Genomic DNA, 57,671 nt, shown 5'->3' with positions numbered 1-57,671 from the left:
TGAGTCCTACGAGTTCACCAATAAAAACATTTTGATACAGCTGCACGGAGAATTGGCACCGACGTTAACGTCGTTTTTTGAAAACCGAGGCGGGTCGGTCCAAAAAATCCTCCCTTATCAGCATATCGCGCCTGAGCAGGAGATGGTTGAAAAATTGTCTCAAGAATTAATGATTACTGAATGTGATGCTGTATGTTTTACTACGGCAACACAGGTTCACTCGCTTTTTAATTATGCACGGGAGCATAATATTTTTGATCTTATAGTATATTCCTTGAATAAAAACGTAGTAGCTGCAGCAGTGGGAAAAGTTACCGCTGAAGCCTTAAGAGAAGAAGGTGTAAACCGTTTCGTCGTTCCCGAAAATGAAAGAATGGGCGCAATGATTATCGAACTTGCTAAGTATTTCAACGCTTAACAGTATAAAAGTGTTCCTTTTGGAGCACTTTTTTCGTTTTGAAAAAATTGTCGATAAAAAAGTTTGTAAGGATAATTGCCAATACGCCATTTTTTTACATTTTTTTCAAGTGAATTGTGCTAAATTGAAAAGGTATTCAGAAAAGAGTACAGCTAATAATATTTGTGTATTTGATAGGATTCTTTTTACATAGTGATTAATGAATAGGGAGAACTGTTTAACAGGATGTAAGGTGTAATGACGATTTACAAACTGTAAAATAAATGGAGTATGCAGAGTTTTTGTAAAATATATATTGAAAAAGGGGGTTAAAAAAATTATATATTAAAGCGCTTTCATTAATGTTGTTTAATGAACAAAAAGGGAGGGCTTTTATTTGGCAATCGAAAAAACACAACGAATTTCCTTAACGAATCTTGAAAAAAACTTTCAAGAGGTTGAGCCGGGACTTACGAATCAAGAAGCGATAGATGAAGCTAATCGCTGCCTCTACTGTTATGATGCCCCATGTATCAAAGCCTGTCCAACGGGCATCAATATTCCTGCCTTTATTAAAAAAATTGCCTCTGGAAACTTACTGGGATCTGCAAAGACGATTATGTCGGCTAACCCGGTAGGAGCAAGCTGCGCAAGGGTATGCCCGACAGAGGAACTCTGCGAAGGAGCTTGTGTACTGAATCACTCCACTAAACCAATCATGATTGGCAATCTGCAGCGTTATGCGACAGATTGGGCCATCCACAATAATCAAACTCTATTTGAAAAAGGTGAATCAAACGGAAAGAAAATAGCGATCATCGGGGCTGGACCGGCCGGATTATCGGCAGCACGTGAGCTTGCACGGCTGGGCTACAAAGTGACTGTTTTTGAAGCTGCCAACAAGGCTGGCGGTTTAAATACCTATGGTATTGTCTCGTTTCGGTTGCCGCAGCGTATTTCTTTTTGGGAAGTCGAGCAGGTGGAAAAATTAAACGTTACGATCCGAACCAATACGATGGTAGGAAGAGACATTACGGTTGAAGAATTAATGGAAGGGTTTGACCGGATAATCCTTGCAGCTGGAATGGGACATGTGCCAGGACTTGGCATTTCAGGCGAGGAGCTGGATGGGGTTTATGATGCCATTGAGTTTGTCAAAGCAACCAAGGGTGGGGAACTGTCAAATGAATTTGTGGGTAAGCGTGTGGTTGTAATTGGTGCTGGGAATACAGCCATAGATGGTGCGACTTGTTCCATTCGGCTAGGGGCTGAAAACGTGAAGATCCTCTATCGAAGAACCGTAGATGAAATGACAGCCTACGATTTTGAATATGAATTTGCCAAGCAGGATGGTGTCGAGTTCCGCTGGCTGACTGCACCGCAAAGGATTATTGGCAACGAGAACGGCAAGGTGACAGGAATTGAGTGTTTAAAGATGAAGCTAGGTGAACCTGAGGCGGATGGACGGCGCCGTCCTGTATCGGTTGTCGGGTCAGAACATGTAATTCCGGTTGATGCTGTGGTGAAAGCTATCGGACAAACAAGACATCTCTCCTTAATTGAGCAGTTTGGACTGGAGCACGACGGAGGGGTGGTTAAGGTTGACCCAGTTACATTGCAGACATCAAATCCAGACATATTTGCCTGCGGCGATGTGATTTTTGGCAAAGGACAAGGGGAAGCGATGGTTGTGACGGCTGCCCAGCAAGGAAAAGAAGTTGCATATGCCATTCACAAACAATTTACAACGGTGGGAACTATTTGACTCGAGTCTATTAATCTCATGAAAACTTTAAAGGGGGAAATTTGATGGCTGATTTACGGATTAACCTCGCAGGGATCAATTCGCCAAATCCATTTTGGCTGGCGTCTGCACCACCGACAAATTCAGGCTATCAGGTTCAAAGGGCCTTTGAGGCGGGGTGGGGAGGAGCCGTCTGGAAAACGCTTGGGGATCCCATTTTGAATACAAGCTCCCGCTTTGCTGCCATCAGCTTTAACGGCCAGCGGGTCGCAGGCTTTAACAATATTGAATTGATTACTGACCGGCCGCTCGATGTAAATTTAAAGGAAATCTATGAAACGAAAAAGAAGTTCCCAAACCATGCCATCATCGCCTCTCTGATGGTCGAGCCGAAGCAGGAAAAATGGCATGAAATTGTTAAACGTGTGGAGGCTGTAGGGGTCGATGGACTTGAGCTAAACTTCGGATGTCCGCACGGCATGGCAGAGCGGGGCATGGGTTCAGCCTCAGGTCAGGTGCCGGCCCTTGTAGAAAAACAAACCTTTTGGGTAAAAGAAGTGGCAAAAACACCTGTTATCGTCAAGCTAACTCCGAATATTACCGATATTACAGCAACTGCGGAAGCGGCTTGTAACGGCGGTGCCGATGCCATTAGTATGATTAACACGATAAACAGCCTTATGGGCGTGGACCTTGATACTTGGAATACGATCCCGCATGTCGCCGGGAAGGGTGCCCATGGCGGTTATTGCGGTCCTGCCGTAAAGCCAATTGCCTTAAATATGGTGGCAGAGTGCGCCAGACATCCACAAATCAATGTCCCGATTTCCGGTATCGGCGGCATCTCCAACTGGCGGGATGCGGTTGAATTTATGCTGATGGGGGCAACCGGAGTCCAAATCTGTACCGCCGCTATGCATCACGGCTTCCGGATTGTCGAGGATATAATTGAGGGGCTGAATCATTACCTAGACGGCAAGGGAATCGCTGCTGTTTCCGACATTATCGGCAAATCAGTGCCGAAATACTCGGATTGGGGAAATCTTGATCTGAACTACAATATCGTGGCGAAAATCAATACGGATGTTTGCATTAATTGTAACAAATGTTATATAGCCTGTGAGGATACATCGCACCAATGTATTGAAATGCTTTCTGATGCATCAGGAAAAAGCTATCTGAAGGTGCGGGAAGAGGATTGTGTCGGCTGCAACTTATGCGCAATTGTCTGTCCTGTAGATGGGGCAATTGATATGATTGAAGTCCCCAATGAAATGCCGCCTATGTCTTGGAATGAACGTCAGGCTGCTATTAACACAGCCATAACTTGCAAAGTGGATACAACTAAATGATAGATTAGGAGGGGCTAAACCTATGAAAAAGATCGTTAAAAACGGAACGATTGTTACAGCAGCAGATACGTTTAAAGGAGAAATATTAATTGAAGACGGCAAAATCACACAAATTGGCGCCAATCTTTCGGCTGTTGGAGCAGAAGTGATTGACGCAAAAGGCTGCCTCGTCTTCCCCGGAGGAATTGATCCACACACCCATCTAGACATGCCATTTGGCGGTACTGTAACGAGGGATGATTTTGAATCGGGCACGATTGCCGCTGCCTTCGGTGGCACAACCTCGATCATCGATTTTTGTCTGACCAATAAAGGTGAACCGTTAAAAAATGCGATTCAAACCTGGCATAACAAATCCAAGGATAAAGCGGTCATTGATTATAGCTTCCATCTCATGATTAGCGAAATCAATGATCAAGTACTTAATGAATTGCCTCAAGTTATAAATGAGGAAGGAATCACCTCCTTTAAAGTGTTTATGGCGTATAAAAACGTCTTCCAAGCGGATGATGAGACCTTATTTAAGACGCTAGTGACGGCAAAGGACCTAGGCGCGCTGGTCATGGTCCATGCCGAGAACGGGGATGTTATTGATTACTTAACGAAAAAAGCCCTCGCGGAAGGGAACACGGATCCGATTTATCATGCCTTAACAAGACCGCCGGAGTTAGAGGGTGAAGCGACTGGCCGCGCTGCCCGCTTTACAGGTCTGGCTAATTCGCAATTATATGTCGTTCATGTTTCCTGTGCGGATGCAGTTGAAAAAATAGCCGAAGCAAGAGCAAAAGGGTATGAGGTTTGGGGGGAAACCTGCCCGCAATATCTAGTTCTTGATCAAAGCTATTTGGAAAAACCGAATTTTGAAGGTGCGAAATACGTATGGTCGCCGCCGCTCCGTGAAAAATGGAATCAGGATGTCCTTTGGAATGCGTTAAAAAGCGGCCAGCTGCAAACATTGGGCTCCGACCAATGTTCATTTGATTTCAAAGGCCAAAAGGACCTGGGACGTGACGATTTTACGAAGATTCCTAATGGCGGACCGATGATAGAGGATCGTCTTACCATTTTATTCTCGGAGGGGGTGAAAAAGGGAAGAATCAGTCTGAATCAGTTTGTGGACATTACCTCGACACGGATTGCCAAGCTTTTTGGCCTTTTCCCGAAAAAGGGAACGATTTCCATTGGTGCTGATGCTGACCTTGTCATTTTTGACCCGAAAATCGAACGGGTACTTTCGGCGGAAACCCATCATATGGCCGTGGACTACAATGCCTTCGAAGGAATGAAAGTCACCGGAGAGCCAGTTTCTGTTCTAGTTCGCGGCGAATACGTGGTCCGCGACAAGCAGTTCGTCGGCAAGCCAGGCTCTGGTCAATACTTAAAAAGGGAGAAATATAGTTCAACTTCACCGGTAAATCAGAATGAAACACTATCAATCTAGCAAATCTATTCTATTCTTGAACCACTCCTGCAATTGCTCGGGCGTGCTCGAGTGATTGCCCCATTAATGAATTATTCATGTCGGTTGTTTTCATTAAATTTTTTATAAAAATTTAACCGAATTGGAGTGTTCATATGAAAAAAAGCCATTTAAAATCACCCGATTTATTGCCCATCCAGCAAAAGGACCGGAAAATTACCAATTTAGGCTACTCCTTTATGTGGGTGGGGATGGTCGTCGTTCTTGCCACCTTCGCCATTGGCGGAGCGGGGGTCATGACCCTATCGCTGCCTTGGGTTATCCTTGCAACAATTATCGGAAGCCTTGCCATTGGTTTCTTTATATCTTTGATTGCGGACATTGGGATTGAACATGGGTTATCGTTTCCGGTCTATATGAGGGCGCCGTTCGGAACGATCGGAACGCATATTCCTTCGATTACCCGGGGTGTAACGGCGTCAATGTGGTTTGGGATTAACACCTATTTTGGGGCAACGGCAATGAACGGTATTTTAAATATTTTATTTGGCTTTGATAACTGGTTTATTTGCTTCCTGATTTTTGCGGTTGTTCAGTTGGTCAACACAGCTTTGGGGATTAAATCGATTGAGAGATTTGCGGATTTGGCCGCTCCGATTATTCTTATAATCTCGCTCTGGATGTACGTGTCGTTATCAGACCAGGCTGCTGCAGCCGGAAGGGACGTTTGGAGCTGGGTGGAATCACCTGTTACTGGCGGTGCTGCTTTTACGGCATTTTTGGTCGTTATTTTTTCCAACATGGGCTTTTGGGCGACATTAAGTGCAGATATTCCAACGATATCTCGGTTTATTAAGGCACCTGCCAACGAAAAGAACTGGTTTAAGCGGAATAAAGGCTCGTTGATTGGTAACCTTGTGGCGATGCCATTAACACAGACTTTTATGATTATTATTGGTGCAGTTTCATATATTGCGGTACTAAATTATGATCCCGTGGTGGCTCTGCAGAAGGCTGCCGGCGGCTTCATTCTTGCCATTTTACTATTAATGATTGTGTTGGCTCAATGGTCAACCAATACAGCAGCCAATGTTGTTCCTGCTGCGACCATTTTTTCAAACGTAGGCGGTCCTAAGTTTCCATTTTGGGCCGGTGTCATTACGGCTGGCATCGTCGGAACGGTCGTTCAGCCGTGGGAGCTGTTTGGTGTTATTATCCCGATTCTTTTATTTGTAGGGGGAATCCTTTCGGCCATCGTTGGTATTTTGTTTGCCGATTACTATCTGATTCGAAAAAGAAGGGTCAATGTTCCTGAACTATATGAAGATCATGGGCAATTTAAATACCTTGGCGGAGTAAACGCTGCCGGATTTATTGCTTGGATTATTGGGGCAGCAGCTTCTTACTTTGTCCCGGAATATGGCTTTCTCGTTGGCTTTCTTGTAGGTGCAGCCGTTTATTATGTACTGGCTAAATATTGGTGGTTTAAACTATTCCGTCAAGCCGAAATTGAAGAGCCGAGTGATGAAAAATATTTAGGAATTTCAGTAGGGCGGGACTGGGTTATTGAAGAGGAACGCATCTATGAACCGGCTGCTGAAGAACTTCCGGAAAATCTCGATTTATATTAGAGGAGGCGGGACATGTCTGAGCATCAACAATTTCTTGCGGAAAGGGACAAAATAGACTTTTTCATCCAAAAGGGATATCGAATACATTCTGTAAATGAGCATTTGGATGGGGCTACTGTTGAATTTGTACATCCAAACGGAAACGTTACAGAAGCTTTGTTGATAAGCAATGCAAATGCGCGAAAATATTTTTCCAGCCTTTTAATCAAACAGAACTCAATGGGCAAATAATGGTTTCGGAAAAGGATTGACTTCAAGCCAGTCCTTTTCCGAAATTCAGCTGACATTTTTAGGGGAGAACTGCGGGATGAAAGAACAATTCCAGCTTAAAGTGTTAGATATTTTAACTAGAAAGCACTTTGACAATACACGTGTCATTGCCGGACAGGAGGGGCTATCCCGGTTTGTCAAATGGGTGCATGTAGTCGAAGTAACAAGTATTCGGAATCTCTTAAAAGGTCAAGAACTGATTTTATCAACGGGTGTTGCTTGGAAGGATCAGCCCAGTCTGTTTATTTCCATGGTGAAAGAGTTTATTCAAAACCAGGCAGCAGGATTGTGTATTGAAATGGAAACTTATATTTCAGAAATTCCCGAAGAAGTCATTGCAATTGCCAATCAACACCAATTCCCGATAATTATTTTTCAAGAGGAGGTCCCGTTTGTTGAAATCACCCAGGACATTCATTCTGTGATTATCAGCCAGCAGTACCAAAAAATTTCCGATTTAGAAAATTATTCGCAAAGACTAAATAAACGGCTTCTAACCATCGAAATATATGAGGACATTTTGCAATTTATTTTTTCAGCATTGGATGTTCAAATTATTTTTCGCTTAAAAAATCAAGAATATGAATTTGTTCCGAATATCTCCTCTGCAGAACAAGCCAATATTCTCGAGCAGTTGCTAAGTACCAATGAACAAGGAAGCGACCGCATCGCTTCTGTACCTGTATTCTTATTCGGGCAAGAATATGCGGAATTAGCGATCTATTCTGCAGATATTTCAATCAGTGAATACGATTTATTGATTCTGGACCGAACCGCAACAGCATTAGCCCAGCATTTATTAAGGGATTTATATGTGGAGGAAAAGAAGAGGGCAGAAGAATTCGAATGGCTGCACGGCTGGCTTGAAGGTGAGCATTCACTCGAAGATATTCAGGAATACCTCGTTGAAAATGGGTTGACAGTAAAAACAAATGAAGCAGTAGTGGTCATTTCGAAGCTGTTCCCGGTAAAAGAAAAATCTAGTCATGACGTAACCTATCTAAAGCTATTATTTCGCTCGGTTTTTGAACAAAACGGCTTTACTGTTTTTATCGTTGAGAAAAGGAATGAGCTTATCTTTATTCTCATCAATAACCGTGCCAAGAAGAATTGGAAGGATCGGGTTAAGAATTCGATTGACTCTATCCGAAATTCCGAATTTTTTCGTAAACAAACATCAGCGCGGTTTACTGCCGCTGCTGGAAAGTTTTCGGATTCATTATGCGAGGTACATAAAAGCTATCAAACTGCCAAGGAAACACTGCGAATTCAAAAAAATATGTCACAGCAGCAAATCTATCATTTTTATGAAGATTTGCATTTATACAGACTAATTTCGCAGCTGAGCAAGCAGACAGATTTACAGGAAATGGCCTCGGAGTATCTTGAGCCAGTTATTCAATACGATCAAAAATATAATGCGAAGCTGTTGGAAACCTTGAAGGCTTATTTAGAATGTAACGGTTCGAAACAGGAAACTGCCAATAAGCTTTATATTGTCAGGCAGACCCTTTATCACCGTCTGCAAAAGTTGGAAAACCTTCTTGGTGAGGATTTTATGGAGCGTGAGAAGAGGGTGGCAATTGAATTTATGCTGCTCGTTCATGATTATCTAGCAGCATCACAGCCGAATAAAATTAATCAGGTACGCTAGGGATATCATGATCCGCGTCTTTTTAGACCTTTAAAGATGTCACACTGTCGATGAATTGCTCTTTGTCGTTTTACGAATTGTCTAATGAATGCTTTTTAAGGATAAGAGATAATAGTTTATAAGCTATATATTAAAGAAGGAGGATAAAGGATGAGCGTGACAAAAAATGATACTGCGGTTTTAAAGAATTTTATTAATGGGGAATGGGTGATTTCGGCAAGCGGACAGACGCTGGATGTACCGAATCCTGCCACAAATGAACTTTTAATCAAGGTGCCTGTTTCATCCAAGGAAGATGTTAATCTGGCAGTGGCTGCCGCAAAGGAATCGTTTAGGACATGGAAGAATGTCCCGGTCCCGAAAAGAGCCCGTGTTTTCTATAAGTACCACCATCTATTAACAGAAAACCATGAAGAATTAGCCCGCTTAATTGTTCAGGAAAATGGCAAGGCTTACAAGGAAGCTTACGGGGAGGTGCAGCGCGGAATCGAGTGTGTCGAGTTTGCATGCGGAGCACCGACATTAATGATGGGTGAGACGTTGTCTGGTATCGCTGAAGACATTGATTCAGAAATGTTCCGCTATCCGTTGGGTGTTGTCGGGGGAATCACGCCTTTTAACTTTCCAATGATGGTGCCGTTATGGATGTTTCCGCTCGCCATCGCCTGCGGTAATACCTTTGTGTTAAAGCCTTCTGAACGGACGCCAATTCTAGCAAATAGATTAGCAGAGTTGTTTGCGGAGGCGGGGGCACCGAAGGGTGTTTTGAATGTCGTGCATGGAGCGCATGATGTCGTAAACGGTTTGATTGAGCATAAGGACGTAGCCGCCATTTCGTTTGTCGGTTCACAGCCAGTGGCAAAGTACGTTTATGAGCGGGCTGCTAGGGAAGGCAAACGGGTTCAAGCCTTATCCGGTGCGAAAAACCATCATATTGTCATGCCGGATGCGGATATAGAAAAGGCTGTTCAACATGTAATGAGTGCAACCTTTGGCAGCGCCGGACAGCGCTGTATGGCCTGCAGTGCAGTCGTTGTCGTGGGAGATAACGAAGCGTTTGTCGCAGCATTAAAGAGGGAAGCTGACAAGTTAAATATCGGAAGCGGCATGGATGAGGAAGTGTTATTAACCCCAGTCATTCGCAAGGAACACCGTGATAAGGCCCTTGGCTATATTGAAAAAGGCTTAGAGGAAGGAGCGGAGTTAATTAGGGATGGCCGAAAGGAAATGAGTGACCTTCCAAAGGGCAACTTCCTAGGACCAACCATCTTTGACCATGTTACTCCAGAGATGACCATTGCGAAGGATGAAATTTTTGCACCGGTATTGAGCTTGCTGCGTGCCCAGAATTTGGATGAAGGCTTGGATTTTATTCGCAGGTCCCGTTATGGAAATGGAGCCACCATTTATACAAATAACGCTAAAGCGATCCGGAAGTTCCGCGAAGAGGCAGAGGCGGGAATGCTCGGAATCAATGTAGGGGTCCCAGCCACAATGGCCTTTTTCCCGTTTTCAGGCTGGAAGGATTCCTTCTATGGCGATCTTCACGTTAACGGCAAAGACGGACTCAATTTCTACACCCGGAAGAAAATGATCACATCACGATTTGACGCATAAGTATAAATAACTGTTAGAATTGGAGGGAAGTGTGATGGTTCAAACGGACCGTTCGCAGGAATCGTTGGTGAAGAATGATGATAAATATGTTTGGCATGCGATGCGTCCATACAGTCCGGATGCGACGATTGTTGTTGAGAAGGCGGAAGGTTCTTGGATTACAGATGTAGATGGGAAGCGTTATTTGGATGCGATGTCCGGCCTCTGGTGTGTAAATATTGGCTACGGACGAACGGAACTGGCTGATGCCGCTTATGAACAATTAAAGGAAATGGCCTATTTTCCCCTTACACAAAGCCATGTTCCGGCCATAAAGCTGGCAGAGAAGTTAAACGAAATGCTTGGTGATGATTATGTAATATTCTTCTCAAACAGCGGTTCTGAAGCAAATGAAACTGCTTTTAAAATCGTGCGCCAATACCACCAGCAAAAGGGCGATCACAATCGCTATAAGATTGTCGCCAGGTACCGTGGTTACCATGGAAATTCCTTTGGGGCGCTCGCTGCCACGGGGCAGGCGCAAAGGAAATATAAGTATGAACCGCTTGCATCAGGCTTTATCCATGTATCTCCGCCAGATTCTTACCGCGATGATACGAATGTGTCCGATCCAATGAAATTATCCTCCGTTCAAGAGATTGATAAAACGATGACCTGGGAGTTAAGTGAAACGATTGCTGCGATGATCATGGAGCCAATCATTACGGGAGGCGGCATTCTTGTCCCGCCGGATGGATACATGAAAGCAGCCCAGGAGGTATGCAAAAAACACGGGGCGCTTCTCATTGTCGATGAGGTCATTTGCGGATTTGGACGTACCGGCAAGCCGTTCGGTTTTATGAACTATGGGGTCAAACCTGACATAATAACGATGGCAAAAGGGATAACAAGTGCGTATCTACCGCTATCAGCAACCGCTGTACGCAAGGATATATATGAAGCGTTTAAAGGAACCGAGGAATACGACTATTTCCGTCATGTCAACACATTTGGAGGAAATCCAGCAGCCTGCGCGTTAGCTTTGAAAAACCTCGAAATTATGGAAAAAGAAAAGCTTTTTGACAGGTCCAGGGATTTAGGAGAACAAGTGTTATATGATTTAAATGACCTTCTCAAAGACCACCCGTACGTCGGCAACGTCCGTGGTAAGGGCCTATTAATTGGTATCGAGTTAGTAAAGGATAAGGGCACAAAAGAGCCCCTTGACGTCAGCCTTGTTAACCAGGTAATCGCCGCCTGCAAGGAAAAAGGCATTATCATTGGTAAAAACGGGGCAACAGTAGCCGGATATAACAATGTTCTTACCCTTGCCCCGCCATTAAGTATTGAACAAAAGGATTTGAACTTTTTAGTAAAAACGCTGGGAGAGGCACTTGATAAGATTAAATAGGTGAAAAAAGAGCACTCGTGAATGTTCACAAAGTGCTCTTTTTTATTGAGATTGCTTTTCCTTCTCCAAAATTCCTTTTACAACATCCTCAATCGTCACATTAGCCAGAACTTTTTCCATGGCCAATTGCGCTGTGGAGAAAAGGGGCCCGATTGTATCTTGAATATTTCTCCCGACCATGCAGGCCGGATTTGGCTCCTCATGGATGCTAAATAACTCATTATCTGATACAACATTAACTGCCTTATAAACATCCAATAATGTTATTTCCGATAAGCCCTTTGCCAATCCTGCGCCGGCAATACCGGGCCTAACATGGACCAAACCAGCGTTCTTCAGCATCCCCATGATTTTTCTAATCACAACAGGATTTGTGTTAACGCTTTTAGCAATAAATTCAGAAGTATTGACTTCATTTTTATTAACTTCCAACAAGGATAATATATGAATTCCTACAGAAAAACGACTACTGATGGACATACCCTTCGCCTTCCTTTTTCTTCATTCCAATCATCTATCATTCAGTATAACACAATGAAAATGATAGCATTGGGAAACAATCTAGCGGACATTTAAAAAAATGACTCCTTTAAATGACAGGCAAGCTGAATTTTCAATCTGTTTTCCGGTTCCTCAAGAGAAACATTTAACAGATCCTCAATTTTTTTCAGCCGTTGATACAAAGTATTGATGTGAACATGAAGGAGCTCGGCCGTTTTCACCGCCGATTGATTCGTTTGAACATAAGTGATTAATGTTTTTTCCAATTCATTATTTCTCAGTTTATTGGAATTTAGAGGCCCAAAGATTTCTTCTAAAAACCTTTCAATTTCCTCTTTGGATTGATTTAAAAAGAGGCGGTTAATGCCGATATCCGAAAATTCCATTAATCCGGAACGGTGTCTGGAGCTTAAATAGGCAATGGCCCTTGCTGCTTCATTATGGGTTTTATAGACAGATTCTACACCCGTATACACTCCGCCAACTCCTGCCCTTAGTGCCACACCTTCATTTTGTTCCCACTCTCTTAATATTTCTTTAATATTATTCAGGACTCTCGGAAAAGCATCAATAGTTTTAAAGGTTAATAGAAGCATTACTTTGTTGCTATTTCCGAAAACGATTTTATCTATCCCGGAGAGCTTGGATTTGATCCTTGAAACTAATCGGTGAATACTTGTTTGTAAAACATGATGGTCAATAAAATTGGTTAGTTCGATGATCGTTGTGCAAAGGTAATTATTTAAATCAATTCCAATATCAAGTCCTTGTTTATAAAGAAGACGCGGCGCCTCTTTTCTTAATAGATTTTGATAAAAATCACTTGTTTTTTTAAAGTAGAATTCTGTAAGGGATTGCCGCTTTGCCAATTCTAGTGCCAATACGGATCCGCCACGTTCTATAATCATGTGTTCGAGTTGAGTTATTGAGCGCTGGGGAGAAACAATTAGGCAGCCGGTACAGGTGTTGTCAGTAAAAATTGGATAGATAAAAAAAGATTTCTCATCATGGTCATAAAGATCCACATATATAGGATAGTTTTTTGCGCCGATAATCTGTGCTAATTCCTCCATACTGAAGGTTAAAATAGCTCTGCCGGGGAAATATTCGTTCTTTAATAGATCGACAAAAATTAAAGACATTCCCAGCATTCCGGTCAACTCTTTAACAATCACATCAATACCTTTGTTTTGGATGGATAACTGTGTCAGTGTGGCATGCACTTCATTCTGTTTAATGAGGACCTGATTTTTCCTGTTTATTTCCGTAAATAGGCGGGCATTCTCGATGGCAATGGCAATTTGAGCTGTCAGCCCTTTTAAAAGTTTAAGATCCCAGTCAGTAATTTCATGTTCAAGGTTAACCCGGTGTATTCCTAAAACGCCAATAATTTCATTGTGAAAACTAACGGGAACCGTTATGGTTGCGTTAACTTTCCCACCATGAAAAGCTTTTTTCAAGAGCTCATCATTTTCATTGGATGTCCCTTTCATGGCCTCATTTGCCTCGCGAAAGGAGTTATAGATGCGCGGTTTGCCATCTAAAAATGTTTTCCCTGTCACTGATTCTCCGACCCTGTATTTTACTTGTTCAATTTCCTTTTTCCAGCCTCTATAAGCCCTGCATACCAGCCGGTCAATGACCGGATTATAAAGCCAAAAGGCCGCTGTGTCGGCTCCTGGGATGATGCTGGCTACATTATCAAGGATTTTTGTCAGAAGCACATCTAAGTCGAGGGAGGAGGTGATGTTTTGAACCCCTTCAATCAATTTTTCCATTTCTATATTTTTCGATTTCAATGCGTACTGTGTATATATGGGGTATAAAAGATGATAAAAAATATCAATATTTTCTTTTTCTTTGGAGATATTTTCGTCGGAGGATAAAAGATACACCTTGTAGCTCTGTGGGTAATCTAGCGTGATGATGGTTTGATGAACCAGTTTTAAGGGCGATAATTCCTGTACAGAGAAATCAATGTTTTCAATATCAGAATCATAGCTGTCGATCAGCGCCCATTTATGTTCCACGGGAGAATAAATCCAAATTTGATAGGAAGATATAGATAATTTTCTTTTAAGAAATGACCTTAGAAGAGAATGGTCAACCACTTTACAACACCTCAATGTAAAAAACTCTATTTATATTACCCAAAATGTAAATGGACCTACATTGTGTCAATTCTACCAATTATATATACTTTAAGTAAATACTGAATATTCAGACATAAATCGACAATTTTTGAAATCGCTTTCTTTAAGCGGTTATTTAAAAGGAGGTGGCGAAAAAGATGAGTTCTATCACTTCGTATATGGCAGGCAACATTTTTAAAGTCCTAGTAAAAGAAGGGGATACGATTTCACCTGGTGAAGATGTTGTCATATTGGAATCAATGAAAATGGAAATACCGATTACAGCTGAAGCGCAGGGGACAGTTATTGAAGTTACGGTGAATGAAGGCGATTTTGTAAACGAAGGGGATGTCCTAATTAAGTTCGAATAGCACCATTCATACCTTACGCGAATATTTGCGCTTACTTGCCAGTCAAACCCCACTTATTAAGGAGGTTTCATATGAAGAAATCTAGTAAACTATTTGGTGCCATATTCTTAGCCATCCTGCTGCTTGTTGCTGGTTGCTCAAAAAATAATTCAACGACTAATAAAACTTCAGGCAATACGTCGGAGGGGACAACGAAAACCGAACCAAAAAAGGGTGGAAGTATTGTTGTCGCTTATGACTCCGATATTAGCAACTATGACCCGATTCTTGGCAATTCAGGTAATGACCACGCACTTCTATATCCTGTATATGACACACTGGTAAACTATAACGCAAATTTAGAGCCGAAGCCAGGACTTGCAAAATCCTGGGATACACCGGACGATAAAACGATTGTTCTTCACCTCCAAGAAAATGTCTTATTCCACGACGGCACCAAATTTAATGCGGATGCAGTGAAATTTAACATTGAACGTGTCACTTCCAAGGATTCAAAGGTTTCCGACCTTTCCAATGTTGAATCTGTAGAGGTGGTTGACGAATATACGGTTAAATTGCATCTAAAACAGCCGGACTCTTCTATCATTCTTGCCTTATCAGATCGTTCAGGAATGATGGTTTCACCTGCCGCCGTTCAAAAGTTTGGTGCAGATTATGCCCAAAACCCGATCGGTACAGGGCCATATAAAATGGTCAAATGGGTCCGCAATGGGGAAATTCAATTTGAAGCAAATAAAGATTATTGGCAAAAAGGGCTTCCATATTTGGACAAAATTACAGCAAAAATCATGCCAGATGAAAATACGCGTTTAAATGCTCTGAAATCAGGCCAGATTCAATTCTATTGGAATGTTTCGCCTGATAACAGCCAGGTATTAAAGAATGACAAGAATATCGTCCTAGATACGAAAATGAAGGTGGCTTTCTATAATATTTACCTCAATACGAAAATGGCTCCATTTGACAAGAAGGAAGTCAGACAAGCATTGGAATATGCCATCGACCGCGAATCATTGGTAAAAGCGTTAACATTCGGCGAAGGAGAGGCGGCCTATCAAACCTTTCCAAAAGATTATTGGGCGGCATCTCCTGACGCAAAAATTGCATATGACCCGAAAAAAGCAAAGGAATTATTAAAACAAGCCGGTCTTGATAGCGTCACTTTTGATATGTTTGTACCTACCAACACCTTCTATACAAGGTTGGGCGAAGCAATAAAAGGTCAGGTAAAGGATGCAGGATTTAACATTAATATCCAGCCTATGGAATTAACAAAAGGAGTAGCGCTTTATTTTAACGAAAAGCAAATCGCTGCTAATCTAACTGCCTGGACCGGAAGACCCGACCCGCAGCAAACCGTCAATTTATTCCTAAGCCAAAAAGGTTTTTATAATGTCGGCGCTGAATCCTCACCGGAAAAGGAAGAATTAATATTGAAAGCTGCTTCCTCTTATGATCAAAAGGAACGGGCTAAATTATATGCGGAAATTAACAAGATTTCTATTTTAGATGAAGCTATGCAAGTTCCGATTTTGTTCCAGCCTTCAACAGCTGCTATGTCAACGAAAGTGAAAGGCTTTGAAGGAACATTACTTGGAAAACCGAAATTTTCAACCTTATGGTTAGATCAATAGAATTGGAGAGAGGGGAAGAGATCCATGTTTTTTAAGTTTTTACTGCGGCGTTTGATGTATGTAATCCCAATGCTAATTGTAACGACACTGATCGTCTTTTCCCTCATCTTGATCATTCCGGGAGATCCCGCTCTGGCGCTTCTTGGAGACAATGCCACTGAAGAGAAATTGGCATTGTTAAGAAGTCAGCTCGGGCTGGATCAGCCCGTACTGATTCAGTATTGGAATTGGCTTACCAATGCGGTTCAAGGTGATTTGGGACGTTCTCTCTTTACTGGGGAGATTGTGAGTGATGCAGTCTTTTCAAGACTTGGTATTACCTTCCAGCTTGTCGTCACGTCCATCGTCTTTTCATTTATTTTTGGAATGATTTTCGCGATTGGGTCGGTTATTAAACCGAATAGCTGGATGGATTACGTTTCAAGATTTATGGGAACAATTGGCACAGCAATCCCTAACTTTTGGCTGGCAATGCTGCTTATCGTCGTATTTAGTGTAAACCTTGGCTGGCTTCCGGCAACAGGATTTACAAGTATTTCTGATAATCTAGGGGGCTTTTTCCAGAGTATCATCCTGCCGGCAATTTGTTTAGGCGCTTTTGGTGCAGCCCAAATTACGAGGCAATTACGATCGTCCCTTCTTGAAGTGTTGGAATCAGACTATATTCGTACTGCCTATTCCAAGGGCTTATTGCTTTGGCCGGTTATTTGGAAGCATGCACTGCGGAATTCCCTGCTCCCAGTTATCACAACAACAGGACTGCTGTTTGGGAACATGTTAGGGGCAACCGTCGTCATCGAAACGGTATTTGCCATCCCGGGAATGGGGCAGCTTGCGGTTAATTCGATTTTACAGAGAGACTTTCCGATGCTGCAGGGCGTTGTGTTAGTCATGGTTATCTTGGTATTGATTATCAATTTCGTGACCGATGTATTATATAGTGTTTTGGATCCGAGGATTGAATTTAAATAAGAAGGAGGCGGCTTGATGCAATTCCGTTTGATGTTTCAACGATTATTTCACGAAAAGCTGGCATTCGTAAGTATGATTTTTTTGCTGCTTTTAGTATTCCTATCAGTATTTGCATCTTGGATTGTTCCTTTTGATCCGAATAAGCAGGATTTGACCAAAGTCATGCTGCCACCTGACGGGACGTATTGGTTTGGAACAGATGAATTGGGCCGTGATGTGTTTTCACGTGTACTGATGGGAGCACAGGCAGCGATTCAAGCTGGCGTTGTGGCGATTTTAATTCCACTTTTTGTTGGAGTTCCGCTTGGCATTATCTCGGGATATTTAGGCGGAATTGTCGATGATATTTTCATGAGAATTGTCGATGCCATTTTATCGTTTCCCGCTATTCTTCTTGCCCTGGGAATTACCGGCGCATTAGGGGTTAGTTTATGGAATGCGATGATTGCGATCGGGATTATCTTTACGCCGCAATTTGCCCGCCTTGCAAGAGGGCAGACCCTTCAAATCAGAAGGGAGCCTTATGTGGAAGCAGCCAAAATTTCAGGTGCAGGTCCTTTGTGGATTATGATGAAGCATATCCTTCCAAACATATTGTCTCCCATTATTGTTCAGGCATCCTTTAGCTTCAGTCTTGCCATTTTAGTAGAGGCATCCTTAAGCTTCCTCGGCATGGGGGCGCAGTCGCCTCAGGTCAGCTGGGGCGGAATGTTGCATCAGGCCTACAGCATGATTTTTGTGAATCCATACATGATGCTTTTCCCAGGCCTAGCCATACTGATTTCTGTGTTGGCGGGTAACTTTTTTGGAGACGGATTACGGGTCGCTATTGATCCAAAGATGAAAAGATCTTAGGGGGTATTGAATTGAAAGGTCCGAATGAACCTGTTTTAGAGGTTAAAAATCTATGTTCATATATCCCCACATCTAGGGGAGTCATCAAACCAGTAAATAATATCTCATTTTCCATCGGAGCGGGTGAAATTGTTGCTTTGGTTGGGGAATCAGGAAGCGGAAAAAGTGTAACGGCATTGTCCATAATGGGATTGAATTCACCGTCAATTAAATATGAGAAGGATAGCGTGATTTCCTTTAAAGGTGAGAATTTGCTGAAGATGAAAAAAAGGCAAATGAAAAAGATTCGAGGAAATGAGATTTCGATGATCTTTCAGGATCCGATGTCCTCGTTAAATCCATTGCATCCGATTGGAAAACAAATTGCCGAGCCGATTCAGATTCATCAGGGTGTCAGCTATCAGAAGGCAAAAGAAATTGTCGTCAATTTGCTGGCGAAGGTCGGTATTCCTGATCCGGAAAATCGGCTGAATGATTATCCCCATCAATTGTCCGGAGGAATGCGGCAGCGTATTATGATTGCGATGGCATTAGCCTGTAATCCATCACTGCTGATTGCCGATGAACCTACAACAGCGCTTGATGTAACGATCCAGGCGCAGATCCTGAATGTGATGAGAGATCTGCAAAAGGATACAGGCATTTCCATCCTGATTATTACGCATGATTTAGGCGTTGTGGCTGAAATGGCTGATCGCGTTCTTGTCATGTATTGCGGGGAAATTGTCGAAGAGGGTGATGTCTATTCTCTGTTCAAAAATCCCCAGCATCCGTATACAAAGGGATTGCTGGCAAGCGTCCCAAAACTCAGGGGGGCATCGGAAAAGCTTCTTCACACGATTCCAGGCGCTGTGCCGAATCCGCTTGAGCTACCGAAGGGCTGTAATTTTTCCGGGCGGTGCAGTTATGCCACGGAAAAATGTCTCACTGAGGCTCCAAACCTGGTGGAGACAGGGAAAGACCGAAGAGCAGCCTGCTGGCATATTGTAGATTTGCAAACGGAAGAGGTGACTGTACATGCCTGAACCATTGATATCGATTAAAGACGTCAAAAAACACTATCCAATTGGAAGCGGTTTATTTAGCAAAAAAGGAAAATGGCTAAAGGCCGTGGATGGTATAAGTCTTGATGTCCACCGTGGCGAGACAGTTGGTCTGGTTGGAGAATCAGGCTGCGGAAAATCGACACTTGGCAGAATGGTTGTCGGCCTCTTGGAGCCGACTTCAGGTGAAGTCGTATTTGAGGGAAATTCGCTTTTATCCAAAGGACGAAATAAGCGTGATTTGGGGCAAAAAATTCAAATGGTCTTTCAGGACCCATATTCTTCGCTCAACCCGAGAATGAATGTGGCCAACATTATTGCGGAACCATTAGTGCTTCATAAAATTGGTACCAGCAGCGAGAGGAAGAAACGTGTGGATGAGCTGCTTGAAAAGGTAGGGCTGACAGCGGCTCATGGAAGCCGCTATCCGGAAGAGTTCTCTGGCGGCCAGCGTCAACGAATCGGCATTGCCAGAGCGTTGGCCCTTAATCCAAGTTTGATCGTTTGCGATGAACCAGTTTCAGCATTAGATGTTTCGATTCAAGCTCAAATCTTAAATCTATTAAAAGAAATCCAGGAAGATATGGGTCTCTCCTATATATTCATTGCCCACGGACTGCAGGCAGTCAAGCATATCAGTAATCGGATTGTGGTGATGTATTTAGGAAAGATCATGGAAATTTCAGAAACAGATCAGCTCTTTGAGCAGCCGCTCCATCCTTATACAGAGGCATTGATATCTGCGGTTCCAGAGCCTGATCCAACTGTTCGGAACCGTGAACGCATTTTGTTAAGCGGAGATCTTCCGAATCCGGCGAATCCCCCGGTAGGCTGCAGATTTTCTACTCGGTGCCCGCTTGCGGATGAGCGCTGCAGGCGTGAAGAGCCGCCGCTTGAACAGGTCTCCGAGGGCAGATGGGTTGCATGTTTTTATCATGGGTGATTCATAGTTTTAGATATAAAAAGATTGAAAGTAATTATGTATACGAAAGGGATGTGTTCCTTGAATAGTGGAAAGCCATTACACGAGTACCTAAGAAACCATGCAAAGGTGAACCCAAATAAACCAGCCGTCATCTTTTATGGAAGAACGCTGACATATGAGGAACTTGATGAGCTCTCGGATCGTTTTGCCCATTATCTGTATTCACAAGGGATTCGCAAGGGAGATAAAGTAGCTCTGTTTTTGCCAAACTGCCCGCAATATATCATTTGCCATTTTGGAATCCAAAAGATTGGTGCGGTTGTAGGGCCATGCAATCCGATGTTCAAGGAATGGGAGCTGGAATATGAAGTCAATGACCTTGGGGCAAAAGCCATTGTGACTTTGGATCAATTGTATCCAATCGTCGAAAAGGCAAAGTCAAATACCACCCTCCAATTGGTGATCACAACAAGCTACATAGACTTCCTCCCGGAGAAACCGATTCCCGAATTCCCTGAGGAACTGCAGGAAAAGAAATATTATTCAGAAGCAACTGATTTAGTCAGCATCCTTCATACAGGCATTGCAGATTGTCCGGATGTTGACCTAGATATTGATAATGATGTATGCCTTATCGTCTACACATCCGGTTCGACTGGTCTGCCAAAAGGTGCGATGCTCACTTACCAGAACGCACTTTACAAATCTCAAGGTGTTGCAGAAGCAAGGGGATTTCATGCCGATGATATTGCCTTATCAATAATGCCAATCTGCCATATTGCTGGCATGTTGTTTATGAATGTTAGTTTTTACACAGGTGGAACGATTGTTCTACTTAATCGCTTTACACCTGAAGCCGCGATGGATGTCATCGAACGGCATCGAGTAACAGTGGCGCAAACTGTTGTACCAATGAATGTGGCCATTATAAATCATCCTCATGCAGCCCAAATTGATTTCAGTTCACTAAGAGTCAATTCCTGTACTAGCTTTGGGATTCAATTGACAGAAGAAATCTCGAATCAGTGGAAGGCGCTGACAGGCATCGGATTATTTGAATCCGCTTATGGCTTAAGCGAAACGCATACAGGAGATTCTTTGATGTCACCAGAAGCTGTTAAATTCGGGACGACTGGAAAACCAATTCCAGGAACGAAGATTAAAATTCTTTCCCTAGATGAACCGCGTCGAGAACTTCCAATCGGTGAACAGGGCGAAATTGTGGTCAACAGTCCTGGAGTATTTAAAGGCTATTTGAATAAACCCGAAGCAACCGCCAAAACACTGCGTGAGGGCTGGGTGTATACCGGGGATATCGGCAAGTTTGATGAAGATGGTTATCTTTACTTTTTAGGGCGTATCAAAGAAATGATTAAATGTTCGGGTTATAGTGTGTTTCCGGAGGATGTCGAAATTTTATTGAACAAACATTCGGCTGTTTCTGAGTCCGCTGTAATCGGTGTACCGGACCCAATCCGCGGTGAGTCCGTTAAAGCATTCGTTGTCCTTCGTCCAGACTATGAAAACAGCATAACCCCGGAAGAGCTCATCCTATGGAGCAAAGAAAAAATGGCGGCTTACAAGTACCCCCGTCATATTGAATTCCGTGAATCCCTGCCAAAAACAGGGACGGGAAAATTGCTGCGAATAGTGCTGGCAGACCAAGAAAAAGCGAAAGTAAAGATTAATTAAGAAAGAGTAATTTCTATAGTAGAAATTTGACATAAATTAGAATGGTTTCGGCCCAAGGAGGTTATCAATGGTGGAAAAACTAATCGATTCTACTCATAAGGAGGAGAAGAACAAGATGTCATGGGAACCAGAAATTAAAGAACTGCGGCGCCGTGAAGAACTCGCCCGCCAGATGGGCGGCGAAGAACGTGTCGCGAAACATAAAGCGCAAGGGAAATTAACAGTAAGAGAAAGAATTGATGGTTTATTAGATACCGGTTCGTTCCATGAAACTGGGGCAATTGCCGGAAAGAGCAAATATGATGAGAATGGCAATGTCATAGATTTTACACCAGCGAATTTTATCTTGGGCACCGGAAGGATCAATGGCCGGAAGGTTGTTGTTGGTGCAGATGACTTCACCGTTAGAGGGGGCGCTGCAGATGGCGCTATCCGCGGCAAACAGGTATATGCGGAACGTCTGGCACATGACCTGCAGCTTCCGATTATTCGGCTGGTAGACGGAACCGGGGGCGGGGGCAGCGTGAAGTTCTTGGATATGGAGGGGCATACCTATGTTCCTGTTAATCCTGCCTGGGACTTGGTGGTAGGCAACATGGAGCGCGTGCCAGTTGTGGCTGCCTGCTTAGGCTCAGTTGCCGGACTCGGAGCAGCGAGGGTTGCCGCTTCACATTTTTCAGTGATGGTGGAGGAAACGTCCCAGTTATTCGTTGCCGGCCCGCCAGTTGTCAAATTTGGGATGGGACAGGATTTAACGAAAGAAGAACTTGGCGGTGTACAAATCCATCGTACCAGCGGCGCTGTTGACAATATGGCGAAGTCTGAGGAAGATGCCTTTGAGCAGATTCGCACTTTCCTATCCTATTTGCCATCAAGCGTATGGCAGCTTCCGCCCGTATTGCCATCAAATGATGACCCAGAGCGGCGAGAGGAACGGTTGATTTCCGTTATCCCGAAAAATCGCAGGGTTCCTTATAAAATCCGTGAAATCCTGCCAATGATTTTTGATAAGGATTCCATTTTTGAAATGGGACGGTATTACGGCGGTGGTACTCTCACTTGTTTCGCGCGTCTTGATGGATTTCCGGTTGGGGTAATGGCCAACGATCAGTTTGTCAATGGAGGCGGATTGACAGCCGAAAGCTCAGAAAAAATCGAACGATTCGTCGACCTTTGTCAAACCTTCCATTTACCAATTGTGAACTTAGTTGACCAGCCAGGCATGATCATCGGACTTCCTTCTGAGAAGAAAGGAACGATTCGCAAAGGGGTCCGCGCAATTTCAGCCATCTATCAGGCTACTGTACCGATGATGGAAATTATCCTCAGAAGAGTATTTGGTGTCGGCGGGGCAGGAATGTCTAATGGTCACGGATTAAACTTAAGATATGCCTGGCCTTCCGGTGACTGGGGATCACTCCCTGTTGAGGGTGGTGTCCATGTAGCCTATCGCCGCGAGCTTGAAGCAAGCGATAATCCTGAAGCTTTACTAAAGGAATTATTGGAACGAATGGAATCCGTACGATCCCCACTTCGAACAGCTGAAGCCTTTGGCGTGGAGGAAATCATCGATCCTAGAGACACCCGTCCATTGCTCTGTGAATGGGTCCGGGATGCCTACGAGCTGCTCCCGCAGCAATTGGGTCCTTCCAGTCACGGAATGAGACCATAATTTATAAATAGACAGATGGCATAATGGAGGAGGTTGAAGAGATGAATCAGACAGAATTATTAAATGAATTATCTTCCCGTGAGGAAGTCGTGCCCAAATGTCTTGAATATTGGGCGGAAACAGCCGGGGAGAATACCTTTATTTATTACGGGGAATCAGATAAAAAAATTTCGTATCAAAAATTCAATCAGATTGCCAATAGCATTGGCCATTCTTTAAAAGCCAGGGGAGTCCAAAAGGGGGATCGAATCTCGGTCTTTTTAAGAAACCCTCTTGTTACTACCATGGTGATGTTTGGAATTTGGAAATGCGGGGCTGTTTTTAGTCCGATTAATTTTAATTACCGCGGAAGGCTGCTCAGTTATCAGTTAAACGATACCCAGCCAAAAATACTTTTTACCGAGCGTTCAATGGTACCAATTTTAAACGAAATTGCTTCAGAAGTGGAACAGTTGTCAACCGTTGTCTTCAATCCCCAAGAAGGCGATCATGATTATATAGCGGAAATGGCGGATATCCCGTTAAATCTAGTTTTTAATGAAATTTCCTTTGACCGAATGCTGCAGGCTGAAACACATAATCTCAATATCGAGTTAAACTATTATGACATTGCCAATATCATTTATACGTCCGGAACAACAGGTCCGGCTAAAGGAGTCGTTCAGTCCCATCGATGGGTGAATGGCTATACATTAAGATTACGCTCTTGTTTGACGCAAGAGGATGTTGTTTATAACGATCTTCCGTTGTATCACGTCGGTGGTGCATTTGCCAATATTGCCAGAGCCTGTTATGGAGGATGTACGGTAGCGATCTGGGATAAATTCAGCCCTAATCAATTTTGGACGAGGATTGAAAAATCAGGGGCAAGTGTAGCAATTTTACTTGATGTCATGATCCCTTGGCTGATGAATGCAAAACCATCAGAAAACGACAGTTTCAATACCCTCAATAAAGTCCACATGCAGCCGCTGCCAAAATATCACAATGAGGTAGCCAAACGATTCGGGTTTGATATCGTCACAGCCGGGTTTGGACAGACGGAAGCTGGAGCGCCTATGTCGAGCATTATCTTGGAAACAGAAGAGGGTGAAGGTACCCCAATGCACCTTTATAAAGGGCTTTCAAGAAAGGAGATTATTGCGAATTGCGAAAAGGAGCAAGTTCCGATTATTGACGGCAAAAAAGAATTAAATAAAGGGTTCATGGGGAAACCAAACCAATATTTTGATGTCATTGTTTTGAATGAAAAAGATGAGGAGGTTCCTGTCGGGCAAGTAGGACAAATTGCCTTCCGCCCGCGTCTGCCGCATCTTGTCTTGTCCGAATATTACAACAAGCCTGAGTCGACCAAAAATGCTTTTCAAAATCTTTGGTTCCACAGCGGAGATGCCGCATATCTAGGTGAAGACGGCTTTTACTATTTCGTCGACCGCCTTGGTGGTGTGATTCGCTGCCGCGGTGAAAAAATTTCTTCCTATCAATTGGAGGATATTATCAACAGCCATCCTGATATTGATTTGTGTGCAGCCTTTCCTGTACCGGCTGAAGTCGGTGATGAAGATGACGTCGCTATTTATGTGGTGAAGAAAAATGGTGCAGAAATCGATGAAGAGGAATTAAGGATCTGGGTGAAGGATAAAATGCCAAAATATATGTGGCCGAAGCATATCCGCTTTACCCTGGACATTCCAAGGACACCGACCAACAAAATTGAAAAATATAAATTACGCCAAGAATTAATGAAGGAACTGGAGAAAGAAAAAGAAGTCGTATAACAACCCATAATAAAAAAGCATCATTTTGATGCTTTTTTATTATGGGCTGACATGTTCTTTTAAATCCGTATTTAAAGTTGTTAACACCTGTTCATTCTGAGCAGCATTTCTAACCTTCAACGTTAATATGATCCCAAAAGCGAGGCAAATGGTTGAGAAAATGAACGCTGTTCTAAAGCCGCCCAAATCTTCAATCAACCAGCCTGCGATGGTGGGTCCGACCAATTGACCGACAGCGAAATAGAATGTGACATAACTAAACGCAATCGGCATCTCAGAAGGCTTAACATAGTCCATACTCGCTGCCTGGGTTAAGGTAAAAAGACCGGTGGAGGTGCAGCTCATAATAACGATATGAAGTGTGAAGCCAAGCTGTGTAGGAAAGAGTACAGGAAGGAGCATCGAGAGCATGGTCAATCCCATTGTCAGGATTAACGATTTTCTCCGGCCGAACCTGTCAGAAACAAATCCCCAAAACGGACCACCTAAGATTGATAATACCCCGTTTAAAGCCATTAGCTGTCCTGCAAACTTGACGCTTAGTCCCGAATCTATCATATAACTCATAATAAAAATAACCTGAACAATATAGGTAAGCCCTACGACACCGTAAATCAAGCCAATATTAATGATCTTTGGATTTTTATAGATTTCCTTTGCCGGTGTCTTTTGCTGCTGATGCTCATATACAGGCTCTACAGGAGGGTTTTTAATGAAAATCATCGTTAATATGACAACCATAAGGCCGATTGCCGCATAAATCCCCCATGCCCATCTCCAGCCGGCTTCTCCATTAATACTGCTTAGATACGGAACAATCATACCGGCAAAAAGGATACCGATTCCCGCTCCACTAGTTGTTAAACCAATGACAATTCCTTTTTTCTGTGGAAACCAGGCAACGAGCAAAGTGATCAAGGGCGTAAAGGTAAACGAAGTACCAATCCCCAATAAAAGCATAAACAAAAAGGCTAACAAATATGAGTTGACTAAAGAAAGCCCAGCGAGTCCTGCTGTAACCAATGAAATACCGAGTAAAACGGTCCTTTTACTGCCCCATTTAGACGCAAGAATGCCAGCGAAAATCAGTGTGCTTAAATACCCAAGCGAGGTAGTTGTTCCTAATAAGCCAGCCTCTTTATATGACAGGTTTAATCCATCCCGCATAAATGGCAATATCACCCCATATGAAAGTCGTGCAAAAGCCAGTACGACGGCGGTTGTTAACATTCCAATCAGGGCATATGTAAGCAGATTATTTTTGTTCTTTTGCTCCATTTAGTACGCTCCTTTACATTTTTAACAATGTATTGTAATTTTTATTTTACCATTATTTCGAGTATAGAAGTATTATTATAGATTAAAAATTATAAATTTTCCCAATTTTTGCTTCATTTTAATATTACTTCAAATTTTCAAAAAACTCTATTGACTTTTCCTATTTTTCCTAAGATAATCAAAGAAATTATATTAAAAGCAAGGGACTAGTAAATTTTTGGAACGTGCAAGAGAGTGAAACCCTAAAGGCTGGAAGGTTTCTCACGGGAAGAGGTTGAACCTGCCCTAATGAATGCTGCTTATGCAAACATAAGCCGTCTAGTCCGCGTTAAGGTTTCAAGTGGGTGCATGGCATCAAATAAGGTGGTACCGCGGAAACGATTTTTCCGTCCTTTGTATAAGGGCAGAAGAATCGTTTTTTTATTTTTTCAAAAAGAAGGGTTTAAAAATGAAGAAACAATTAGTGGTAGTGAAAATTGGTAGCAGTTCTTTGACGACTCCGGCTGGGACAATTTCAGAAGAAAAAATGCGCGATCATGTGGAAGCACTTGCCCTATTAAAAAAACAAGGGCATGATGTCATCCTTATTTCATCAGGTTCAATTGCGGCCGGTTTTGGTTCTCTGGGTTATCCTGCACGTCCGAAAACAGTTGCGGGGAAGCAGGCAGCCGCTGCTGTTGGGCAGGGCCTGTTAATGCAGCAATACAACCAGATGTTTCAACAGTTTCAGATTGTACCCGCACAAATGTTATTAACTAGGGAGGATTTTTACAGCAAGGTCCGGTTTCAAAACTTATATTCCACAATGACTGAGCTGCTTCACCGAGGGATGCTGCCAATCATCAATGAAAATGATTCGGTATCTATTGATGAGCTGACATTCGGTGACAATGATATGCTTTCCGCGCTGGTCAGCGGGTTTCTTCATGCCAATGCCCTGATTATTTTAACGGATGTAAATGGTATATATGACGGGAATCCAAAAGTCTCAAAGGATGCCAAGAAATATCATTTCATCCCTGAGGTATCGGAGAAAATGCTGAAAGCGGCAGGCGGGAGCGGTTCTTCTTTGGGGACTGGCGGGATGAAATCCAAGCTTCTGGCTGCAAAAAAAGCATTGTCTCTTGGTGTTAGTGTGTTTGTCGGAACTGGTTTGGGGCCGGAAAAATTGTTAGACATTCTAGCTGGCAAAGGGGATGGAACGTATCTCGGCGGACCATTCCAAACACAAATGCAAATGAGAAAACAATGGATTGCCTATCATTCACAGGTTGGAGGAGTCATTGAAGTAGACGACGGGGCAGAACAAGCAATCGTGCAAAAAGGGAAAAGCCTGCTTCCGGTTGGGGTTACAAACGTCATTGGTGATTTTAACGCTATGGATGTGGTCGAGGTCCGGAACAAAAAGGGGAAAACCATCGGAAAAGGGCAAATTTATTTTTCCTCAAAGGATTTACAAAAGGTAAAAGGGCTGCCAAGCGAACAATCGAAGATTTATTCCATTAATAAGCGTGCAGAAGTGATTCATCGTGATAATTGGGTTATTTTACGGGAGGAGTGAATGGAATGAGTGAATTAATCGAAAAGGCAAAGCTGCTAAAGGCTGCCTCTAAGAGATTAGGGATGCTTTCAACTAGTGAGAAAAATGATGCATTAGGTCAAATGGCTGCTCGCATTGCTGAGGAAAAGGAATGGATTCTTCAGGAAAATGAAAAGGATATTTTAGCTGGCAAGGGTAATGGTCTATCTGATTCCCTTTTAGACCGCCTGCTCCTAACTTCTGAGAGAATCGATCAAATCGTTGATGGAATCCGGCAGGTTATTAGTCTCGAGGACCCTATCGGAGAAGTAATCGAATCATGGGAACGGCCAAACGGCTTGCAAATTGAAACAGTCCGTGTTCCACTTGGCGTTATTGGGATGGTTTACGAAGCACGGCCAAATGTAACGGTGGATGCGGCTAGTCTTTGCTTGAAGGCAGGGAATGCTGTCTTGTTGAGAGGAAGTTCATCCGCACTGAATTCAAATAAGGCACTTGTTCACGCCATGCGTGCTGCCTTGGCCGAAACAGCGATTCCATCGGATGCCGTGCAGTTATTGGAGGATACCAGCAGGGAAACAGCCTCAGAAATGTTTAGGCTGAATCAGTACTTGGATGTGCTCATCCCGCGCGGCGGGGCCGGCCTTATTCAATCTGTCATTCAAAATGCAACTGTACCCGTGTTGGAAACAGGCGTCGGCAACTGCCATGTATTTATTGATGAAACGGCTGAACGGGAAATGGCCATCCAGATTGCCATCAATGCAAAATTGCACCGCCCGTCCGTTTGCAACGCAGCAGAAACGATTCTAATTCATGAGAAATGGCCTTATGCTTCTGAATTATTAGACGCTCTTCATGGCCAAGGAGTAGAGCTGCGGGGGGATGAGGTATTGGCGGGAGCGAATGCTTTTGTGAAGCCTGCTGAGGAAAACGATTGGTATACTGAATTTTTAGCTCCAATTGCTGCGGTAAAGCTGGTTGGTGATGTGCGAGAAGCGATTGACCATATTGATCGATATGGAACGAAGCATTCGGAAGCGATCATTAGCGAAAATGATGATAACGTTAGTTTATTTTTCCGAGCTGTTGATGCCGCTGTACTGTATCATAACGCTTCAACCCGTTTTACCGATGGTGAGCAATTTGGCTATGGAGCTGAAATCGGCATCAGCACGCAAAAGCTGCATGCACGCGGACCGATGGGGCTTAAAGTCATCACAACATCAAAAGCAATTGTACGCGGAACTGGACAGATTCGTTCTTAAAACTCCTCAGCTTGAGGAGTTTTTTGTTATAATAAAGGTGCAAACATACATTCTGTTGTTTAAAGGCCGGTGATTCCGTGGAAGAAATCCGTATATCAGTTAGAACCCTCGTTGAATATGTCTTTCGCTGCGGCAGCATTGATTCGCGGTTTCGCTCGACATCAACGCTTATAGAGGGGACGAGAGCCCATCAAAAAATACAAAAGACATATAAGGAAGGTGATCAGAAGGAAGTCTACCTTCGTACCGAGATTCCTTTCGAAGGACTTCATTATGTTATTGATGGACGCTGCGATGGGCTGCTTTTCTATGGTGAAGAGGTAACCATCGATGAAATTAAATCATTTTCCCACCCTTTTGATGAACTAGAAGGCGAAGGCTATCCGGTCCACTGGGCACAGGCTAAAATGTATGCCTATATGTACTTGATGGATCATCAGCTAACCGAAATTGATGTTCAGCTTACATATGTCCAGGTTGATACCGAAGAAAAGAAACATATTAAAAGAAAGTACATGGCAGAGGAACTAGAGAGATTTGTCTTCGACGTTATAAAAAGCTATGCACCCTATGCAAGCTGGCAGGCAAAACACCGTTCAAAAAGGAATGAAACCAGTAAAGATTTGCGCTTTCCATTCCCATCTTACCGGGAAGGCCAGCGGAAATTAGCTGGTGCTGTTTACAAAACCATTGCAGAAGGGAAAAATCTGTTTGCCAAAGCTCCCACCGGAATCGGCAAAACCATTTCAACACTTTTTCCAGTCGTAAAGGCCATCGGAGAGGGACACATCGACAAAATCTTTTATTTAACAGCTAAAACAATTACCCGAACAACGGCTGAGGACGCATTCGCGCAAATGCACAGAAGCGGTCTATGCGTGAAAAGCGTCACGATAACGGCGAAGGACAAAGTTTGTTTTAAAGAAGAAACCAACTGCCAGAAGGAATATTGCGAGTTTGCCAATGGCTATTATGACCGGATTAATGGTGCCATTCTCGATATTTTAATGAATGAAAACGAACTGACCCGCGATGTTATTGAAGCATATGCTCGCAAACATACGGTTTGTCCATTTGAGTTTTCGATTGACCTTGCCTATGCAGCAGATGCCATCATTTGCGACTATAATTATATCTTTGATCCCCAAGTGTCTTTAAAAAGATTGTATGAAGAGCAAAAGAAATCCACGGCAATATTGGTGGATGAGGCCCATAATTTGGTTGACCGCGGCCGGGAAATGTTTTCGGCTTCGATTAATAAGGACATGTTTCTGCAAATAAAACGAGAATTCAAAGAACTGAATAAACCTATCTCTGAAATTGCCAATAAAATAAATGCCTGGTTTATTGCTTTAAAAAAAGAAAATAAGAGTGAATTTGTGTTGGAAAAGCTGGAAGAACCTTTTTCAGAACTATTGGAGGTATTCGTAACGGAAGCGGAAAAGGTTTTGGCATTAGGAAGCACCCCAACGTTATTAGATGCATACTTTCAAGTTCAATCCTTCCTGAAAATTCTCCAATTACTGGATGAGAATTATATCATCTATGGAGAGAGGAATAAAAACGACGTAATGGTCAAGTTATTTTGCATTGACCCTTCAAACCTGCTTAAGCAAATGGGGAAAGGATTTTGCTCCAAAGTATTCTTTTCGGCAACGCTTGAACCCATGTCCTATTATCAGGACATTCTTGGTGGCGAAGTAGAGGACTATAAGCTGTCAGTCAAATCCCCATTTTCCAAAGAACAGTCTGAGGTTTACATAAAACCATTATCGACAAGGTACAACGATCGGGAACAAACGGCGGGTGAAATCGCTTCATTAATACATTCTTTAACACGAAACCAACAGGGGAATTATCTAATTTTCTTTCCTTCCTATCAATACATGATGACGGTTTATGAACAGTTTCAACAGTTCAATGAAAATGCGAAATTACTTCTGCAGTCAACGGGTATGACGGAAGCACAAAAAGAAGAGTTCTTAGCTGAATTTAAACCAGATTTACAGCAAACAATAGTAGGCTTTGCCGTTCTTGGCGGCATTTTTTCCGAAGGCATTGATTTAAAAGGAGACCGGTTAAATGGGGTGGTCGTTGTAGGTGTTGGGCTACCTCAGCTATGTTTTGAACGGAATCTTATCAAGGATCATTTTTTCAAAAAAAATAAAAATGGCTATGATTATGCCTATGTTATCCCTGGGATGAACAAAGTTTTGCAGGCAGGCGGCAGGCTGATTCGCTCAGAAACGGACCAGGGTACCATCGTCCTTGTTGATGACCGGTTTCTGCAGCGGAAATATCAAGCGCTCATGCCGGAAGAATGGCTTACGTATACGATTATTTAAAGCACTTTTTGCCAGTAATGGAAAAAGTGCTTTTTTTATTGCGGAATTTTTGCAAATTTGATGACAAAATTAGAATCTTTATCATATAATTAACAAAAAGTTGCACGAGGTAAAAACTTTGAAGGTGGTGCAAGAGTGATGGATGAGCCAAAACTTGTTAAGTTGGTTAATGGTGAAAAAGGAAATATTATAAAAATTACTTCTATAAATCTAGATGGCGTCATGCGAAGAAGATTATTAGATTTAGGGTTTGTTGCGGGTGCATTGGTTGAGGTTGTTCGGAAAAGCCCGTTAGGCGACCCGATTGCTTTTCGAGTCAGTCAAACGACCATTGCCCTTCGCAAAGAGGAAAGTGCGAAAATTGAAGGGGAGCTGGTTTCAAGTGGGAAATGAATATCGAATTGCTTTGGCCGGTAATCCGAATACTGGTAAAAGCACATTGTTCAATGCCTTGACTGGTCTTAGACAGCATACAGGAAACTGGGCTGGGAAAACCGTCTCAATGGCACAGGGAAGTGTCCCGTTTAAGGATAAAGTGTTTCAATTGGTTGACTTACCGGGAACGTATTCGCTTTTTTCCAATTCCAAGGATGAAGAAGTGGCTAGAAATTACATCGTCTTTGAAAAGCCGGATGTCACTCTGGTAGTCTTAGATGCCACTTCTCTTGAGAGGAATTTGAATCTCGCCCTACAGGTATTGGAAATGACCAAGAATGTAGTTATTTGCATTAATTTGATTGATGAAGCAGAAAAACAAGGCATCAAGATTAATGAAAAATTGCTGATGAACCGTTTGGGAGTACCAGTGATAAAAATTTCTGCCCGTAATAAAATAGGTTTTCCACTGCTTTTGGATACAATTGACCGCATTATAACTGGTGCAATTGAATGCCATCCTGCACAGATGAAGTACTCGGATGAAATTGAGGAACAAATTCGAAAAATTGAACCAAAAGTCCGTGAGATGGTTGGCGACCGTATTTCGTCGCGCTGGGTATCATTACGTTTGCTTGATGGGGATGAGGCCCTATTGAATGAATTAAATAAGCGGTTCGTACCTGAAGGGGTGAGGTAAATGGACATTCAAGAGCTTTATAGTGAGGCTCAGCAGCTGTCGACGGCAAAGATGCGGGACGATATCGTTCAGCAGCTTTATGATCGAAGCCATCAATTATGCCGCGAAGGTGTTTCTTATACCAAATCCGATCGAGACCTTAGGACTGAAAAATTGGATGCCATTTTCACCTCGCCGATCCTTGGGTTTCCGATTATGATTGCCATGCTTGGTTTGGTTTTTTATATCACGATAGCAGGGGCCAACATACCTTCTGCGATGCTGGCAGAGTTCTTTGGCTCGCTTGAAAAATATATAACTAGCTTTTTTACATTTATTCATGCTCCTGAGTGGGTGAATGGGATTCTGGTTCTTGGGTTATACCGAGGCACAACTTGGGTAATCAGCGTAATGCTGCCGCCGATGGCCATCTTTTTTCCAACGTTTGCCTTATTGGAGAATTACGGCTACCTGCCGCGCGTTGCCTTTAATATGGATCGGTTATTTAAAAGGGTTGGGGCGCATGGAAAACAGTCACTTACAATGGCAATGGGATTCGGCTGTAACGCGGCAGCGGTTATTTCTACGAGAATCATAGAATCTCCTCGGGAGCGGATGCTCGCTATCCTAACTAACAATTTTGTTCCTTGTAATGGGCGCTGGGGTACGCTGATTGTTCTGTCTTCCTTGTTTATGGCAGCCAGTTATACAGGAGGAGTGAAATCCCTTGTAACAACTGGTGTCCTCATAGGAATTGTTATGTTTGGGGTTATTGTTACCTTTTTTGTCTCTTGGGTATTATCCAAAACGGCTTTAAAGGGGGTTCCAACACATTACACATTGGAGCTGCCTCCATACCGCAAGCCGAAAATTTTTGATACCGTTATTCGTTCCTCGGTGACTAAATCTTGGTCAGTTTTGGTAAGAGCAGTGAAAGTTGCCGCTCCAGCAGCAATCCTAACCTGGGTTTTTGCCAATATTTATATAGGTGACACCAGCATATTAATGTACGCCGTTCAGTTTTTAGATCCATTCGGAAAGCTGCTTGGGCTAGATGGCTATATCATGATGGCCTTTATTCTTGGGCTGCCGGCCAATGAAATTGTTTTTCCGATTTTGCTGATGGGTTATTTATCCACCGGTTCGTTAACAGAGGTTGATAGTCTAGTTGCTTTAAAAAAGATTTTAGTGGACCATGGCTGGACGTGGCTGACGGCTTTAAATATGATGTTATTCTCTTTACTGCATTATCCTTGCGGGACGACACTTCTGAATGTCTATAAAGAAACGAAAAGTAAAAAATGGACTTTCCTATCGTTCCTTATTCCGACAGCGATTGCCATTATCGTTCCGTTCGTTATTACACAAACAGTCAGAATGCTTGGCTTAATATAATGCTGTTTAAAATCCATCCTTAATGAGATAATGAATAAGGATGGATTTTTCTATTGGGAGGAATTTACGATGAGTAAAGTTGAAGTAGGCGAAATTTTTACGATTAGTGATGATGAGAACCAAGAGGGGCAAGAAGTCGAAGTTCTCGGAGTCATGACCCTTGAGGGAACCGATTATGTGGCTGTTGGATTTGTAGAGGATATCCTTGAGGCTGGCGAAGAAGATATTGATATCTTTTTCTTAAAGGTCGATGGAGATGGCGATTTTTCAGCCATTGAAAGTGACGAGGAATTTGATAAGGTTGTCGCTGCTTTTGAAGAAATGATGGAAGCGGAAGAGGAAGATGAGTAATTTTTGATTTAAAGCCTTGTTAGGGAGTTATCTGTAGTTGATAACGACCTTAACAGGGTTTTATTATTTTGTTCGGTCGATATGAAAGGCTTATAACTCCCCAATCTAGAATTTTACGAATAATTCCAGCCTTATAAATTCAGTACCAAAGACGTATCTGTTTTTGGAAAATATATGTATGAATAAAAAAATACTTGGCATAATGTTAGGGATAATAAGATTCAAAGGAGAGACAAAATGCCTATTGAAGAAGGTGCCAAGTTTCAAATTTCTCAAGGTGCACAAGGTTTCTTTAACTCCGCAGATTTATTAACGGTCATTTCAAATAATGGAGTAACCGTTCAATTTACACTGGGGGAAGGAAAGGGTTATGGGGCGATGCCCGTTGACCATATGAACTATCTCCTTAAAAGATCAAACCTGACAAAAATTCAAAATAAAAGAGCTTTATTAAGTCCAAGTGAAGGCACTGAAGAACATATTAGCTAGAAAGGAGAGGGATAAATTCTCTCTCTTTTTTATTTTACATGGGTAGGAATTTAGCTGGAAATCCAGAATATTTAATGGGATAAAATACAAAAAAGGACAGGTGAAAACTGATGAATTTAAAAAAACATCAATTAAATGAATCCACACTAGCATACATAGACGAAGGCGCTGGGAATCCTGTTGTACTTCTGCACGGTTTCTGTGGAAGTTCTCAGTATTGGGAAAAAGTAATTCCTGAGTTGGCCAAAGATTATCGTGTCATCGCTCCTGATTTGCCAGGGCATGGGCAATCTTCACCACTAAAGCCTGGATTTTCAATAGACGACCTCGCACAAAAAATTAAAGAATTATTAGATGCGTTAAACATTGAGAAGGTGTCGATGTTTGGCCACTCCCTAGGCGGATACATTACCCTGGCATTCGCTGAAAAATACAACACACATTTAACCGGATTTTCCCTTGTACACTCTACTGCCTTCCCGGATTCAGATGAAGCGAAAAAGGGAAGAGAGGCAGGCGTTACAAAAATAAAGGACGAAGGCATTCATACTTTTATTGATGGGTTGGTTCCGAAGCTTTTCTCCCCAGAACACCTAAATGAAAGCTATGTAGAAAAAGCAAAACAAATTGGCTGCACCACTTCACCACAAGGGGCAATGGATACGCTTTTAGCGATGAAAAATCGCCCTGACCGCAATCATGTATTACAAAATACCGAAGTACCCGTCATATTAATTGCGGGAGAGCAGGATCAAATTGTCCCAGTTGAAAAAACTTTTTCAGTTTCAAGAACAAACATCAAGCAAGCTATAATAAAAAATGCCGGACATATGAGTATGTATGAAAATCCAGATGAGCTTATAAAACTTATCACGACATTTTCTTGACAATTTCGACAATTCGGTAATACTTAAAGTTAGATATATATTTTTACAGGAGAGAGGAGTTACGTATGAAATTACTAACCTTTAAAAAAGACAATGAAGTCAGGCTTGGTGTGAAGACAGACAATGGCATCCTTGACCTAAATAAAGCTGGGCTTGATTTCACTCTCGAAGATTTAGTAAAAAATGAAAACGAACTGTCAATTGTGAAAGAAACCATCAATAGCACGGACTCAGAACACTACTTAAGTGAGGCAGAAATCGAATTTCTACCGCCATTACTGAATCCGGAAAAAATTATATGTGTGGGCCTGAATTATCAAAGCCACGTAGAGGAAGCAAAGCTGGTAAATGTACCTGAGAACCCTGTTTTATTTAGTAAATTTAACAATGCTTTAGCAGCACACAGTGAAAATATCCCACTGCCTAAAGTTGGGGGAAAATTTGATTTCGAAGCAGAGCTTGTTATGGTGATAGGGAAAGAGGCAAAGGATGTATCAGAAGAGGAAGCTCTATCCTATGTTTTCGGCTATACAGCAGGAAATGATTTATCTGTCCGCGACCTCCAATTTTTGACCGGCCAGTGGCTGATTGGGAAATCACCAGACGGATTTGCTCCGATAGGACCGTATGTTGTCCCAGCGGAAGAGGTCGATCCATTCAATTTAAACATTGAATGTAAAGTAAACAGTGAGGTCCGCCAATCATCTAATACGAAACATATGATATTTAATTGTGCAAAAATCGTAAGCTACATATCCAAGCATATGACCTTAAGACCTGGAGATTTAGTTTTCACCGGAACACCTGAAGGAGTCATTTTGGGATTGCCGGAGAATGAGCAGGTATGGTTGAAGCCTGGTGATGAAATGGAAGTCACGATTGAGAATATTGGGACATTAAGGAACGTCTTAGTTTAATCCATTTATATTACTGAAAGAGCAAACCTCAAGATTTTATGATCCTGAGGTTTGTTTTTTAATAAATGCCATTATGTTCAGAATCAGTATAAGTTGCAATCAGGATGACTGCTTTTTGATCTCCGATATTTTTAACAAAATGCGGGACACTCGCATTCCAGCTAAAGGAATCGCCTTCCTCTAACATGTAGGAGTCTTCGCCTTGCTCAGCAAGGACCTTGCCTTCCAAGACTAAATGTGATTCTTCACCCTCATGGGCATTTGCTTCCCCCATTGATGCTCCGGGTGGAAATTCCACACTCATCAATCTCAATCCGCCAATTGATGCGATATGCTCGATTTTCAACTCATTAAAAGAGGAGTAGGTCCGCTCATTTTTTTTGACAACTCGCATGTGCTGTTTTTTCTCTAATAATAAATAAGGTAATGGGATTTCTAAATAATTAGCAATCGTTTGCAAAGTATTTATCGATGGAGAGGTGTTATTATTTTCAACATTGCTAATAAATCCTTTTGAAAGACCAGTGCCATCACACATTTGGGCAATCGTTATTTTTTTCCTGTTTCGGATGGCGCGAATTTTCGATCCAATATCCAAGTTTTCCACCTCTAACGTTTTCTTATATAGAACTTATTTATATATTAGCAAAAAAATAATTGACAATCCATATAATCTGTTGTTATCTTATAAATAACAAAAGTTCATATTAAGAAACACGTTTATTTTTTTGTATTAAAGTTTTCTTATATGAATCTTTATTTATTATTTAAATACATCGACTCTCAATTCTTTGGGATTAGTATTTACGTCTATAGATAACCTATAGATAGCAATAATTTATTTTTATAGAAAGGGTGATGGCATTGAAATCATCATTGACTTACTCACTTCTTAAGCCTGAGCAAGTTGATCCCGATAAATCCTATCCTGCCTTATTTTTTATGCATGGAATGGGCAGTAATGAACAAGATTTACTGCCATTGGTTGCCGGTTTGGAAGAGAAATTTTTCATTTTTAGTATCCGTGGTCCGCTAGTGCAGCCACCTGGCTTCGCGTTTTTTACGATTGAAGGCTTTGGAAAACCGCACCGCCATGTTTTTGATGAGACAGTAGGGATGATCTCCAATTTTATTGATGATGTTTTGGCGGAATATCCGGTAGATCCAAATCAACTGTATTTGGCCGGTTTTAGTCAGGGAGCAATTCTTTCGATGTCCCTCGCAATTAAACTAGGTAACCGTATTAAAGGCATTGCCGCTTTAAGTGGGTACATTCCTGGATTTGTGAAAGAAGAATATGAAAAAAACCCGTTAGATGAACTATCGTTGTTTATATCCCACGGTGAATTTGACCAGATTCTACCATACCAATGGGGTCTTGAAAACGAGGAATACTTTAGAAGTTTAGGAGCAAAAGTTAATTTCCACACGTATCCGGCGGGCCATACTGTCACATTAAAAAATCAACAAGATTTTACAAAATGGTTAGTAAACAAACTAGAAAAATAAACATAATAGGAGAGATGAGAAAATGTTAAAAAAATACGAGGTAAGTACATTCATTTTACGTGTAGTTTTAGGAGCAACGTTCTTTGTCCACGGATTGGTAAAATTTCAAGGTGGAATCGAAAATATTGCCGGTTGGTTTGCAAGTATTGGTCTGCCAGGTTTCATGGCATACGGTGTAGGGCTATTAGAAGTAGTCGGGGGGATCGCCTTAATTGTCGGATTTGGAAGCAGAATCGTTTCCGTTTTATTTGTATTGTTAATGGCTGGTGCCATTTTTAAAGTAAAATTAGCAGGGGGCTTTTTGGGTAATGGGCAAGGTGCAGGTTATGAATTAGAACTAGCGTTTCTGGCCATGTCATTATTAATTGCCATCAATGACAGCAAGTTGTTAGCTCTGGACCAACTATTATTTAATAAAGAAAAGAAAGAAACTAATATTAGAAAAGCGGCTTAATTAAAGGAGGAATAATAATGCTTCCATCATTATTTATCGCACATGGCGCTCCATTACTGGCGATTGAAAACAATGAATACACACAGTTTTTAAATCAATTAGGAAAAAATCTTCCTCGTCCTAAAGCTATTGTCATTTTTTCAGCCCATTGGGAATCCCGTCTGCAAAAAGTAAGTGATGTTGATCAATACAGTACCATTTATGATTTTGGAGGATTTCCTCCTGAATTATATACGATTCAATATCCTGCACAGGGAAATCATGAACTTTCGAAAGAAATAATGGATCTGTTTGCTGCAAATGAGGTACCGTTTGAAACCGAAATGCAGCGCGGCCTCGATCATGGTTCATGGGTTGTCCTTCGGATGCTGTATCCGAACGCTGATATTCCTGTTATTGCGATGTCGGTCAATTCCCGCCTGTCGCCTGAGGAACAGTATAAAATCGGCAAAACCTTGACCGGGCTACGAGAAAAAGATATCTTAATCATCGCCAGCGGGGGAACTTCGCATAACTTAAGAGCCGTCAATTGGGCAGATAGCGGAGTGGACCAATGGGCTCTTGAATTTGAAGACTGGCTTGCCTACCATCTGAACCATTGGGATCTAGACTCATTATTCCATTATGATACCTTAGCTCCAAATGCGGAATATGCCGTTCCTCCGTATGGAAGAGAACACTTTATCCCGCTGTTTTACGCAATGGGTGCCGCCGACAATGTGAAAAAAGCAGCCTTACTGCACCGCAGCTTCCGATATGGAAACTTGACACATAGTGTTTGGCAATTTGGATAATTGTTTATAGATTCCAATTCATTTTATAAGCCGACAGCGAAATGACTATACATTTAGTCCATTGCACTGTCGGCTTTGGTATTATATAGAAAGGTATACATATCAGTTTTTTGGAGGAATGTCTGTATGGCGAAGACAATTTTCACAAACGGAAAAATCTATACACTGGATGAACTGGAGCCTTTGGTTGAGGCAGTTGTAGTTGAGAATGGAAGAATTGTTGATGTGGGTTCTCATGCTGAAATGACCCTTCAATGGGGAAGAGATGGGTCTCGTGTTGTTGATTTGCAAGGAAGGACGGTGACTCCCGGACTGATTGACAGTCATCTGCATCTTTCTGGTGTGGCCTTTAATTTCTTAGATCTTGATTTAACGGGGGTCAAATCAAAACAAGAAATGCTTGATAAGCTCCGTTCAAAAGCAAACAGCGTTCCACCTGGAAAATGGCTGGTCGGAATGGGTTGGGATGAGAATTTGTTTACCGAAGGAGGAATTCCGACTCTTGAAGAACTGGATTATGCAGCACCGCATTGTCCAATTTATTTAAAACGGATTTGCCACCACGCCTTTCTAGTAAACAGTAAGGCTCTTGAAGTGTCTGCTTACGACCCTACCATTGAGGTTCCCGCCGGGGGAACGGTTGTATTAGATCCTATTACGAAAAAACCGACAGGAATGATTTTGGAATCGGCATCTAAACTATTTACCAAACACATTCCGGATAAAAGCTATGAAGAGTTAAAAAGCGGTTTAGAGAAGGCAATGAACTTTGCTGTGAAAAAAGGGTTAACAAGTGTTCACACGAATGATCCAGCCTTTTTTGGCGGATTTGAGCAAACCTATAGAATGTATGATGAATTAATTAATCAGGAAGGAAAGGCCTTACGCTGCAATCTATTGATCGATTATCCTTACCTTCAGGCTTTGAAAGCGAAGGGAATGTATGCCGGTTACGGGAATGAGAAATTGAAAATCGGCTCTATTAAAATATTCGCAGACGGCGCTTTTGGCAGAAGAACGGCGCTATTATCCGAGCAATATCATGATAAACCTGATGCGTATGGGGATGCAATGCTTAGCCAAGAAAAACTATATGAGATCGTGAAAAACGCAAGGGATCATGGCATGCCAATTGCGGTACATACCATTGGTGATCAAGCATTGGAAAATGTTCTAGATGTGCTTGAGCAATTCCCGTCGGTCGAGTATCGTGACCGGATTATCCATGTTTCTTTAGTTAGGCCGGATTTGATTAAAAGACTGGCGGTACCGAGCCGGATTGCCGACATTCAACCGAGATTTGTGGTCGGTGATTATCCATGGATTAAGGAAAGATTAGGGGAGAAGCGGGAGCAGTATTTGTACGCTTGGAAATCGCTGCTTGCGGCAGGTGTCATATGTGCGGGTGGTTCTGATGCACCAGTCGAACCTGTGGATCCACTGTTAGGCATTCACGCTGCCGTTACCCGCAGAGCACCATGGGATTCCCATGAAGGCTGGAATGTGGGAGAAAAGCTATCTATACAGGAAGCTGTGAGATTGTTTACGGTTGGTGGTGCCTACGCTACCAACGAAGAAACTTTAAAAGGAACAATTTCTAGAGGAAAGCTGGCGGATATGACAGTTTACTCGAAAAATCTATTCCAACTTGAAGACCCGGATGAACTGCTGCAAACTTCGGTTGAAATGACTATTATTGATGGAGAAATACAATAAAATTAAATTAATTCCTTCCCAATAAATGAAATTGGGAAGGAATTATAAACCCCTATTCATATTTTGGTGCAGAACCCATAAAGAATCCATCAATGAAAGTTGCCATCATAATTTTGCCATCTTGATCTATAAAAGGTACCCCTACAATTGTAATTCCATAAGAATTATGTACGAGTACTTCAGTGTTATTTATCCCTCTCCAGTTATCTCCATCCTTAATAATAGAAAGTTTTGCATTTTTAAATTCCTGACTGCTGATTAAATTAGCAATTATTTTGTTTTTTTGTGCCCCGTAAATAGGAGTAACATCATGACAAGTACAATCTTCATCTTCCGCTGCTTTTACAGGATTACCGGGTGCAGCAAAAAGTGAAAGAGCAATAAATCCACCACAAATAAGGGCTAACATTTTTTTCTTCATACTTTTTTCCTCCTTTAATTAAACTCTGTACTATCATTCTGTTTATTTCGACAATCTCCTCCATAATACCCGGTAATATTTTTGAAAAACACCAAATATATGCCGAAATTGTGTCAGTTGCCCTAAAAGTTGTCAATTTATCCTAAATAAGGTCTAATAGAATTAGTATTTTTGTATCGTAAAGGGGAATCATGTGTGGGGTTTTTTGCAGGTGTTTTAGTCATCTATAATTTACTATTGTTCTATATCGGCTGGAATGGCTGGAAATGGATGAAAACATTTATTATAGAAAAAAAGCGGGCAAGGTTTTTCTACTGGCTGATCCTTGTTTTTGTTGCCTATACATTTGTCTACGCCAGGTTTTTGGATGACAGTGCCATCTTTACATGGCTTGGCGGGATTTGGCTAGGGATTTTTTATTATTCGGTTCTACTGCTTCCATTTGTGAATCTTTTTGTATTTTTAACACGGTTTACCCGTATTCAAAAAGAAAAGGTTGTAAAATGGTCCGGTTTTACCACTGTATTAATTATTTCAGGATTATTTACATTAGGCTTATACAATGCCTTTACTCCTGTCGTAAGAACCTATGAAATCAACATTCCGAAGCATGTGGAGGGGGTAAAAAGTCTTAACATTGTCATGGCATCCGACATGCATTTTAGTGAAATGTCGGGGGCGAACCATGCTAAAAACCTCGTTAAGCACATCAATGCCTTGAAACCTGACCTTGTGCTGTTCCCAGGGGATATTATTGATGATGATGTGGATCCTTTTCTCGATAAAGGAATTCCGGATATTTTGAAAAAGATAAAGGCACCGGTATATGCCTCTATGGGGAATCATGACCGGGAGGACCCTGGGATTGATCTGATTAAAATTTTTAATAACAGTGGTATGAGGCTAATGGCAGATGAAGTAATTATTTTAGATAATGGGATTACCTTGGTTGGCAGGAAAGACCGCGGTTATCAGGATGTGGTTAGGATGAAGCTTTCCGATTTAATGAAACAGGTTGATTTATCAAAGCCGGTTATTCTCCTTGACCACCAGCCGTATGATTTGGATGTTGCCGAAAATAATGGAGTAGACCTGATGGTGTCCGGACATACTCACCGTGGACAATTGTTTCCAGCTAATTTGATAACAAATAAGATTTATGAAAATGATTGGGGCTACCTTAAAAAAGGACAGCTACATTCAATTGTCACGTCCGGATATGGGTTCTGGGGAACGCCCCTAAGAATCGGTACTCAGTCTGAAATTGTTCAATTAAAAGTAGAGTTTAATCAATGAAATGAGGGCCAAGTTGGTTCTTTTTTTATTGTCTATTGGATGGCAGGATTTAATTAAAAATATATTAAACCTAAATGTCAAGCAATATGAAAATATTACCATATTACTTGACACTTTTCTTTTTCATAGATTAATATGTAAGCGCATACACTTTTTCTATATGCCTATTTTTCTGAACAATAGAATAGGGAGGGAACATTGTTGAATATTAGTGAAGTTTTGTTTCAAACGGCAAAAGAAATGCCCAATCATGCTGCTATTGTATTTCGGAACGAGAAAATTACCTATCAGGAGTTAGCCGATAAGGTGAAGGAAAAAGCAGCAGGACTTCGAAAGTATGGAATTACAAACGGTTCCCATGTCGGTCTCATGATGGCCAATAAGCCGGAGTATGTAATTGCCTATTTTTCCTTGCTAGCAATTGGTGCCACTGTGATTCCTCTTAATCCTACCTTCAAAGAAAATGAAATAACCTATATTCTAAATGATTCCGATGCTGTTGCCCTTATTGTTGATGAAATTGGCCTTGGTGAAGTTCAAAAGGCTCACAAATCTCTCTCGTCAGTAAAATCTATCTTCACCTTAACCGAAACAGAAGCTTATGTCGCGTGGGAGGAAGTCTCCGGTAAACCAGCAGATTTCTATATTGAACCAAAAAATCAATATGATAATGCCCAAATAATTTATACTTCAGGAACAACTGGCAAGCCGAAAGGGGCATTGATTACGCACGGAAATCTGGGATGGATGTCAGAAACGAGTGCTGACCTTTTGGAGCTAACAAAGGAAGACCGGGTTCTTGTCGTTCTCCCATTATTTCATGCGTATGCAAAGCTACAGGGCTTACTTATCTGTGTGTTAAGAGGGGCTACGATCTACTTAGAAGAACGCTTTATTCCAGATGTTATCCTACAGAAGCTTGCAGACAACCAAATTTCCATTTTCCTCGGTGTTCCTACCATGTACACAATGTTTATCCATTCTCCAAAAATAAAAGAATTAGATTTTTCCAGCCTCAGACTTGCGGGTTCAGGCGGAGCCAGTCTCCCCGTTGAAATTCTAGAAAAAGTGGAGGAGGAAATGGGTGTACAAATCGGCGAAGGCTATGGCCAGACCGAAAGCACTGTCATGATTAGCTGTTTCCCTAGCAATATTGAAAAAGTTCCAGGGTCAGTCGGGGTACCCGTTCCTGGTCTCGAGCTGCAAATAGTCGATCCGAATGGCAGGGAAGTCCCTGTTAACGAAGTCGGGGAAATTATTTTTAAAGGGCCTAACGGCATGAAAGGCTATTATAAAAAGGAAGAAGCAACGAACGAGACGATAAAAGAAGGCTGGGTTTATACGGGAGACCTGGGCAGGAGGGATGAGCGAGGATACCTTTATATTGTTGACCGCAAAAAGGACATGATTATCCGCGGCGGCTACAATGTCTATCCACGTGAAATAGAGGAGGTTCTTTATACTCACCCAAATATTGTAGAGTGCGCGGTAGTTGGCGAATCAGACCCTGTTTTTGGAGAAGAAGTAGCTGCTTACGTTGTGACGAAATCGGAAATCACACCAGACGAGATCACTAGTTTCTGTAAACAGCAGCTGGCTCATTACAAGATTCCTAGAAAAATATATTTTATGAAAGAACTTCCTAAAACAACAACTGGAAAGATTCTTAAAACACCATTAAAAAAGAAATAAATCTCCAACAGTTTGTTCTTTTTTCGATAGGACAAAGAATATCTTTTAAGGTAAATACTTACAAATTGATAGGTTAAAGCTTGGGAGGGAATCTATTTGAGAGCTGCACAAATTATTGAGCAAAGACAGCCATTAAGAATCGGAAATGTAGTTGATCCAACACCAGGTCCACATGATGTGATTGTAAAGGTAGAGGCAAGCGGTGTATGCCGGAGTGACTGGCATGCGTGGATGGGAGACTGGGCATGGCTTGGCCTGAGTCCAGTGCTGCCAATTATACCAGGTCACGAATTTGGGGGAGTTGTTGAAGCCGTCGGAAAAGAAGTAAAAAACTTCAGGCCAGGCGACCGGGTGACGGCACCGTTTCATGAAGGCTGTTCACACTGCTCAAGCTGCTTGAGCGGACATTCTAACCGCTGTGACAATCTGCAAATTTTTGGGTTCGCCCATGATGGTGCCTATGCGGAATATGTAAAGGTTCCGAATGGTGATTTTAATCTGGTCCCGCTTCCAGATGAGGTCGATACAGTTACGGCTGCTGCGATTGGCTGCCGCTACATGACGGGCTTTCATGGTGTGGTGCGTGCCAACTTGAAGCCAGGAAATTTCCTGGTGGTCCACGGGGCAGGCGGTGTAGGGTTGTCGTCAGTTCAGGTTGGAAATGCTATTGGAGCCCAAGTCATTGCGGTAGATGTGGATGATGCCAAATTGGAAATGGCCCGAAAAGAAGGTGCGGTTGCTACGGTGAATGCTCGAAATGAGAATGTGGTGACAGCTGTAAAGGAAATCACCAGGGGCGGTGCCCATGCATCTATTGAAGCGCTGGGAATTCAGGAAACGATCCTTAATTCTGTCCTTTGCCTACGAAAGGGCGGCCGCCATGTGCAAATTGGCTTAACAACCCATAACGAACAAGGAATTGCCGGCCTTCCAATTGATGCAATCACGGCAATGGAATTAGAAATCGTCGGAAGCCTTGGGAATCCACGGTCGGAGTACGATGGATTATTGTCAATGATTGCCCAAGGCAAATTAAATCCACGTTCCTTGGTATCTAGGGAGATTGCGCTAGACCAAGTGAATGACGTCCTCAATGATATGACTAATTTTAAAACATATGGTTTTAATGTCATTACAAAATTTAAATAAGCATTGATTTCGAATAAATAGCCTGGTGTCTGCCGGGCTATTTATTATGTAAAAATCAGCAGGGATATTGCACTCCTTGTTGAAATAGTTTAATAGGTACTGAAAACTTTTAAAGGAGGGTCAACGTAAATGATTTCAACCTTAAGATTCCCAAAACGTTCATATACCGGCTGGGGCTCCATAGCGAAGCTTTTTGAAGAACTGGAGGATATGAAGCCCAGCCGTATTCTAGTAGTTACCGACCAAACCCTTGTTAAAATTGGATTGGTCCAACAATACTTATCTCCTCTAAATGAACAATATGATGTTAGCCTTTATACTGATGTTGAGCCGGAACCATCGCTCGCTTGTGCAGAGAGATTGGCGGCGTATGCCCGCGAAGGCGGGTTTGATTGTGTTATCGGTTTAGGCGGTGGTAGTGCATTGGACTTGGCAAAAATCGCTGCCGTCATTTCACAAAATGAGGGTGATACAGCAGATTATCTTAATCTCTCTGGTACATGGAAGCTAAAAACGAGGGGCATCCCGAAAATATTAATTCCCACAACATCTGGAACTGGCAGTGAGGTAACAGATATTGCCGTTGTTTCCCTTGAAGGGACCAAGGATGTCGTAACTCACGATTTCTTACTAGCTGATATTGCAATCGTTGATCCACAATTAACCCTGTCTGTTCCTAAAAGAATAACTGCGGCCACTGGAATTGATGCCTTAACACATGCTGTGGAAGCCTTTCTTTCTGTTAATGCAAACGAGGCAACAGATGCACTTGCCATTAAAGCAGTCGAATTAATCGGTGGCTCATTATGGAATGCTGTTGAGAATGGGGAAGACAAAGAAGCAAGAACTGTGATGAGCTATGGTAGCTATCTTGCGGGACTGGCCTTTTTCAACGCAGGTGTCGCCGGTGTTCATGCGCTTGCCTATCCGCTCGGAAGCCAGTTCAAATTACCGCATGGAGAATCCAACGCTGTGTTGCTTCCGTACGTCATGAAAACGATTTCTCCAAACTGCCGTAACAAACTGAATCGAGTATGCAACATATTAACCAATCACGTTGAAGATCGGTCCGAAGAGAAAATTTTAACGTTATTTTATAAACTGGTCGAAAGTGTCGGGCTTCCAACGACACTAAAAGAATATGGCATACCAGAATCCAGTCTTACAAGCTTAACTGAAGATGCAATCAAACAAAAAAGACTGCTGGCCCGAAGCCCAAAACCTCTTGGCAAAGATGAAATCTATCAAATTTATCAAATGGCTTTTAACGGCTTAAATTAAAAGGTGGTTATCTCATGTATTTGACCGTAATCGAACCAAGGGTTTCTGAAACTGACGGTGTCGGCCATATCAATAATACGACGATCCCAATTTGGCTGGAGGCAGGCCGAAACAAGCTTTTTAAATTATTCAACCCGGATGATACCTTTCATGACTGGAAGATGATTATTTTAAAAACAAATGTAGAATACGTCGCACAAATTTATTTTGGTAAAGACGTAGAGGTAAAAACGTGGGTGAAAAAAATCGGCAATTCCAGTTTAGAGCTATACGAGGAAATTCATCAAGAGGGCAGACTATGCGTTATTGGTACTGCAGTATATGTGAATTTTAACCTCCAAACACAGAAATCCGAACCAATTCCTAATGATATTAGACAAGAATTGGAGCTTCATTTATATGAGAGTATTAATTAATGAGGGGGAATTTAAGTGACACCTCGCAAAATGAAATTTTGGGGATGGGGCTATGAAGATGGCCTGTCCCCTCAGGTTCAGAATCAAGTTGAAGCAGCGATGGCAAAGCGGTTTGGAGTAAGCGAATGGAAGAAGACGCCGCCGCCAGTTATCGATGAAATATCTCTAAAGCAGCCTCGCATAAACATACCACAATCACTAAAGCACCTTTGTACTAATGATACCCACGAGCGCTTATCGCACACATATGGAAAATCCTACCGGGATGTCGTGAGGGCTTTTCGTCGTGATTTTATGAATGCACCAGACATAGTGGCATTCCCCGGTACGGAAAATGAGCTTATTAATATTCTAGATTGGTGTAATGATATTCATGCTGCCGCCATTATTTATGGCGGCGGAACAAGTGTAGTAGGAGGTGTTGAGCCTGAAATCGATGACCGATATTCGGGTTCAGTATCGATTGATTTAAGGAATTTTAATCAAGTCCTAGAAATTGACAAAGTTTCTCGTGCTGCACGTATTCAGGCGGGGATTCGCGGTCCGGCTATTGAAAAGCAATTAAAGGAACAGGATCTAACTCTCCGTTTCTTCCCACAGTCTTTCGAATTTTCCACGTTAGGAGGATGGATTGCTACCCGGGCCGGGGGCCATTTTGCCACCCTGCACACACATATCGATGATTTGGTGCAATCTCTACGTGTCATTACTCCAAAAGGCGTGGTTGAAACAAGAAGGCTGCCCGGTTCTGGTGCAGGACCAAGCCCCGACAGGATGTTTATTGGCTCTGAAGGTACCCTTGGAATAATCACTGAGGCCTGGGTCAGGCTGCAGGATCGTCCAGTTTATCGGACTGCAGCATCGGTACGTTTCCCAGATTTTCAGTCCGGAGTGAAAGCCGTCCGGGTGTTAAGCCAATCTGGTTTATATCCTTCCAATTGCCGTTTGCTTGATGCAGGAGAGGCGCATGACTCTGGGGCAGGGGACGGACAAACAGCAGTACTTATGCTTGGCTTTGAGTCGCATGATCATCTTTTGGACGTTTGGATGATTAGGGCATTGGAATGCTGTAAAGAATTTGGCGGAGTATATGGGCAGGATGTAATAAAAACTAGAAAGGATTCATCCGCAAGCAGGGAAGGTGATGTGGGTACGTGGCGAAATGCGTTTATCCAGGCACCGTATCTAAGGGATGTCCTTGTCGGCTTAGGGATTATCGTGGAAACCTTCGAAACAGCGATAACATGGGACCGTTTTGAAGCATTTCATACCGGAGTAATGGAGGCGGCCCAAAAGGCGGTTAGAGAAATTTCCGGCCATAACGGATGGGTGACATGCCGAATCACACATGTCTACCCTGATGGACCGGCACCATATTACACTGTTAAGGCACTCGGGAAGCCTGGCAGTGAACTGGAGCAGTGGGACGAAATCAAAGCAGCTGTATCTGAGGCGATCATTTCCCTCGGCGGCACGATTACCCACCATCACGCAGTCGGCCGTGACCACCGGCCATGGTATGACAAGCAGCGGCCGGACCTGTTTGCCTCTGCATTAAAATCGGTGAAACGCACACTGGACCCTTGTTATATTCTTAACCCGGGAGTGCTCATAGATTAAGGCTGAATATAAGGGCTCCTATGCTACCGAACCGATGATTTCTTACAAGTGTTGGGTTGCGTATTAAGGATCTATGCTACCAATCCGGCGATTTTTTCAAACGTTGGGGCGCATATAAAGGCTCTATGCTACCGATCCGGCGATTTTTTCAAGCGTTGGGGCGCATATAAAGGGGCTATGCTACCGAAACCATGATTTTTTCAAGCGTTGGGGCGCATATAAAGGCTCTATGCTACCGAACCGATGATTTTTTCAAGCGTTTGAGCTAATATAAAAGATCTATGCTACTAAACCGATGACTTATTCAACTGTTTGAGCTCATAGACAGGCTCTATGCTACCAGACCGATGATTTTTTTAGTAATCGAGGTCATATAAATTCTCTACACTAAAAAGGCCTTACCCCCGGTGCTTATAAACAGCAACGCAGGGAGTAAGGCCCTTTTAAACTTAATTTCCTTTTACTGTGTAGTATTTTATTGGATCCTTTTCGGACTCCTTCAGGACTTCTGAGATTGTGTTTGTTATGCTTTGTGGTCCTTTGGCATCAAGCCCGGTCTCCCACATCATCATTCCACCCATCCCATGGTCTAGGGCCAATTTCGTTTTCTTCTTCATTGTCTCTTCACCATTATAATAGTAGGTTGTTCCGTTCATTTGGACTGTATCAGCACCAGAATTGGCAGGATTCTGATTCAAAATTGCTCCGAATGAAACCTGCTTTATTTTTGGATCCTCAGGCTGGGCATACAGCGGTACCCCAAGCACTAATTTTTCTTTTGAAATATTATATTTATCAAAAAGTCCTGTCCAATAGCTTACGATTTTTTCAGTGAATGGGTAGGGAGATAGGTTAGCTGCATGGTAGCCGTCATCCCATTGTCCGTCATAGGCCATAATGTTTACATGGTCCACGTATCGAAACATTTCTGGCTCATATTTAACAAAGGAAATTTCCGTTAACGTAACTGCATGAATCATTGAATATACTGCAATTGAAAGCTCTTTGTTTTTAGGGTGAAGCTGTTCGCTTAAATCTTTCGCGAACGCAGACAGATTTTGAGCATCCTCTGCAGAACGAGGGTGTTCAAAATCGATGTCGATCCCGTCCAAATTTTCTCTATCAGCAATTCCAGTAAGCTCATTTACTAGTTTTGTCCTCGATTCCGGATTAGAAATGGCCGTTTTGAAATATTCATACGATTCTCCGCCTTTAATATGATACCATCCACCAATGGCTAAAATCGCCTTCGTATTATGTTTTTTCGCATTTGTGACCATTCCCCGCAAGTTACCAAGTGCAGTATCGCCGTTAAGCAAAATCCCGCCATCCTTGGTCGGATGCACAAAAGAGAAAATTACATGGGATAACTTGTCATATTCCACCGTATTTGGGTCACGAAAATCTTGTACATATCCTATGAGAACTTTTGAGTGTGATTTTTCCACTTCAGGGACTGCTTTTTCCTGTGGTTTTGTAGCGGATTTGGGAACTTGATCTATTTTTACTATTTTTGAATCTTCATGGTTTGTGGAAAAGAAAAATCCGGCAGCAATTCCTCCAATAAAGGTAAGTAGTATTACCAGTGCAAGGAGGGTTTTTCGTTTATTCATTGCTGACCTCCTCCTATAAAAATATGACATTAAAAGTTTAACAGATAAGGAGGAAGGAGTGGATGGTAATATCTTGTAGGTTTTTAAAATTCAGAAAATTCTTTATACAAAACTCGAATTATGGTACAATTTGTAAATGTAAGTCATTTCCAAAGAAATATATAAAGGGGCCAATGGGAGAATGGATAGCAAGGACTACTTAAGCAGGACTGAGTCAGGAAAACGGCAGAGGTTCAAAAATAAAATTAGTTTTACCATTATTATTGCACTTGTAGTAGTTGCTTGTACTTTTGCAATTGTAATTTATATTAAGACAGATAAGACTGTTCCTACGGGTACCCCTGTAAACGTTAAAGATTCTAAGCTAGAGGAAGAGAGCGATGTTCAGAAGGAACAACCTGAACAACCTCAGGCTCAAGTACAGACGCAGCCAAATACAGAAACAACAATTAAAATAAGTGCAGCTGGTGATTTTACGTTAGGGACAGACGAAACTTTTACATATCCAGATACTTTTGTTCGTACAGCATCGGCAAACGGTTTGGCTTATTTTGTTCAAGAACTCGATAATATTTTTCAGGAGGATGATCTTACTACGGTCAATTTGGAAACAACGTTAACCAATTCAACACAAAAAGCTGAAAAAACGTTTCGCTTTAAAGGAGACCCCGGTTATGCGGAAATATTAAAATTGGGCGGTATTGAAGCAGTTAACCTTGCCAACAATCACATTCATGATTACCTTCAGAAAGGATATACTGACACGATTGAAGCTTTGAAGAACCAACAAATCGGCTATTTCGGCTACGAAAATCAATATATAACAACTATTAAGGACGTTAAAATAGGGGCTTTAGGCTTTGAAGGCTGGCAGGATACACGTGAAGTAAGGAATAAAGTTTCACAAGGTATCAGCCAGTTGCGAGAGCAGGGGGCACAGATTGTTCTTGTCCATTTTCACTGGGGAGTGGAACGGCAATACGTTCCAACTGCCTCGCAAAAATCATTGGCCCGCTTTGCAATCGATAGTGGTGCGGATTTGATTATTGGACACCATCCACATGTCGTTCAGGGAATTGAAGAATATAACGATAAATTTATTGTGTACAGTCTTGGGAATTTTATGTTTGGAGGAAACCGAAATCCGTCTGATAAAGACACGTATGTTTTTCAGCAGACATTTCATCTGGAAAATGGAGTTCTGACTGACAAAAAAGAAATCAATGTAATCCCATTTTCGATATCTTCTGTTTCGTCGAAAAATAATTACCAGCCTACAAGATTAGAAGGTTCGGAGTATGAGAGAGTGAAAAAGAAAATTATTGATGTATCAAATAAAATTAATGGAACGGATTGGTTAGTTTATGATCAGGTAATTAATGAAGAGTAAGACAAATATAAAATAAGCAAAAATAAAAAAGCAGAGAGAAGGAACTCTCTGCTTTAAACCATTATTGTTTGGGAGTCCATAATGTAGAATCATATTGACGTCTAGCTGTCGTAAATTGTGTACCAAAGTAAGTATCTGCTACAGCCTCAGGATTTAAGATGTCATCTCCTGCTGGTTTTACACCATTTTCAGACCAATTAACTAAATCATCAAATGCGTTAATTTGTTCCTCATTTGTAAATTCGCAGTGCCCAATTCCACGAATGGCGCGGGATACTAATAAATCTTCTTTGCCTTTTTCCTTCGCTCTTTTTGCGTATATTTGCTCCATGGAGAATGGTACATAAAGATCCCCCAAGGTGTGTAAAGTAACAGTTGGCACCTTTAGGTCTCCTGTAACTTTTGGAATAGCAGCCAAACCATTGTTATGGCGGCCGTTTGGATCATTTGATATGCGAAGAACACTATCATTTAAAGCTCTTTCTTCCTTGGATGAACCAGGTAAATAGTCAAATTCGTATACAGAATCCGTATTATTTATTACATTACCCGTAGCTTCTCCATATGCGGGGTTCGTTGGCATACGTTGGAGCAGAAAATCATCAAACATCTTCTCATAGGCATATTCAAACAGCGGACGGTCTCCGCCAGAAAGGTTCTCTGTTACTTTTTCTAAAACTGAACCCTCATCAGTTAATTTATTCAATACGGCCCATCCTGTATCAGGGTCTGCTTTTAATCCATTTCCTAATACCTGTCTTAATACCGGAAGCCTATTTTTGATGAAATTTTCATCAAAAATATAGGTTTGATCTTCCTTAGGAATTCCTGCAAGCGATTGTGCCACAAGCCCATAATCCGTAAAGAAATCGAACAACTCCGAATCTCCCAAAACCCCGCACATCGGTAATGCCCCATCCACATCACCATATTGCTCGGCATAAACACCTGTAACATGGCCGCCCATTGAGTGTCCCATAATATAAGTGTGTGTCGGGTTACCTACCAATTGTCTAAACAACCCGTTTAAGGCATGGGTATCTTTTACACCAGATTCAACATCATAACCGTTCGTGCTATAACTAGAGGCAGCCCATGCATACCCTTCTGTAATTAACTCTTGACGAACTGAAGGGGCACTTACCGTCAATGCCTGACCAGTACCTCGATAACCATGAGCATACAACACAAGCTTGCCGTTCCAGTTCTCTGGAACTTCCATCCAATAACCGGCACCATTATGTATGCCTTTATAAAGTTTGGTATTCTCAAATCCTTCTAGATGTGTTAATTTGTCTAATTGTTTTTTATCTACAAAAAAGTTTTTCTTATTTTGCCCATTAGGAACAAAAAACTCTGGAGGTTTAATATTCAGTGAAGTGGATGAATCAGTTGATGAAGGTTGGTCTGCAAATGCGACGGAGCTGAGTACAGATAAAGAGAGTGTTGTGGCTAATGCTGCTGCGAATCCTTTTTTCCTTTTTTTCATGGAACCACCCCTGGTTAAAATAATATTGGGAATATTAGTACTAATATTCAGCCAATTTGATTATAAGACAAGCCAAATACTTCGTATATTGAAATATTTCTACACGAAATAACAGCAAAACACAGCAGGAAACAGGTTATGATAAAAAAACATAAATTGTGATAATAGATGTTTTAAAAATGCAGAAAGAAGTAGAAAAATAACGTCATTTTATTTATTTGGAAAACAGGTATTTTATACCATGACAGAGATTTCAGAATATTATATATAATAGTTAGTAAGTATTCACTAACCAAAAGAGAGGGTGAAGAATTTGGGATCGCAATCGGATACTAAAAAGAAAATTATCCGGGAGGCACGCAAGCTCTTTGCCGAACGAGGATATAATGGCGCCACAACCGCCGAAATTGCCAGGCGTGTTGAAGTTTCAGAAGCTGCTCTTTATAAACATTTTAAGGGCAAAAAGGATATTTTTCTTGCCTGCATTACTCCGTCTGTGTTTGAGCCCCCCAAGATGAATTCTAATCATAATCCTGATCTGGTCAGGGATGTCATCAAAGCAAGAGTGGAAGTAATCCGCAGCAATCTGGACAGCTTCAACATCCTTTTTAGGGAATCGCCCAACCATCCAGAGCTTGCAAAGATGTTTATGGAGCAGATTTATATTCAGGACAAAAGTATGGAACAGCTTTTGCAAAAGGTGTCTAACGGAAATCTCACCCCAGTCCAATCCCTTCTATATGAACTTGGGATCACTAGCGCTATTTGGTCCCTACTCAACTTTGAAAAACTCCAGGAAGAAATCATCTCAGAAAAATTACTGCTCGACCATATGGAGGATGAAATCGCCGATGTTGTTTTATACGGTTTATTAGGTAAAAGGTGAGTAATTAACAGAGAGGAGCTTTTTATGGAAAATAATATGCGGATTCCGCAGCCAAAAACGTATGGCCCGTTAGGCAATATTCCATTAATCGATGAAGATGCACCAACGCTGTCATTTTGGAAAATCGCCGATGAATTCGGACCTATTTTTCGCTTTGAGGCTTTTGGTTTTATCATGCATTTTGTTTCAGGTCATGAATTAGTTGCCGAGGTCTGTAATGAATCCCGGTTTGACAAAAGTCTCTCCGGAGGGTTGTATTTTCTGCGTGCACTAGGGGGAGACGGCTTATTTACAAGTAAAACGAAAGAGCCGAATTGGCAGAAAGCCCATAGCATTCTAATGCCAGCCTTCAGCCAGCAAGCAATGAAAGGATATCATACGATGATGGTTGACATCGCCCAGCAGCTCGTACAAAAGTGGGCCCGTTTGAATCCAAATGAGAGCATCGATGTTCCCGATGATATGACCCGTCTGACCCTAGATACGATTGGGTTATGCGGATTTAACTATCGCTTTAACAGTTTCTATCGGGAAAACCACAATCCGTTTATCATTAGTATGATTCGGGCACTTGACGAGGCCATGCACCAAAGCACAAGGCTGCCATTCCAAACCCAGCTGATGGTAAGAACCAAGCGGCAGTTCGAACGCGACATTAAGTCAATGTTTTCTCTAGTAGATAAAATTATCGCTGAACGCAAAGAAGGCGGCGATCAAGGGGAAACTGATTTGCTGGCCCGAATGCTGAATGTCAATGACCCGCGAACAGGAGAGAGGCTTGATGATGAAAATATTCGATTCCAAATCATTACCTTCTTGATTGCCGGTCATGAAACGACAAGTGGATTGCTTTCTTTTGCCATATACCTGCTTCTGAAGCATCCTGAAGTACTGAAGAAGGCATATGAGGAAGTTGACCAGGTACTAGGCGATTCTATTCCATCGTATCAGCAGGTACTCGACCTTAAGTACATTCGGATGATTTTAAATGAAGCTTTACGTCTTTATCCTACTGCGCCCCAATTTACTTTGTACGCAAAAAACGATACGGTCATTGGCAGAAAATACCAGCTAAAAAAATACGACAATGTGTCCGTCATTATTCCAAAACTTCATCGCGATAAGGATGCATGGGGGGAGGATGCCGAAGAATTTCGACCTGAGCGTTTTGCAGATATGACTAAAATTCCCGCACATGCCTATAAGCCCTTTGGAAACGGGCAGCGAGCGTGTATCGGCATGCAGTTCGCCCTCCATGAGGCAACGCTTGTGTTAGGAATGATTCTGCAGCATTTTGACTTAATCGACCATATGCATTATCAATTAAAAATTAAGCAAACATTGACGCTTAAACCTGATAATTTTAAAATTCGCTTAAAAATGCGGAAGAATAAGAGAATCGATACATTTGCTTTATCTGCTGAAAAAGCGGCAGCCCCGAAAAATAACCAAGAAGCTCCGAAGTATTCACTTATTGGTGTCAATAATAGAAAGCTGCTTGTTTTATATGGTTCCAATATGGGAACAGCAGAGCAGGTTGCACATGAGCTTGCCGATATTGCCCGTTTGCATGGAGTAAGAAGTGAGGCCGCTCCCCTAAACGATAGGATTGGTAAGTTACCAACTGAAGGAGCCGTAATCATTGTCACATCCTCCTATAATGGGAAACCACCAAGAAACGCACGCCAATTTGTGCAGTGGCTGGAACATCTGGAAACAGGTAGTTTAAAAGGTGTCCAGTACGCGGTATTTGGATGTGGCGATCACAACTGGGCGAACACCTACCAGGATGTGCCTCGTTATATTGATGAACAGCTTGCCCTTAAAGGAGCAGTCAGATTTTCAGAGCGGGGGGAAGGTGATGCAAGCGGCGATTTTGAGAAGCAATTTAATGAATGGAAAAACCGGATGTGGCAGGATGCCTTCAAAACCTTCGGAATTCAATTGGATAGAAATGATGAAAAAGGGGCAAATACAATTTCCATACAGTTTGTCAATACTGTAATGGGTTCACCTTTGACTGAAAAGTACGATTCCGTACAAGGTTCGATTGTAGAAAATCAATTAGTGTTTAATGCCGAAAATGAACAAACAAGGCAATTTGTGTTTTCCTTGCCTGAAGGGCTAACCTATCAAGAAGGTAACCATCTTGGGGTCTTTCTAAGGAATAGCAAAGAAACCGTTCAGCGAATTATTAAACGGTTTAGATTAAATGGGAAGGACCATGTGATTATTACCGCATGCGGCCGTACTTTTTCCCATCTTCCGTTAGACCGCCCGGTAAGTCTAGTTGATCTCCTAAGTCAAAGCGTAGAAGTGCAGGAAACAGCAACGCAGGTACAAATTCGTGAATTGGCCGCCTATACGGTTTGCCCTCCGCATAAGCGGGAACTAGAAGCGTTATTAGCGGATGGGGTATATGAAGAACTTGTTTTGAAAAATAGAGTTTCGATGCTTGACTTGCTTGAAAAATATGAAGCCTGTGAAATGCCGTTCGAACGTTTCTTAGAGCTATTGCCTTCACTTAAACCAAGGTATTTTTCAATAACTAGCTCTCCAAAGGAAAGTCCGAATCGAGTGAGCATTACTATTAATGTTGAACAAGGGGCCCTAGCTTGTGCATTCTTTGCGGATTTAAAGCCAGGGGATGAAATCATCATGTTTATAGTGTCCTCTGAGCAAGACGACCACCTTATAAAAGACCAGCAAGTTAAAATAGGTTAAAACGAAAGTCCCTGAATTCTTCTTGAGAATCAGGGACTTTCCATTATTTCAAAAACATCCTCAACATCTTAAGCCCATTCTTAAAATTCGGATAGCGGAACGGGATGTCAAAAAGGGTGGTTTGCTTTAAGACACTTTTCTTATGGGAGAAGGTGTCAAAGCTGCCTTTTCCGTGATAAGAGCCAATGCCGCTTGGTCCGACACCTCCGAAGGGGAGGTGAGGGGAGACAAAGTGATAGACAGTGTCATTCACACAGCCGCCGCCAAACGAAACACTGTTAAGAACCGTTTGCTGGACCTGGTTATTTTCCGTAAAAATATAAAGGGCGAGCGGTTTCGGATGATTATGGATGCCATCGAGCACTTCTGATAAATGGCTGTATTCCATAACAGGAAGAATCGGGCCAAAAATCTCATCCTGCATAATTGGATCATCCCAGCTTATATTCGTTAAAACAGTCGGCTCAATCGCTAGGGTATCCGAATCTGTTTTACCCCCAGAATATACTTGACCATTATCCAAAAAGCCCTCTAGCCGCTTAAAATGCCGCTCACTAACAATATGGGTGTAATCGGGGTTACGTAACGGATTTTCTCCATATAATTCTTTTATCGTATTTTTAAACTCGCTTAGAAATTTGTCTTTG

48 protein-coding genes and 1 pseudogene (2 of these 49 running past the window's edge) are annotated in these 57,671 nt (G+C 42.1%); 41 read left to right on the top strand and 8 right to left on the bottom strand.

Annotation, left to right across the window (positions count from 1 at the left end; translation table 11 throughout):
- The 9 genes from ACFPA1_RS06480 to ACFPA1_RS06440 form a co-directional block, all read left to right on the top strand.
- Window positions 1-418, top strand: the 3' portion of a protein-coding gene (locus tag ACFPA1_RS06480) for a uroporphyrinogen-III synthase (protein WP_378581767.1). Its footprint begins 392 nt before the window's first position; the window shows 418 of its 810 coding nt (coding positions 393-810); its start codon lies off the left edge, out of view; its stop codon occupies window positions 416-418.
- A gap of 376 nt (window positions 419-794) precedes the next feature.
- Window positions 795-2,162 (top strand): NAD(P)-dependent oxidoreductase, encoded by a 1,368-nt coding sequence (locus tag ACFPA1_RS06475; RefSeq protein ID WP_378581766.1) that lies wholly within the window; start codon window positions 795-797, stop codon window positions 2,160-2,162.
- Between the two features lie 44 nt (window positions 2,163-2,206).
- Window positions 2,207-3,493 (top strand): NAD-dependent dihydropyrimidine dehydrogenase subunit PreA, encoded by a 1,287-nt coding sequence (gene preA, locus ACFPA1_RS06470; protein ID WP_378581765.1) that lies wholly within the window; start codon window positions 2,207-2,209, stop codon window positions 3,491-3,493.
- A 22-nt stretch (window positions 3,494-3,515) separates the two neighbouring features.
- Window positions 3,516-4,934 carry a dihydropyrimidinase gene (gene hydA, locus ACFPA1_RS06465; RefSeq protein ID WP_378581764.1) on the top strand — a complete coding sequence of 473 codons (1,419 nt, stop codon included), beginning with the start codon at window positions 3,516-3,518 and terminating at the stop codon, window positions 4,932-4,934.
- A 134-nt stretch (window positions 4,935-5,068) separates the two neighbouring features.
- Window positions 5,069-6,544 (top strand): NCS1 family transporter, encoded by a 1,476-nt coding sequence (locus ACFPA1_RS06460; RefSeq protein ID WP_213139998.1) that lies wholly within the window; start codon window positions 5,069-5,071, stop codon window positions 6,542-6,544.
- Between the two features lie 12 nt (window positions 6,545-6,556).
- The gene (locus tag ACFPA1_RS06455) at window positions 6,557-6,775 is read left to right on the top strand and encodes a hypothetical protein (protein ID WP_378581763.1); all 219 of its coding nucleotides are present in this window, start codon (window positions 6,557-6,559) and stop codon (window positions 6,773-6,775) included.
- A gap of 76 nt (window positions 6,776-6,851) precedes the next feature.
- Window positions 6,852-8,468: a PucR family transcriptional regulator gene (locus tag ACFPA1_RS06450; protein WP_378581762.1), complete on the top strand. Its 1,617-nt coding sequence runs from the start codon at window positions 6,852-6,854 to the stop codon at window positions 8,466-8,468.
- Between the two features lie 150 nt (window positions 8,469-8,618).
- A complete protein-coding gene (locus ACFPA1_RS06445) occupies window positions 8,619-10,085 on the top strand; it encodes a CoA-acylating methylmalonate-semialdehyde dehydrogenase (RefSeq protein WP_378581761.1) in 1,467 nt (488 codons plus the stop codon).
- Between the two features lie 34 nt (window positions 10,086-10,119).
- Entirely contained in the window at window positions 10,120-11,475 is a 1,356-nt protein-coding gene (locus ACFPA1_RS06440) for an aspartate aminotransferase family protein (RefSeq protein WP_378581760.1), read from the top strand.
- Between the two features lie 42 nt (window positions 11,476-11,517).
- Here the strand turns inward: ACFPA1_RS06440 and ACFPA1_RS06435 are convergent, their stop codons facing one another.
- Both ACFPA1_RS06435 and ACFPA1_RS06430 read right to left on the bottom strand, forming a co-directional pair.
- Window positions 11,518-11,955: an Rrf2 family transcriptional regulator gene (locus tag ACFPA1_RS06435; RefSeq protein ID WP_378581759.1), complete on the bottom strand. Its 438-nt coding sequence runs from the start codon at window positions 11,953-11,955 to the stop codon at window positions 11,518-11,520.
- A gap of 92 nt (window positions 11,956-12,047) precedes the next feature.
- Window positions 12,048-14,006, bottom strand: a complete 1,959-nt coding sequence (locus ACFPA1_RS06430; protein ID WP_378581758.1) for a helix-turn-helix domain-containing protein — start codon at window positions 14,004-14,006, stop codon at window positions 12,048-12,050.
- 260 nt (window positions 14,007-14,266) lie between these two features.
- Here ACFPA1_RS06430 and ACFPA1_RS06425 point away from each other — a divergent pair, with 260 nt between their 5' ends.
- The 9 genes from ACFPA1_RS06425 (at window position 14,267) to ACFPA1_RS06385 (ending at window position 25,050) form a co-directional block, all read left to right on the top strand.
- Window positions 14,267-14,479, top strand: a complete 213-nt coding sequence (locus tag ACFPA1_RS06425) for an acetyl-CoA carboxylase biotin carboxyl carrier protein subunit (protein WP_213140006.1) — start codon at window positions 14,267-14,269, stop codon at window positions 14,477-14,479.
- A 71-nt stretch (window positions 14,480-14,550) separates the two neighbouring features.
- Complete coding sequence (locus ACFPA1_RS06420) at window positions 14,551-16,113, top strand: ABC transporter substrate-binding protein (protein ID WP_378581757.1); 1,563 nt, start codon at window positions 14,551-14,553, stop codon at window positions 16,111-16,113.
- A gap of 24 nt (window positions 16,114-16,137) precedes the next feature.
- Window positions 16,138-17,085: an ABC transporter permease gene (locus ACFPA1_RS06415; protein WP_378581756.1), complete on the top strand. Its 948-nt coding sequence runs from the start codon at window positions 16,138-16,140 to the stop codon at window positions 17,083-17,085.
- A 15-nt stretch (window positions 17,086-17,100) separates the two neighbouring features.
- Window positions 17,101-17,940, top strand: coding sequence for an ABC transporter permease (locus ACFPA1_RS06410; protein WP_378581755.1), 840 nt, complete (start codon window positions 17,101-17,103; stop codon window positions 17,938-17,940).
- 11 nt (window positions 17,941-17,951) lie between these two features.
- On the top strand, window positions 17,952-18,965 hold the full coding sequence (locus ACFPA1_RS06405; RefSeq protein ID WP_378581754.1) for an ABC transporter ATP-binding protein: 1,014 nt from the start codon (window positions 17,952-17,954) through the stop codon (window positions 18,963-18,965).
- On the top strand, window positions 18,958-19,926 hold the full coding sequence (locus tag ACFPA1_RS06400; protein WP_378581753.1) for an ABC transporter ATP-binding protein: 969 nt from the start codon (window positions 18,958-18,960) through the stop codon (window positions 19,924-19,926). Before ACFPA1_RS06405 ends, ACFPA1_RS06400 begins: the two co-directional genes overlap by 8 nt.
- 60 nt (window positions 19,927-19,986) lie before the next feature.
- Window positions 19,987-21,600 (top strand): AMP-binding protein, encoded by a 1,614-nt coding sequence (locus ACFPA1_RS06395; protein ID WP_378581752.1) that lies wholly within the window; start codon window positions 19,987-19,989, stop codon window positions 21,598-21,600.
- 67 nt (window positions 21,601-21,667) lie between these two features.
- Complete coding sequence (locus ACFPA1_RS06390; RefSeq protein WP_378581751.1) at window positions 21,668-23,272, top strand: acyl-CoA carboxylase subunit beta; 1,605 nt, start codon at window positions 21,668-21,670, stop codon at window positions 23,270-23,272.
- A 41-nt stretch (window positions 23,273-23,313) separates the two neighbouring features.
- Window positions 23,314-25,050, top strand: a complete 1,737-nt coding sequence (locus ACFPA1_RS06385) for an AMP-binding protein (RefSeq protein WP_378581750.1) — start codon at window positions 23,314-23,316, stop codon at window positions 25,048-25,050.
- Between the two features lie 39 nt (window positions 25,051-25,089).
- Here the strand turns inward: ACFPA1_RS06385 and ACFPA1_RS06380 are convergent, their stop codons facing one another.
- Window positions 25,090-26,328, bottom strand: a complete 1,239-nt coding sequence (locus tag ACFPA1_RS06380; protein WP_378581749.1) for an MFS transporter — start codon at window positions 26,326-26,328, stop codon at window positions 25,090-25,092.
- Between the two features lie 448 nt (window positions 26,329-26,776).
- Between ACFPA1_RS06380 and proB the strand changes: the two genes are divergently transcribed.
- The 10 genes from proB to ACFPA1_RS06330 all read left to right on the top strand — a co-directional run bounded on the left by proB (window position 26,777) and on the right by ACFPA1_RS06330 (window position 36,574).
- On the top strand, window positions 26,777-27,889 hold the full coding sequence (proB, locus tag ACFPA1_RS06375; RefSeq protein ID WP_378581748.1) for a glutamate 5-kinase: 1,113 nt from the start codon (window positions 26,777-26,779) through the stop codon (window positions 27,887-27,889).
- 5 nt (window positions 27,890-27,894) lie between these two features.
- Window positions 27,895-29,136 carry a glutamate-5-semialdehyde dehydrogenase gene (locus tag ACFPA1_RS06370; RefSeq protein WP_378581747.1) on the top strand — a complete coding sequence of 414 codons (1,242 nt, stop codon included), beginning with the start codon at window positions 27,895-27,897 and terminating at the stop codon, window positions 29,134-29,136.
- Between the two features lie 77 nt (window positions 29,137-29,213).
- Window positions 29,214-31,481, top strand: coding sequence for an ATP-dependent DNA helicase (locus tag ACFPA1_RS06365; protein WP_213140019.1), 2,268 nt, complete (start codon window positions 29,214-29,216; stop codon window positions 31,479-31,481).
- Between the two features lie 138 nt (window positions 31,482-31,619).
- The gene (locus ACFPA1_RS06360; RefSeq protein WP_213115601.1) at window positions 31,620-31,874 is read left to right on the top strand and encodes a FeoA family protein; all 255 of its coding nucleotides are present in this window, start codon (window positions 31,620-31,622) and stop codon (window positions 31,872-31,874) included.
- On the top strand, window positions 31,864-32,556 hold the full coding sequence (locus tag ACFPA1_RS06355) for a FeoB small GTPase domain-containing protein (RefSeq protein ID WP_213140020.1): 693 nt from the start codon (window positions 31,864-31,866) through the stop codon (window positions 32,554-32,556). The genes ACFPA1_RS06360 and ACFPA1_RS06355 overlap by 11 nt, the downstream gene beginning before the upstream one ends.
- Window positions 32,557-33,930: a nucleoside recognition domain-containing protein gene (locus ACFPA1_RS06350; protein WP_378581746.1), complete on the top strand. Its 1,374-nt coding sequence runs from the start codon at window positions 32,557-32,559 to the stop codon at window positions 33,928-33,930. It begins immediately after the preceding gene.
- A 69-nt stretch (window positions 33,931-33,999) separates the two neighbouring features.
- A complete protein-coding gene (locus tag ACFPA1_RS06345; RefSeq protein WP_378581745.1) occupies window positions 34,000-34,281 on the top strand; it encodes a DUF1292 domain-containing protein in 282 nt (93 codons plus the stop codon).
- A 237-nt stretch (window positions 34,282-34,518) separates the two neighbouring features.
- Window positions 34,519-34,770 (top strand): hypothetical protein, encoded by a 252-nt coding sequence (locus ACFPA1_RS06340; RefSeq protein ID WP_213115605.1) that lies wholly within the window; start codon window positions 34,519-34,521, stop codon window positions 34,768-34,770.
- Window positions 34,771-34,880: 110 nt separating this feature from the next.
- Entirely contained in the window at window positions 34,881-35,657 is a 777-nt protein-coding gene (locus tag ACFPA1_RS06335) for an alpha/beta fold hydrolase (protein WP_378581744.1), read from the top strand.
- Window positions 35,658-35,722: 65 nt separating this feature from the next.
- Window positions 35,723-36,574, top strand: a complete 852-nt coding sequence (locus tag ACFPA1_RS06330; RefSeq protein WP_378581743.1) for a fumarylacetoacetate hydrolase family protein — start codon at window positions 35,723-35,725, stop codon at window positions 36,572-36,574.
- A gap of 58 nt (window positions 36,575-36,632) precedes the next feature.
- Here the strand turns inward: ACFPA1_RS06330 and ACFPA1_RS06325 are convergent, their stop codons facing one another.
- Window positions 36,633-37,172, bottom strand: a complete 540-nt coding sequence (locus ACFPA1_RS06325; protein ID WP_378581742.1) for a helix-turn-helix domain-containing protein — start codon at window positions 37,170-37,172, stop codon at window positions 36,633-36,635.
- A 260-nt stretch (window positions 37,173-37,432) separates the two neighbouring features.
- Here ACFPA1_RS06325 and ACFPA1_RS06320 point away from each other — a divergent pair, with 260 nt between their 5' ends.
- From ACFPA1_RS06320 to ACFPA1_RS06305, 4 genes are all read left to right on the top strand, one after another.
- Entirely contained in the window at window positions 37,433-38,083 is a 651-nt protein-coding gene (locus tag ACFPA1_RS06320) for an alpha/beta hydrolase (protein WP_378581741.1), read from the top strand.
- A 22-nt stretch (window positions 38,084-38,105) separates the two neighbouring features.
- Window positions 38,106-38,537 carry a DoxX family protein gene (locus ACFPA1_RS06315; protein ID WP_378581740.1) on the top strand — a complete coding sequence of 144 codons (432 nt, stop codon included), beginning with the start codon at window positions 38,106-38,108 and terminating at the stop codon, window positions 38,535-38,537.
- 17 nt (window positions 38,538-38,554) lie between these two features.
- A complete protein-coding gene (locus ACFPA1_RS06310) occupies window positions 38,555-39,331 on the top strand; it encodes a DODA-type extradiol aromatic ring-opening family dioxygenase (protein ID WP_378581739.1) in 777 nt (258 codons plus the stop codon).
- Between the two features lie 126 nt (window positions 39,332-39,457).
- Entirely contained in the window at window positions 39,458-41,047 is a 1,590-nt protein-coding gene (locus ACFPA1_RS06305; RefSeq protein WP_378581738.1) for an amidohydrolase, read from the top strand.
- Window positions 41,048-41,099: 52 nt separating this feature from the next.
- On the opposite strand, the gene ACFPA1_RS06300 is transcribed toward ACFPA1_RS06305, so the two are convergent.
- Window positions 41,100-41,468, bottom strand: a complete 369-nt coding sequence (locus ACFPA1_RS06300) for a hypothetical protein (RefSeq protein WP_378581737.1) — start codon at window positions 41,466-41,468, stop codon at window positions 41,100-41,102.
- Window positions 41,469-41,663: 195 nt separating this feature from the next.
- On the opposite strand from ACFPA1_RS06300, the gene ACFPA1_RS06295 reads away from it, so the two are divergent.
- The 6 genes from ACFPA1_RS06295 (at window position 41,664) to ACFPA1_RS06270 (ending at window position 48,922) form a co-directional block, all read left to right on the top strand.
- Complete coding sequence (locus tag ACFPA1_RS06295; protein ID WP_378581736.1) at window positions 41,664-42,764, top strand: metallophosphoesterase; 1,101 nt, start codon at window positions 41,664-41,666, stop codon at window positions 42,762-42,764.
- Between the two features lie 201 nt (window positions 42,765-42,965).
- Window positions 42,966-44,456, top strand: a complete 1,491-nt coding sequence (locus tag ACFPA1_RS06290) for a long-chain-fatty-acid--CoA ligase (RefSeq protein ID WP_378581735.1) — start codon at window positions 42,966-42,968, stop codon at window positions 44,454-44,456.
- A 96-nt stretch (window positions 44,457-44,552) separates the two neighbouring features.
- The gene (locus ACFPA1_RS06285; RefSeq protein WP_213140032.1) at window positions 44,553-45,605 is read left to right on the top strand and encodes a zinc-dependent alcohol dehydrogenase family protein; all 1,053 of its coding nucleotides are present in this window, start codon (window positions 44,553-44,555) and stop codon (window positions 45,603-45,605) included.
- Between the two features lie 129 nt (window positions 45,606-45,734).
- Window positions 45,735-46,886 (top strand): iron-containing alcohol dehydrogenase, encoded by a 1,152-nt coding sequence (locus tag ACFPA1_RS06280; protein ID WP_378581734.1) that lies wholly within the window; start codon window positions 45,735-45,737, stop codon window positions 46,884-46,886.
- Window positions 46,887-46,900: 14 nt separating this feature from the next.
- Window positions 46,901-47,302, top strand: coding sequence for an acyl-CoA thioesterase (locus tag ACFPA1_RS06275; protein WP_213140034.1), 402 nt, complete (start codon window positions 46,901-46,903; stop codon window positions 47,300-47,302).
- Window positions 47,303-47,317: 15 nt separating this feature from the next.
- Window positions 47,318-48,922: an FAD-binding oxidoreductase gene (locus ACFPA1_RS06270; protein ID WP_378581733.1), complete on the top strand. Its 1,605-nt coding sequence runs from the start codon at window positions 47,318-47,320 to the stop codon at window positions 48,920-48,922.
- A gap of 449 nt (window positions 48,923-49,371) precedes the next feature.
- Here the strand turns inward: ACFPA1_RS06270 and ACFPA1_RS06265 are convergent, their stop codons facing one another.
- Window positions 49,372-50,535, bottom strand: a complete 1,164-nt coding sequence (locus ACFPA1_RS06265; protein WP_378581732.1) for a glycosyl hydrolase family 18 protein — start codon at window positions 50,533-50,535, stop codon at window positions 49,372-49,374.
- 181 nt (window positions 50,536-50,716) lie between these two features.
- Between ACFPA1_RS06265 and ACFPA1_RS06260 the strand changes: the two genes are divergently transcribed.
- Window positions 50,717-51,925 (top strand): CapA family protein, encoded by a 1,209-nt coding sequence (locus ACFPA1_RS06260; RefSeq protein ID WP_378581731.1) that lies wholly within the window; start codon window positions 50,717-50,719, stop codon window positions 51,923-51,925.
- A gap of 61 nt (window positions 51,926-51,986) precedes the next feature.
- Here ACFPA1_RS06260 and ACFPA1_RS06255 read toward each other — a convergent pair whose 3' ends face one another.
- On the bottom strand, window positions 51,987-53,414 hold the full coding sequence (locus tag ACFPA1_RS06255; RefSeq protein WP_378581730.1) for a hypothetical protein: 1,428 nt from the start codon (window positions 53,412-53,414) through the stop codon (window positions 51,987-51,989).
- Between the two features lie 313 nt (window positions 53,415-53,727).
- Here ACFPA1_RS06255 and ACFPA1_RS06250 point away from each other — a divergent pair, with 313 nt between their 5' ends.
- Entirely contained in the window at window positions 53,728-54,300 is a 573-nt protein-coding gene (locus ACFPA1_RS06250; RefSeq protein ID WP_378581729.1) for a TetR/AcrR family transcriptional regulator, read from the top strand.
- A gap of 24 nt (window positions 54,301-54,324) precedes the next feature.
- A pseudogene (locus ACFPA1_RS06245) lies at window positions 54,325-57,018 on the top strand (cytochrome P450); the annotation flags it as partial.
- A gap of 49 nt (window positions 57,019-57,067) precedes the next feature.
- On the opposite strand, the gene ACFPA1_RS06240 reads toward ACFPA1_RS06245, so the two are convergent.
- On the bottom strand, window positions 57,068-57,671 hold the 3' portion of the coding sequence (locus ACFPA1_RS06240) for an aldehyde dehydrogenase (RefSeq protein WP_378581864.1). 806 nt of this gene lie beyond the right edge of the window; the window shows 604 of its 1,410 coding nt (coding positions 807-1,410); the start codon falls outside the window, past its right edge; it ends in the stop codon at window positions 57,068-57,070.

Origin of the sequence: Neobacillus sp. GCM10023253 (assembly GCF_042653105.1) — a bacterium.
GTDB classification, from domain to species: Bacteria; Bacillota; Bacilli; order Bacillales; family Cytobacillaceae; genus Neobacillus; species Neobacillus citreus.
The sequence above is the reverse complement of the archived record's forward strand: the minus strand, read 5'-3'. Positions and strand labels throughout refer to the sequence as shown.

Coding starts and splice junctions, on each gene's coding strand:
- ACFPA1_RS06340 (WP_213115605.1), top strand. CDS start 34,519: ATGCCTATTGAAGAAGGTGCCAAGTTTCAAATTTCTCAAGGTGCACAA.
- proB (WP_378581748.1), top strand. CDS start 26,777: ATGAAGAAACAATTAGTGGTAGTGAAAATTGGTAGCAGTTCTTTGACG.
- ACFPA1_RS06460 (WP_213139998.1), top strand. CDS start 5,069: ATGAAAAAAAGCCATTTAAAATCACCCGATTTATTGCCCATCCAGCAA.
- ACFPA1_RS06275 (WP_213140034.1), top strand. CDS start 46,901: ATGTATTTGACCGTAATCGAACCAAGGGTTTCTGAAACTGACGGTGTC.
- ACFPA1_RS06315 (WP_378581740.1), top strand. CDS start 38,106: ATGTTAAAAAAATACGAGGTAAGTACATTCATTTTACGTGTAGTTTTA.
- ACFPA1_RS06255 (WP_378581730.1), bottom strand. CDS start 53,414: ATGAAAAAAAGGAAAAAAGGATTCGCAGCAGCATTAGCCACAACACTC.
- ACFPA1_RS06435 (WP_378581759.1), bottom strand. CDS start 11,955: ATGTCCATCAGTAGTCGTTTTTCTGTAGGAATTCATATATTATCCTTG.
- ACFPA1_RS06455 (WP_378581763.1), top strand. CDS start 6,557: ATGTCTGAGCATCAACAATTTCTTGCGGAAAGGGACAAAATAGACTTT.
- ACFPA1_RS06335 (WP_378581744.1), top strand. CDS start 34,881: ATGAATTTAAAAAAACATCAATTAAATGAATCCACACTAGCATACATA.
- ACFPA1_RS06345 (WP_378581745.1), top strand. CDS start 34,000: ATGAGTAAAGTTGAAGTAGGCGAAATTTTTACGATTAGTGATGATGAG.
- ACFPA1_RS06400 (WP_378581753.1), top strand. CDS start 18,958: ATGCCTGAACCATTGATATCGATTAAAGACGTCAAAAAACACTATCCA.
- ACFPA1_RS06360 (WP_213115601.1), top strand. CDS start 31,620: ATGGATGAGCCAAAACTTGTTAAGTTGGTTAATGGTGAAAAAGGAAAT.
- ACFPA1_RS06265 (WP_378581732.1), bottom strand. CDS start 50,535: ATGAATAAACGAAAAACCCTCCTTGCACTGGTAATACTACTTACCTTT.
- ACFPA1_RS06300 (WP_378581737.1), bottom strand. CDS start 41,468: ATGAAGAAAAAAATGTTAGCCCTTATTTGTGGTGGATTTATTGCTCTT.
- ACFPA1_RS06310 (WP_378581739.1), top strand. CDS start 38,555: ATGCTTCCATCATTATTTATCGCACATGGCGCTCCATTACTGGCGATT.
- ACFPA1_RS06420 (WP_378581757.1), top strand. CDS start 14,551: ATGAAGAAATCTAGTAAACTATTTGGTGCCATATTCTTAGCCATCCTG.
- ACFPA1_RS06450 (WP_378581762.1), top strand. CDS start 6,852: ATGAAAGAACAATTCCAGCTTAAAGTGTTAGATATTTTAACTAGAAAG.
- ACFPA1_RS06330 (WP_378581743.1), top strand. CDS start 35,723: ATGAAATTACTAACCTTTAAAAAAGACAATGAAGTCAGGCTTGGTGTG.
- hydA (WP_378581764.1), top strand. CDS start 3,516: ATGAAAAAGATCGTTAAAAACGGAACGATTGTTACAGCAGCAGATACG.
- ACFPA1_RS06320 (WP_378581741.1), top strand. CDS start 37,433: ATGGCATTGAAATCATCATTGACTTACTCACTTCTTAAGCCTGAGCAA.
- ACFPA1_RS06390 (WP_378581751.1), top strand. CDS start 21,668: ATGGTGGAAAAACTAATCGATTCTACTCATAAGGAGGAGAAGAACAAG.
- ACFPA1_RS06410 (WP_378581755.1), top strand. CDS start 17,101: ATGCAATTCCGTTTGATGTTTCAACGATTATTTCACGAAAAGCTGGCA.
- ACFPA1_RS06305 (WP_378581738.1), top strand. CDS start 39,458: ATGGCGAAGACAATTTTCACAAACGGAAAAATCTATACACTGGATGAA.
- ACFPA1_RS06445 (WP_378581761.1), top strand. CDS start 8,619: ATGAGCGTGACAAAAAATGATACTGCGGTTTTAAAGAATTTTATTAAT.
- ACFPA1_RS06425 (WP_213140006.1), top strand. CDS start 14,267: ATGAGTTCTATCACTTCGTATATGGCAGGCAACATTTTTAAAGTCCTA.
- ACFPA1_RS06280 (WP_378581734.1), top strand. CDS start 45,735: ATGATTTCAACCTTAAGATTCCCAAAACGTTCATATACCGGCTGGGGC.
- ACFPA1_RS06440 (WP_378581760.1), top strand. CDS start 10,120: ATGGTTCAAACGGACCGTTCGCAGGAATCGTTGGTGAAGAATGATGAT.
- ACFPA1_RS06380 (WP_378581749.1), bottom strand. CDS start 26,328: ATGGAGCAAAAGAACAAAAATAATCTGCTTACATATGCCCTGATTGGA.
- ACFPA1_RS06350 (WP_378581746.1), top strand. CDS start 32,557: ATGGACATTCAAGAGCTTTATAGTGAGGCTCAGCAGCTGTCGACGGCA.
- ACFPA1_RS06370 (WP_378581747.1), top strand. CDS start 27,895: ATGAGTGAATTAATCGAAAAGGCAAAGCTGCTAAAGGCTGCCTCTAAG.
- ACFPA1_RS06385 (WP_378581750.1), top strand. CDS start 23,314: ATGAATCAGACAGAATTATTAAATGAATTATCTTCCCGTGAGGAAGTC.
- ACFPA1_RS06260 (WP_378581731.1), top strand. CDS start 50,717: ATGGATAGCAAGGACTACTTAAGCAGGACTGAGTCAGGAAAACGGCAG.
- preA (WP_378581765.1), top strand. CDS start 2,207: ATGGCTGATTTACGGATTAACCTCGCAGGGATCAATTCGCCAAATCCA.
- ACFPA1_RS06415 (WP_378581756.1), top strand. CDS start 16,138: ATGTTTTTTAAGTTTTTACTGCGGCGTTTGATGTATGTAATCCCAATG.